Origin of the sequence: Blastococcus haudaquaticus, from assembly GCF_900230285.1 — a bacterium.
In the GTDB taxonomy this organism is placed as follows: Bacteria; Actinomycetota; Actinomycetes; order Mycobacteriales; family Geodermatophilaceae; genus Blastococcus_B; species Blastococcus_B haudaquaticus.
On sequence record NZ_OCNK01000001.1, the window covers coordinates 514772 to 568166 of the forward strand.

Consider the following 53395-nt stretch of genomic DNA (forward strand, 5'->3'; position numbering starts at 1 on the left):
CACATTTACTTTCGCGCGCCAAGCGTTCTCGCGAGAGAAGTCGCGGGCTACATGCCCAACGGCCGACAAGAGTCCGAAGATAACTCGAGAAAGACGCTCGTAATCAGCCCCCCGCTCCCACGCTTTGTCGAGATTGTCAATCAGTAGAGCAACTCTCTCCCTGGAGCCAAGCGCCTCACCGATGAGCCGCCGCATGTCTCGGAGCGTCGATGTATGCAACTGTTCATTTAGAAAATTCCTGACATTGCCAACACCGTCGGGCATAGATGGAAGTCCCGCGAGCAAATCCTGAACTACCCCTTCAAGGCGGACTGCCATGTCTTGCTCTAGCCCCACGCCCAGGTCTTCTAGGTAGGCCCGCAGCGCGTCCATCGCAGACCCGGAAGCGATCCCGGCAGGTTTGCCTTCCGCTTCCCTCACCGCCGCGGCCGCGATCTCACAGTGAAGTAGGTACTCCCACAGACCGTTCAGGAAATAATCTGCTTCACCCCTTTCTGGCAGCATATCCAGAACTTCGAGCAAGCTCTCGAGCTCATAACCGGTTGGCTTTATAACGGTCACGAGGTTTCGCTTGTCCCTGCCCAGTTCGGCAGCCGCCTGGAGCATTGTCGCCGTCTTGCCCGTACCCTTCCGGCCAACGAAGATCCCTGTGCCGCCCTGCCTGCGGATGACCCGCGCGTACTCGGCTGTGGGAACGAAGTAATCATTGAGCTCGTCGGCTTCATACTCCGCGACATATTCCCCCAACGCGAGCGGGAGACCGAGCGCCTCGTGCAGTCTCGCCGGAGTGGAACCCGCCTGAGTAGGGAGATCGTCCAACCAGGTATTCAACCTGTTCTGGACATCTCTTACTGACGCAAATTTGTAGAGCAAGTCCTGATAGTCGATCGGCGGGTCGAATGTATCCTCTGCGAGCATCAGCAGCGGACGACCGAGACCGGCTACCATGCCGGCCACCAAGCTCGCCCGAGCATTGTGTATAGCGGACCTCGTCCGCTGCAGGCCCACCATGTACACGAGCGAGGCCGAGGAGCGGTGAATCATCTCCGCGTAGTAGCTAAGGGGAGCGTAACCCCTCTCATCTTCATCCGAACGCAGAACAGCCAGGTTTTTCCGCTTACTTAGCTCACGATCAATTGTTCTAGGTGCATCCCCTCGCAACCGAGTAGGAAAGTAGAACAACGTTCGTGGATCCACGCCAAATCGGAAGTCCTTCTGAAGGTGGTCCCAGAGGAGCTCTCGACCATCTAGGTCCGGGCGTTCCTTCGAGTAGCCCGCTGCGATTAGTTCCGAGTCGCCCTGATAATTGAAGTAGCCAATGGAACTAAGTATGCCGAAGGATTTCCAGTTCTTAACGGCATTCTCGTCGGTGCCATCCAAAAGAAGCCAGACGCGCTTTCTTTTTGCGATCGCGTATCCGACCTCGTACAAGACGTTTTGATTCAACGAGCCGATCTCGGCCACGACTACTTCGGCTGTTTCAATGGCCTGTTGAATCTCGCCGATCATGACTCGCCCACCAACCTGCAGATCCTGCCAGGTGCGAGTCATTAGCCGAGTGCGGGAACCGATCAGCCCAGCACCAGCCCGGATAGTCTCAGCTTGAAGGCTAGGACTTCCCGGATAGGCAAAGAAGACGGACTTGGCAGCTGCGGTCGCCATGCCGTCATCCTTCAGCAAAAGGAGGGCTCTGTCATGAGCAGACTCAGGATTGCCATGTCAGCGCACCCCGCCCGTGCTACTGCTGCTCAGAGTCCGGGTTTTGGTCCCCGCGATACGTCAACCGGCATCGCTCACTCCCACTCGATCGTTCCCGGCGGCTTGCTGGTGACGTCGAGGGTGACCCGGTTGACCTCGTGCACCTCGTTCGTGATGCGCGTGGAGATCCTCGCCAGCACGTCGTAGGGCAGCCGCGTCCAGTCGGCGGTCATGGCGTCCTCGCTGGACACCGGCCGCAGCACGATCGGGTGCCCGTAGGTCCGCCCGTCGCCCTGCACGCCGACCGACCGGACGTCGGCGAGCAGCACGACGGGGCACTGCCAGATCTCGCGGTCCAGCTTCGCCGCGGTCAGCTCGGCCCGGACGATCGCGTCGGCCTTGCGCAGGATGTCCAGCCGCTCCTGGGTCACCTCGCCGACGATGCGGATGCCGAGGCCAGGTCCGGGGAACGGCTGGCGCCACACCATCGACTCGGGCAGGCCGAGCTGCAGCCCCACCTCGCGGACCTCGTCCTTGAACAGCGTCCGCAGCGGCTCGACCAGCGCGAACTGCAGGTCCTCGGGGAGCCCGCCGACGTTGTGGTGGCTCTTGATGTTCGCCGTCCCCGTACCGCCACCGGACTCGACGACGTCGGGGTAGAGCGTGCCCTGCACGAGGAAGTCGACGGTGTCGCCGTGCTCCTTGGCGTCGCCGACGACGTCGAGTGCGGCCTGCTCGAACACCCGGATGAACTCCCGGCCGATGATCTTCCGCTTCTCCTCGGGGTCGGAGACCCCGGCGAGCGCGCCCAGGAACTGCTCCCGGGCGTCGACGACCCGCAGGTCCACTCCGGTGACCGCGACGAAGTCGCGCTCGATCTGCTCGGTCTCGCCCTCGCGCATCAGCCCGTGGTCGACGTAGACGCAGGTGAGGCGGTCACCGATCGCCCGCTGCACCAGCGCGGCGGCGACGGCGGAGTCGACCCCGCCGGACAGCGCGCACAGCGCCCGTCCCTCGCCGATCTGCTCGCGGATCCGCTCCACCTGCTCCTCGACGACGTTGGCCATCGTCCAGGTGGGCTCGAGACCGGCGATGTCGAACAGGAAGTGCTCGAGGACCGTCTGCCCGTGGGCGGTGTGCCGGACCTCGGGGTGGAACTGCACGCCGGCGAGCCTGCGGTCGACGTCCTCGAACGCGGCCACCGGCGCGCCGGTGGACGTCGCGGTGACGGTGAACCCGGGGGGCGCCTCGCTGACGGCGTCCCCGTGGCTCATCCACACGTTCTGCTCGATCGGGAGGGAGCCGAACAGCCGGCCCTCGGTGGTGACGGTCAGGGGCGTGCCGCCGTACTCGCGGTCGCCGGTGTGCGCGACGGAGCCGCCGAGGCTCTGCGCCATGGCCTGGAAGCCGTAGCAGATGCCGAAGGCCGGGACCCCGGACTCGAAGAGCGTGGGGTCCACCTGCGGGGCGCCGGGCGCGTAGACGCTCGACGGCCCACCGGAGAGCACGATCGCCGCGGGCTTGCGGGCGACGATCTCCTCGGCCGGGACGTCGGAGGCGACGATCTCGGAGTAGACGCCGGCCTCGCGGATCCGCCGGGCGATCAGCTGGGCGTACTGCGCTCCGAAGTCGACGACGAGGACGGTCGGGAAGTCCATCAGTCCGCCCGACCGCCGATGGCTCCGCCGAGTACCAGGTCCACCCGCTGGAACTCCTTGAGATCGCGGTAGCCGGTCTTGGCCATCGTCCGGGCGAGCGCGCCGAAGAGGTTGGTGCGCCCGTCGGAGGTGTCCGCCGGGCCGAGCAGCACCTGCTCCAGCGTCGCGACCGGGCTGATCGGCGCGGACGTGCCACCGCGCGGCAGGCGCGGGTGTGCGGCGACGGAGTCCCACCAGATGCCCCCGGCCGGCGCCTCCGCGGCGATGCGCAGCGGCTCCCCCAGCTGGACGGCGTCGGCACCGCAGGCCAGCGCCCGCGCGATGGCGCCGCTGGTCTCGATGCGGCCGTTGGCGATGACGTGCACGTACCGGCCGCCGGTCTCGTCGAGGTAGTCGCGGCGGGCGGCTGCGGCGTCGGCGATGGCACTGGCCAGCGGCACCCGGATGCCCAGGACGTCGTCGCTGGTGGAGAAGCTGTCCGCACCCACGCCGACGATGACGCCGGCCGCGCCGGTCCGCATGAGGTGCAGCGCCGTCGTGTAGTTCGCCGCCCCGCCGACGATCACGGGGACGTCGAGGTCGGCGATGAACTGCTTGAGGTTCAGGGCATCGCCCTGCGTCGTCACGTGCTCGGCCGAGACGATCGTGCCCTGGATGACCAGCAGGTCGACCCCGGCCTTCAGCGCCGCCGGGGCGAGCTGCTCGGTGTGCTGCGGGGACACCCGCACCGCCGTCGTCGCCCCGGCGTCGCGCATCTCGCGGATGCGCTCGGCGATCAGCTCCGGCTTCACCGGCTCGCAGTAGACGTCCTGGAGCAGGGCCAGCGGCGGCGCTCCCTCGCCCGCGGCGTCGCGGAGCTTGCGGAAGACCGGCTCGGGGTCCGCGTAGCGGGTCCACAGGCCTTCGGCGTTGAGGACGCCCAGGCCGCCGGCCCGACCCACGGCGATCGCCGTCGCCGGGCTGACCACGGCGTCGGACGGGCTGGTGACCAGCGGGATGCCGAAGCGGAAGGCGTCGATCTGCCAGGCCGTCGAGACGTCGTCGACGTCGCGGGTGCGCCGGGACGGGACGATCGAGACCTCGTCGAGGTCGTAGCCCCGGCGGGCGAACCTGTTGAGACCGATCTCGACGGTGTCGCGTGCGCTCATGTCAGCGGCCCCGGTAGTTCGGTGCTTCGACGGTCATCTGGATGTCATGGGGGTGGCTCTCCACCAGGCCCGCCGACGTGATGCGGGTCAGCTGCCCGCGCTCCTTGAGGTCGGCGACGGTGGCCGCGCCCGCGTAGCCCATGGAGGCGCGCAGGCCGCCGACGAGCTGGTGGGCCACGCCGGACAGCGCGCCGCGGTAGGGCACCTGACCCTCGATGCCCTCGGGCACGAGCTTGTCGTCGGAGAGGACGTCGTCGGCGAAGTAGCGGTCGCGGCTGAAGGACTGGTTGCCGCGCTTCTGCATGGCGCCCAGCGACCCCATGCCGCGGTAGGTCTTGTACTGCTTGCCGTTCATGAAGACGAGCTCGCCCGGGGCCTCCTCGACCCCGGCGAACAGTCCGCCGATCATGACCGTGTCGGCGCCGGCGACCAGCGCCTTGGCGATGTCGCCGGAGTACTGCAGGCCGCCGTCGGCGATCACCGGCACCCCGGCCGGGCCGGCCGCGAGCCAGGCCTCGTAGATCGCGCTGACCTGCGGCACGCCGACTCCGGCGACCACGCGGGTGGTGCAGATCGAACCCGGCCCGACGCCGACCTTCACCGCGTCGGCCCCGGCGTCGACGAGCGCCTGCGCGCCGGCGCGGGTGGCGATGTTGCCGCCGACGACCTCGACGCCGTCGTCGCCGCCGAAGTCCTTCTTCACCCGGGCGACCATGTCCAGCACGGCCCGCTGGTGGCCGTGCGCGGTGTCGACGACCAGCACGTCGACGCCCGCGTCGACCAGCAGGCCGGCGCGCTTGTAGGCGTCGTCACCCACGCCGAGCGCCGCACCCACGACGAGCCGCCCGTTGGCGTCCTTGGTGGAGAGCGGGAACTGGTCGCGCTTGACGAAGTCCTTGACGGTGATGAGCCCGCGCAGCCGGCCGGCGCCGTCGACCAGCGGCAGCTTCTCGACCTTGTGCTTGGACAGCAGGGCGAGCGCGGTGTCGGCGTCCACGCCCACGGGGGCGGTGATCAGCGGCATCGGCGTCATGACGTCGCGGACGAGCCGGTTGGGGTCGTTCTCGAAGCGCATGTCGCGGTTGGTGACGATGCCCAGCAGGACGCCGTCGGCGTCGACCACCGGGGCACCGGAGATCCGGTAGCGGGCCGAAAGCTCGTCGACCTCGGCGAGGGTGTTGTCGGGCGTGCAGGTGACCGGGTTGGTGACCATGCCGGCCTCGGAACGCTTCACCAGGTCGACCTGGCCGGCCTGGTCCTCGGCGGCCAGGTTGCGGTGCAGGACGCCCATGCCGCCCACCCGGGCCATGGCGATGGCCATGCGGGCCTCGGTCACGGTGTCCATGGCGCTGGACAGCAGCGGGACGGCGAGCCGGATGCGCCGGGTGACCTGGCTGCTGGTCTCGACCTCGGTCGGCACGATGTCCGACGCGCCCGGGATGAGCAGGACGTCGTCGTAGGTCAACCCGAGCGGGGCGAACTTCGCCGGCAGCTCGGGTACGGAGTCGGGCTGCATGAGGACGCGGCCACCCTTCGGCAGATCGGGTCGAACTGCGGTCGGCGTTCGTCGCCGGACGCGGGGGGAATGCCCACGATCGTAGGCGGCGGCCGGAAGCGGCGGTGCTCTGCCTGCCGGGCCGTTACCGTGGAGGGCGTGACTCCGTTCGACGACGCCTCCGGCCCCGACTTCGGGCCCCCCGATCCCGGGGGCCAGCCCCCGCTGACGATGGAGGAGCGCGCCGGCGTACTGGACGACCTCGCCGAGCTCGAGGTGTTCCGCACCCTGCTGGAGCCGACGGGCATCAAGGGCATCGTCGTCGACTGCCCCGACTGCGACGAGGAGCACCACGTCGACTGGGCCCTGATGCAGGCCAACCTGCGCCAGCTGCTCGACGAGGGCCAGACCGGTCGCCACGAGCCGCCGTTCGACCCGAACCCGGACGACTACGTCAGCTGGGACTACGCGAGCGGCTACGCCGACGGTGTCGCGGCGACAGCGGAGCACGAGGAGCCGACGGGCCAGCAGGGCGCCGGCCGCCACGCCCGCGACGACTGAGCAGGTCGCACGCACCGAGATCGCCACGAGGCCGGTCATCCCCGCAGGGGTGACCGGCCTCCTCGTCCTCTCGGGCGAACTGTCTGTTGTCAATGCTCTTTCGCGGTCGGCGCAACAATTCAGCAGTAAGCACAAGAGCCATTTCTGCGGCGCTTTCTCCGACCATTCCCAGCAGACTCCGGGGCGACAGCACATCCCCTGCGCCGTGGAGGTCCGGACCCATGAACCCTGTCGCGTCGAACAGCGCAATTCCCCGCCTGCTGGGCGAGGGCGGCACGTCGGCGAGCCTGACGGACGCCGTCTACGGCCGCCTGCTCGGCGAACGCATCATCTTCCTCGGCAAGGAGGTCGACGACGTGATCGCCAACCAGCTCGCCGCCCAGATGCTGCTGCTGGCGGCCGACGATCCCCGACGCGACATCCACCTGTACATCAATTCGCCGGGCGGCTCGGTCAGTGCCGGCATGGCGGTCTTCGACACGATGCAGTTCATCGACTGCGACGTGGCCACGTACGGGATGGGCATGGCCGCCTCGATGGGTCAGTTCCTGCTGACCTGCGGCACCCCGGGCAGGCGCTTCGCGCTGCCCCACACGCGGATCATGATGCACCAGCCGTCGGCGGGCGTCGGGGGCACGCAGTCCGACATCGCGATCCAGGCCGAGCTGTTCGGCCGCCTCAAGCGCGAGATCAACGAGCTGCAGGCGGCGCACACCGGCCAGAGCGTGGAGCAGATCGAGCAGGACTCCGACCGCGACCGCTGGTTCACCCCCGACCAGGCGCTCCAGTACGGCCTCGTCGACCACGTCGTCGCGCAGGCCGCCGCACTCCCGGTGTCGGACAACCCCGTCGGCTAGGTCCGCGCCCGCACACGCCAGAGGGCGGTCATCCGGCTGTGGATGACCGCCCTCCGGCGTAACGGGGCGCCGTCGGCGCTCAGGTCATGATGCCGCGGCGGAACCCCGTCGCGACGGCCTCGGCGCGGTCCTTCGCGCCGAGCTTGCGGAACAGCCGGCGGGCGTGGGTCTTGATGGTGTCCTCGGACAGGTAGAGCTCCCGGCCGATCTGGGCGTTGCTCTTGCCCTGGCTCATGCCCGTGAGCACCTGCATCTCCCGCATCGACAGCGCCGCGGCGGGCGTGGCCTCGCGGACGGTCGAGCGCACCGTCGTCGGAGCCGAGCCGTTGAGCGGGGTGGCCCCGCTCCACGCCGGCACACCGTTTACCGGGGCGGGCCCGACCTGCTGGGGGATGCGGGCACCGTCGGCACGCAGCCCCACGCGGGACAGGCCCAGCCCCATCTCGATCGGGCTGGCGTCCCAGCGGAGGTAGCCGCGCGCACCGAAGGCCACGGCGGCCCGGACGCTCTCGGCGTCGTCGGGGGCGCCGAGGACCAGCACCGGGAGTCCCGGGTAGGCACGCAGGGCCTGGGTGGCGGCGCTCAGCCCGGTGTCCACCGCTCGCTGGGTGCCGACGATCAGCACGTCGGGCGACCGGGTGGCCAGCCGGGACATGAGGGACGCGGCGTCGGCCACGACCTCCACCCGGCCGACGAAGGGCAGGGCGACCAGGCGGGAGGCGACGTCGTCGCGGACCCGCCGACGCTCGTCGTACATCCAGACGGTGGCACCGTTGACCGGCCCGCGGATCCTGTCGTCGATCACGCCGTGCTCCTCGCTCCCCCCGGTCGGCATCCGCCCGGGCCCGAACCGCCCGGGGAACACCCGGGCGGGAGTCGCTCGGTGGCCCTGCGGAGCAGCCACCTCTGCGGTGGTCGCGGCTCGCTTCCGGGGGCCGTACACCTCCGGAACCGACGCGTCCACAACCCACCTTGAGCGACACGATCGGGCTACGACAGACGCCCTCATCCCGAGGGGTGAGGGCGCGTGACCGACGACATCGGACGAAAAGTTGCGAACTCGACGTGTTTGACCATGTCGGGCCAAGGGCACCGGCCCCTTGCAGCCGGACAGCCCCCCTCCGGCTCACGTAGCCCTGGAGGACACATGGCCGACATTCGCAGGCTCCCGACGCCGGTCGCCGAAGTCTGGGACTGGCAGCTCCACGGCGCGTGCCGTGGGGAGAACACGTCCCTCTTCTTCCACCCGGACGGTGAGCGCGGTCCCGCCCGGGCCCGTCGGCAGACTGCGGCCAAGGCCGTCTGCGGGCGCTGCCCCGTCCTGGAGTCCTGCCTCAAGCACGCACTGTCGGTACGCGAGCCCTACGGGGTCTGGGGTGGCATGAGCGAGGAGGAGCGGGCCCGGCTGATCGCCGCGGAGCCCGCCGCCGTCGCCGCCGGGGTGTAGCTCCCCCACACACACGCCGAAGAGGGCGGGTCCGGACTTCTCCGGACCCGCCCTCTTCGTTCGTCCTGCAGACGACGAGATCGGCGATCTCGCCCCCGTCAGCGGTCCGAAGCGGGCGAGATCGGCGATCTCGCCCGCTTCGTGCGACTAGTGCGAGTGGCCGTGCCCGCCGTGCGAGTGGCCGTGGGTGTGGTGCCCGCCGGCGTGCTCGTGCTCCTCCTCCTCGGGCTTCTCCACGACCGCGGAGTCGGTGGTCAGCACCATCGCCGCGATCGACGAGGCGTTCTCCAGGGCGGCCTTGGTGACCTTGACCGGGTCGATGACGCCCTGGCCGGCCAGGTCGCCGAACTCACCGGTCGCGGCGTTGAAGCCCTGACCGGCACCGAGGTCACGCACCTTGCTGACGACGACGCGACCCTCGAAGCCGGCGTTCTCCGCGATCCGGGCCAGCGGGGCGTCAAGCGCCGTGCGGACGGCGCGGGCGCCGGTCAGCTCGTCACCGGAGAGGTCGAGACCGTCGATGGCCGACGCGGTGTGCACGAGCGCCGAGCCGCCGCCGGGGATGACCCCCTCCTCGACCGCCGCGCGGGTGGCGGCGATGGCGTCCTCGATGCGGTGCTTGCGCTCCTTGAGCTCCACCTCGGTGGCCGCCCCGACGCGGATGACCCCGATGCCGCCGGCCAGCTTCGCGAGGCGCTCCTGGAGCTTCTCGCGGTCCCAGTCGGAGTCGGTGGCGTCGATCTCGCGGCGGATCTGCGCGACCCGGTCGCCGATGGCCTCGGACGTGCCGCCGCCGTCGACGATCGTGGTGTTCTCCTTGTCGACGGTGACCCGGCGGGCGGTGCCGAGCACCTCGAGGCCGACGGAGTCCAGCGACAGACCGACGTCCTCGCTGACGACCTGACCACCGGTGACGACGGCGAGGTCGGTCATGAACGCCTTGCGGCGGTCACCGAAGAACGGCGACTTGACCGCGACGACCTTGATCGTCTTGCGGATGGAGTTGACGACGAGGGTGGACAGCGCCTCGCCCTCGACGTCCTCGGCGACGATCAGCAGCGGCTGCCCGCCGCGCGAGAGCACCTTCTCCAGCAGCGGCAGCAGGTCGGCGAGCGCACCGATCTTTCCGCTGACCAGCAGGACGAGGGCGTCCTCGAGAACGGCCTCCATCGACTCCTGGTCGGTGACGAAGTAGGGCGAGAGGTAGCCCTTGTCGAACTGGACGCCCTCGGTGACGTCCAGCTCGGTGGACATCGAGTTGCTCTCCTCGACGGTGATCACGCCGTCCTTGCCGACCCGCTCGAACGCCTCGCCGATCAGCTCGCCGACCTCGGCGTCCTGCGCGGAGATCGTGGCGACACCGGCGATGGCCTTGCGGTCGTCGACCGGGATGGCGATCTCGTCCAGCGCGGCGTGCACGGCGTCGACGGCGGCCCGCATGCCACGGCCGAGTGCCATCGGGTTGGCGCCGGCGGCGACGTTGCGCATGCCCTCGTGAACGAGCGCCTGAGCGAGCACGGTGGCGGTCGTCGTGCCGTCACCGGCGACGTCGTTGGTCTTGGTGGCGACGTTCTTGGCCAGCTGCGCGCCGAGGTTCTCGTACGGGTCGTCGAGGTCGATCTCGCGGGCGATGGTCACGCCGTCGTTGGTGATGGTCGGCGCACCGAACTTCTTGTCGATGACGACGTTGCGGCCGCGCGGGCCGAGCGTCACCTTGACCGCGTCGGCGAGCTTGTCGACGCCGCGCTCGAGGGAGCGCCGCGCGTCCTCGTTGAACTTGATGATCTTGGGCATGTGGACCTCTCGGTCAGATGTTCCGCGGAAAGACGACCGCCCCGGGACCCGAGATCGGGTCGCCCGGGGCGGTTGTCAGAGCTGGTGGAGCTGGTGCCGTGTGGTCACTTCTCCACGACGGCGAGCAGGTCGCGCGCGGAGAGCACGAGGTACTCCTCGCCGCTGTACTTGACCTCGGTGCCGCCGTACTTCGAGTAGATGACGACGTCACCCACGTTCACGTCCAGCGGGACGCGGTTGCCGTTGTCGTCGATGCGGCCGGGGCCGACGGCGACGACGGTGCCCTCCTGGGGCTTCTCCTTGGCGGTGTCCGGGATGACCAGACCGGAGGCGGTGGTGGTCTCGGCCTCGTTGGCCTGGACCACGACGCGGTCCTCCAGCGGCTTGATGCTGACCTTGGTAGCGGTCGTCACGTTGTGGCGCCCCCTTCGGTAGGACGGATGGGGATGTCTAGCGATGCTGTGGCACGGGATCCGGGCACCCGCCGTCGCGGGGGTCGGGCGCCAGCCCGTGTCGGTTGGCACTCTACCCACGAGAGTGCCAGCCGCTCAACCGGGTCCCCGGGGTGGGTGACCAGCCGGTACGCGAGGCTGTGCCGGTGGACGGCGAACCGGACGTGCAGGCCGTCGAGACGGTGCGCCAGCTCCGGGCCCTGGCCACACCGGCGGGCGCGGCGGCCCTGTCCCGGGCAGCCGCCCTGCTGGCGGCGCGGACCGACGCGGTGACCGCGCTGACCCGGTTGCGCGCCGAGGTGGGCACCGACCTGGCCGGGCCGGCGTGGGGCATCGCGCGGCAGCGGGACAGGGCCCGCGCCTCCTTCGGTGCCGACGCCGACCGCCTGCTCTTCACCGGCGACACCCTCGAGCAGGCCGGCCGTCCCGTCCTCGCCGACCGCCGCGCCACCCGGCTCCTGGCCGCCGGTGCAGAGGCCGTCGCGGACCTGGGGTGCGCGGCCGGCACGGACACCATGGCGCTGGCCCGGGCGGGCGCGCGGGTCGTCGCCGTCGACCGTGACCCGGTGGCGCGGGAGCTGACCCGGCTGAACACCGCCGCCCTGGGGCTGACCGGCGTGGAGGTGGTCGACGCCGACGTCGTCGACCTCGTCGCGGCCGCCACGGCCGGAACGGTGGCCGGCTGCGAGGCGGCGGTCCTCGACCCCGCCCGGCGAGCGGGCGGTCGCCGGCAGATGGACCCCGACCGCTGGTCGCCGCCGTGGTCCACGGTCACCGCGCTGCTGGACCGGGTCCCCACCTCCGCGGTCAAGGTCGCTCCCGGGCTCGACCACGACCGGGTGCCCGAGGGCGTCGAGGCGGAGTGGGTCTCCGTCGGCGGTTCGATCGTGGAGGCGCTGCTCTGGGGCCGCGGGATCTCGACCGCCTGGCGACGGGCGACGCTCGTGCGCGACGGAGCGGTCTCGGAGGTGAGTGCCGACGACGACCCCGGCCCGGCGGCCGTCGGGCCGGTGCGCGGCTGGCTGCACGAGCCGGACCCGGCGCTGATCCGGTCCGGGCTCATGTCGCTGGTCGCCGACGGCGCCACGCTGGTCGACCCCACGATCGCCTACCTGACCTCCGACGGCCCGGCCGCATCCCCGTGGCTGAGCTCCTACCGGGTCACCGACGTGCTGCCGTTCAACCTCAAGAAGCTCAAGGCGCACCTGCGCTCGCGCGGGATCGGCCGGGTCGTCGTCAAGAAGCGGGGCTCACCGATCGAGCCCGAGACCCTCGCGCGCCAGCTGAGAGGGCCAGGGAGCGACGCCGCCGTCGTGGTGGTCACCCGCGTGGCCGGCGCGCCCACCGTGCTCGTCTGCGAGCCGCTCACCCCCGGATGACCTCGATCGGCAGCGAGCTGTCCGCCCCCAGGTCGGGGGACGACGGCGCGACGCCGGCGGCCACGAGCCGGGAGCCGAGCGCGGCCACCATCGCGCCGTTGTCGGTGCACAGCCGCGGGCTCGGCACACGGAGGACGATCCCGGCCGCCGCGCAGCGCTCCTCGGCGAGCGCCCGCAGCCGGGAGTTGGCCGCCACGCCGCCGCCGAGGACGAGATGGTCGACCCCGTGGTCGCGGCAGGCGCGCACGGCCTTGGCGGTCAGGACGTCGGCGACCGCCTCCTGGAACGACGCCGCGACGTCGGCGACCGGCACGTCCTCCCCTGCCCGCTGCCGCGCCTCGACCCAGCGCGCCACCGCGGTCTTGAGGCCGGAGAAGGAGAAGTCGTAGGGCGCGTCGCGTGGGCCGGTGAGACCGCGCGGGAAACCGATGGCGCGGGGATCGCCCTCGCGGGCGGCGCGGTCGATCGGCGGCCCCCCCGGGAACGGCAGCCCGAGCACGCGGGCGACCTTGTCGAATGCCTCCCCCGCGGCGTCGTCGACCGTCCGGCCGAGCGACTGCACCTCCTGCGCGAGGTCCGGGACGAGCAGCAGCGAGCTGTGCCCGCCGGACACCAGCAGCGCGATCGACGGCTCGGCCAGCGGGCCGTGCTGCAGCTCGTCCACGGCGACGTGCGCGGCGAGGTGGTTGACCCCGTACAGCGGCTTGCCCAGCGCCAGGGCGTACGCCTTGGCCGCGGCGACGCCGACCAGCAGTGCCCCGGTGAGCCCCGGTCCGGAGGTGACGGCGATCGCGTCGACGTCGTCGACGGTCGCGCCGGCGTCGGCCAGGGCGCGGTGCACGGTCGGGACCATCGCCTCCAGATGCGCCCGCGAGGCGATCTCCGGAACGACCCCGCCGAAGCGCTCGTGCTCGGCCATCGAGGTGGCCAGGGCGTCGGCGAGCAGGGTGTGCCCGCGGACCAGCCCGACGCCGGTCTCGTCGCACGAGGTCTCGAACCCGATCACCAGCGGCTGATCAGCCACGTCCGCCTCCCGCCCGGCTCAGCGCCCGCACCCGTTTGCGCTTCATGACGACGGCGTCGGCCCCGCTCGGCTGGTAATAGCCGCGGCGCCGCCCGATCTCGACGAACCCGCGCCGCCGGTAGAGGTGCTGAGCGGTCTCGTTGTCCGCGCGCACCTCGAGCAGGACGACCGGGCTGCGCCTGTCCGCCTCGGCGAGGAGGTCGTCGAGCAGCAGCGAGCCGATCCCCTCGCCCTGCAGCGCCGTGGTGACGCCGAGGGTCGCGACGTGCGCCTCGTCGTCGTAGGCGATGAGCCCGCCGTACCCGACCATCACCGGCGGCCCCTCGACCGGCTCGTCCTCATCGCCACCGACGTCGAACTCGGCGACGACGTAGTAGCGGGTGTCGCCGCGGGAGAGCTCGTCGCGGTACATCGCCTCGGTCCAGGTGTCCGGGGCGAAGAGCTCCTCCTCCAGCCGCATCACGGCCGGCAGGTCGGCGGTCGTCATCGGCCGCAGCGTCACGCTCACGACTGCGACACCGCCTTGATCGCCGTCGGCGGGGTGGCGTCGGGACGGCGCAGGTACAGCGGCACGAGCGGGCCGGCCGACGCCGGGTCGGCCAGCTGTGGTCCGGCCGCGCGCAGCAGCCCCGCCGTCGTCACCCGGGCCTCCCCGACGGCGCGGCCCAGGCGGGCGGCGGCGAAGGTCGGGTCCCCAACCACCGGCTCCGGCAGCTGCACGTCGGCGGGCTTGTCGACCGAGGGTCCGGTGAGCCGGCCGCCGTCGGCGCCGTAGGTGGCCCAGTAGATCTCGCGGCGACGGGCGTCGGTGACGACCGTCCGCTCCCCCGTGCCGATGGCGTCCAGCGAGCAGACCCCGATCACCCGCAGGCCGCGTGCGTCCGCGAGCGCCGCGGCGGTGACCACGCCGACCCGGAGGCCGGTGAAGGGACCGGGCCCGAGTCCGGTGACGACGGCGTCCAGGTCGCCCATCGCCAGGCCGGCGTCCTCGAGGACGCCACGGATGGCGGGCGTCAGCAGCTCGGCGTGCCTCGTCCCCGACGGCACTGCGCGCTCGGCCAGGACCGTCGTCCCCCCGACGGCCGACCACCGCGCCAGGCCGGCCACGAGGACCGGTGTCGCGGTGTCGAGAGCGAGGACGAGCACGTCCGACGACGTTACCGAGCCGCGCCAGGCCCGACTCAGCGGGCGTCCAGTCGCCGTTCCCATCCGGCTCCGTGCGGCACCAGCACAGCACTCCGGACGTCGTCGTCGCGGCGGTCCAGCCGGACCACCAGGTGCTCGTCGGTCAGTCGCTCGACCAGCCCTTCCCCCCACTCCACCACCGTCACCGACTCGTCGGTCGAGGCGTCGAGGTCCAGGTCGTCGACGTCGGCCACCCCGCCGAGCCGGTAGGCGTCGACGTGCACCAGCGGCACCCGTCCACCGCGGTGGACGCGCGAGATGACGAAGGTCGGCGAGGTGACCGGCTCGCGGACGCCGAGCCCGGCACCGATGCCCTGGGTGAGCGCGGTCTTGCCGGCGCCCAGGGGCCCGACGAGGACCACGAGATCCCCGGGAGCGAGCAACTCGGCGAGGGCACGTCCCAGGGCGTGGGTGTCCTCCGGCGTCGGCAGGACGTGCTCGCGCCTCATGCCAGCGCCCCGGCGACCGCGGTCAGGTCCTCGAGCAACCCCGCCCGCGGGGCGCCCCTCGGGCCGAACCGGATGGCCGCCGACGGGTGGTAGGTCGCCCAGACGGCACGGCCGTCCACCTCGTGCGGACGGGCGCGGACCTGCGCGAGGACCGTGCGCGGACCGAGGAACCACTTCGCGGCCGAGAGACCGAGAGCGACCACGACCGGGGGGTCGAGCAGTTCGAGCTGGCGGCGCAGCCAGCCGCTGCAGCGCGCCACCTCGGGCGCCTTGGGGGTGCGGTTGCCCGGCGGCCGGCACTTCACGATGTTGAGGACCGCGGCCTCGCTCCGCGACAGGCCGGCCTCGCCGAGCAGCTGGTCCAGCAGCGCGCCGGACCTCCCGACGAACGGCCGGCCGGTCTCGTCCTCGTTCGCCCCCGGCGCCTCGCCGATCAGCGCGAACCGGGGCCGACCGCCGGACGGCACGTCACCGACGACGACGTGCTGACGGGTCGCCGCGAGCTCGGGGCAGGCGACGCAGGGCCGGTTCACCGCGGCGAGCGTGGCCCAGTCGGGAGCCGCAGCGGCCACGCGGGCGACCTCGTCGGCCAGCTCGTCGGACCTGGCGTCGAGGCGGGGCGGTCGGGGGGCGGCCACCTCCGCACCCTAACCAGGGTCGCCGGACGCTTCCGCCGGCAGCCGGGAGGTGGGACCGTCGGCCCAGGGCCTGTCCCGTTCCGTTCCCGGGAGGACGACGACCATGACGACGGCAGAGCTGGACCTCTACGAGATCGCGTTCCTCGCGGGCGGCGTCGACCGCGTCATCGACACGGCCCTGGTGGCCCTCGTCGAGTCCGGTCGGATCCGCGTGCACGCGCCGGGCGAGCTGGCCGTGGTGGAACCCGGCCGGTCCCATCCCGTCGAGGGCGCCGTCATGGACGCCGTGGGGACGCACGGCCACCGCTCCGTCGACACCATCCGCTGGCGGCTGGCCGACGACGCCCGGCTCTCCGAACCGGGAACGTCGCTGGCGGCCTCGGGGCTGCTCCGGCGCCGGTCCCGCCTGCGCCGCCGGAGGTCGTCGGGGTCGGCATGGTCGCCGACGTCGACGGGGCGGGAGACGCTGCGCCGGCTCGCCGACGACCCCGGGGCCGCCCGCGTCCTCGACGGCGGCCACGCGTTCCAGGTGGCGGCGCTCCAGGTGGCGCTCCGGGGCCGGGAGGCGTTGCCCGACCCGCGGTCGCGCAGCGAGATCTTCGAGCGCCCTCTCCCGCCGCTCCCGCGCAGCTCCGGCATGGACCGGCGCATCCGGGACGCAGGCCTGCACGATCCCGGGCACGCCGCCTTCCGGACGCAGCACGGCGCGATCGGCGGCGCCGCGGCCATCGGGTTCCTCGAGGGTGGCGGCGGCGACGGCGGGGGCTTCTGACCGGGCTCAGTGCGGAGAGGACGCCCCCGCGCCGACCTTGCGGAGCAGCACGCCGAGCGCAGCCGTCACCTCGTCAGGTTTCTCCAGGATCACCATGTGCCCGGCATCCGGGACGACGACGTACTGCGCGTCCGGCAACCGCTGGATGAGCAGCTCGCTGTGCGCCTTCGGGATCATCGTGTCCTTGTCCCCGGTGAGCACCAGGGTGGGGATGGTCCGCATCGGCGCCAGCGATCCGGTCTCGTCCATGCCGGCCAAGGCGGGGTAGAACTCCGCGATCACGTCGACCGGGGTCCCCGCGATCATCGAGTCCACGTAGCGCACCAGCGCCGGGTCCACGTCGGACGACGCGAACGACAGCGCCCGCGTGGCCAGCGAGACCACGTCGGCCGCCACGCGACGGGTCCGCTCGGCGATGGCGGGCCGGCGCCGCATGGTCCACGCCGCGACCGGGAGGACCGCCGCACGCACCCGGGTCAGCAGCTCCGGCAGGCCGAAGTCCAGATCGGCCAGCTGGCCGCTGGACGTGGAGAGCAGGCCGACCGCGACCACCTTCGGGCCGAACAGCTCCGGCCGCAGCGCCGCCAGTCCCATGATCGTCATCCCGCCCATGGAGTGGCCGACGAGGACGACCGGACCGCGCGGCACCCGGGTCTCCAGGACGGTCGCCAGGTCGCTCGCGAGCTGCTCGATCGTCGACCGCTCCGGCTTCCCCCGGCCTGAGGCGCCGTGACCGCGCTGGTCGTAGAAGACCAGCCGCGCATCGGGGCGGTGGCCGTTCTCGGTCGCCAGGGTGGCCGCCAGGGCCCGGCGCTGGAACGTCCACGACGCCATCGACAGGGTGTAGCCGTGCACGAAGACCACGGTCAGGGGGGCGTCGCGGGGTCCGACCTCCTCCACCGCGAGCAGCACGCCGTCGTCGGCCTGGACCAGCGCGGTCCGGTCCGGCGCCCGCGACTCCCCACCCAGCGGGTCGTCCTCCCGCAGCTGAGCGGCCGTCAGCGCCGCCGGCCCGATCTCCTCCGCCCGCACCCGGCGGCCGGCGATGCGGCTCACGGCGACACCGACCGCGGTGCCGGCGGCTGCGAGACCGACGACGGCCCCGACGATCCCTGCGACGTGCCCGCGCGACTGCGGGGCGGGACGCGCCATCAGACGGCTCCGGCCGAGCCGACGTAGCGGCGGGTGAACCGGCCGCCGACGCGGGTGACCAGCTCGTAGTGGATGGTGCCGACGGCGTCGGCCCACTGCTGCGCCGTCGGCTCTCCGCGGTCGCCGGGGCCCCAGAGCACGACCTCGTCCCCGGCCGCGATGGCGTCGTCCCCCACGTCCAGGACGAACTGGTCCATGCAGACGCGGCCGGCGATGCGGCGCTGTGCCCCGGCGGCCAGCACCGGCGCGGAGTTGCCCGCCGCGCGGGGCACACCGTCGGCGTAGCCGACGGGGACGAGCGCGAGGGTCGTCTCCCGGTCCGTCGAGTACTCGTGCCCGTAGGAGACGCCCGCGCCGGCCGGCACCCGCTTGGTCAGCATCACGCGGCCCCGCACGGTCATCGCGGGGCGCAGGCCGTGCGCCGCGGGGTCGGACCCGCCCAGCGGGTCGAGCCCGTACAGCGCGATGCCCGGCCGGACCATGTCGTACCAGGTGCCGGGCAGCGCGACGGTGGCGGCGGAGTTGGCCAGGTGCAGGCGGGCGTCGGTGAGGCCGGCGGCCCGCGCGATCGCGACCGCCTCGTCGAACACCCGCACCTGCGCCCCGATGGTCGGGTGGGTGGGCGCATCGGCGTAGGCCATGTGGCTCCACAGCCCGACGACGCGGACGTGCCCGTCGGCCTGGGCCCGGGCCGCGGCCTCGACCACCGCCGGCCAGTCGGCCATCGTGGCGCCCTCGCGGGAGAGCCCGGTGTCGACGAACAGGTGGAGCGCGGCGGTCCGTCCGGTGGCCTGCGCGGCCGCGATCACCTCGTCGAGGCCCCAGACGGCGTTCACCGACACCTGCACGTCCTGCTCGAGCGCGGGCACGAAGTCGGTGCCCGGGTTGTGCAGCCAGGACAGCACCGGGGCGCGGACGCCGGCGGCACGGAGGGCCAGCGCCTCGTCGAGGACGGTGACGCCGAGCTGGTCGGCCCCACCGGCGAGGACGGCGCGGGCGGCCGGCACGAGGCCGTGCCCGTAGCCGTCGGCCTTGACGACCGCCATGAGCGGCCGGCCGACGTGCTCGCGCAGCACCGCGGTGTTGGCGGCGATCGCGTCGAGGTCCACCACGACCTCGGCGCGGGCGGCTGGGTTCGTCACGCTGCCGAGTCTCCCAGGCGGGGGGCGCCGAGCCCGCGCACCCGGCCGACGGCCTCCGGCAACCGGCGCACGAGGTCGCCGGCGAGCAGGGGCCCGTGCTGCGCGGCGAGCTGGCCGCTGCGGCCGTGCAGGTGGGCGCCCGCGGCAGCGGCCTCTGCCGCCGGCAGGCCGGCGGCCAGCAGCGCGCCGACGATCCCGGACAGCACGTCGCCGGTGCCCGCGGTGGCGAGCCATGGGGTGCCGGTCGCGTTGACGAAGGCCGTTCCGTCGGCATCGGCGACCACCGTGGCCTCGCCCTTGAGGAGCACGACGCAGCCCAGGTCCGCGGCGAGCCGGCGGGCGGCGCCGACGCGGTCCTGGCCCGGCTCGGTGCCAAACCGGGCGAACTCGCGGTCGTGCGGGGTCAGGACGGTCGCGCCCTCGCGTCCGCGGACGAGATCGGGCTCCGCCGCCAGCAGCGTCAGGGCGTCCGCGTCGACCAGGACCGGCAGATCGGTGGCGAGCACCTCGGCCAGGACGCTCCGCGCGTCGTCGCCGGTGCCCATGCCCGGACCCACCACCCAGGACTGCACGCGACCGGCATCCGCCGGGCGGCCGTCGGTGACGACCGCTTCCGGCCACGCGGCCCGGACGCCGTCGGCCGCCGTGCCGGCGTACCGCACGAGGCCCGGCCGGGTGCGCAGCGCGGCACCGGTGCACAGCACGCCCGCGCCGGGATAGGTGGCCGAGCCCGCGACCACGCCGACCACCCCCTGCGAGTACTTGTCGTCGTCCCCCGACGGCGGGGAGAGGCCGGCGGCCACGTCGGCGTCGGTGAGCTGGAAGGCCGTGGCCGACGGGAGGTGCGGGCCGAGGCCGATGTCGACGAGGTGCACCGTCCCGGCGTGCGAACGGCCCTCCCCCACGACCAGGCCGACCTTGACCACGCCGAACGTGACGGTGTGCATGGCCGGGAAGGCGACGCCGTCGACGGCGCCCGTGTCCGCGTCGATGCCGCTGGGCACGTCGACGGCGACGGTGACCGCGGTGCCGTCGGCGGCGGCTGCGGCCAGGTCCGCCGCGTCGCGCCGCAGCCCGCCGCGGCCACCGATGCCGAGGATGCCGTCGAGCACCAGGTCGGCGCGGCTCACCAGCGTCGCCGCGGACCGTCCGTTCCCGGCGACCACGCGTCCGCCGGCCCGCCGCAACGCGGCCAGACCGTCCGGGTGCGCCCGTCCGGGATCGAGCAGCACGGCCGTGACCCGCGCTCCCCGGCCGGCGAGGCGGGCCCCGGCGAGGAGCGCGTCCCCGCCGTTGTTGCCGGTGCCGACGAGCAGCGCCACGCGGCGCCCGTACACCCGGCCGAGCAAGCGCACGCAGACGCTGGCCAGGCCGGCCGCGGCACGCTGCATCAGGGCGCCCGGTGGTGTGGCGGCCAGCAGCGGCTCCTCGGCGGAGCGGACCTCCGCGGCGGTGTGCAGACCGATCACGAGGGTTCCCCGGCCCGCGGCACGCCCTCGGCGACGACCACCGCGGAGGCGATGCCGCCGTCGTGGCTCAGGGAGAGGTGCCACGACGAGACGCCGAGCTGGGCGGCGCGGCCGGCCACCGTGCCCCGCACCTCCAGATGCGGGCGGCCGTGTTCCCCGACCATCACCTCGGCGTCGTGCCAGCGCAGGTCACCCGGCGCCCCGAGCGCCTTGGCCAGCGCCTCCTTGGCCGCGAACCGTGCCGCCAGCGACTCCCCGGTGCGCGGGTGCCCCGACGGCGTCCGCTGCTCAGCCGCGGTGAACAGCCGGTCGCGCAGACCCGGCGTGCGCGTCAGCGACTCCGCGAACCGCTCCACCGGCACGACGTCGATCCCGACCCCGATGATCACAGACGTGAGTCTGCCGCGTCAGCGGCGAAGGTGCTGGAACGGCCATCCTTCAGGGGCCCGCGCCGAGCTTGCGAGGCGTGGGGGGAGGGTGGTCCTTTATTCGACGGTGACCGACTTGGCGAGGTTGCGCGGCTGGTCGACGTCGTACCCGCGGGTGTCGGCGATCTCGCAGGCCAGCACCTGCAGCGGCACCGTGGTCACGACGGGCGCGAGCAGGGTCGGCGTCCGCGGCACGCGGATGATGTGGTCGGCGTAGGGGACGACGTCCTCGTCGCCCTCCTCGGCGATCACGATCGTGCGCGCACCCCGGGCCCGGACCTCCTGGATGTTGGAGACCACCTTGCCGTGCACGGACTCGCGGCTGCGCGGCGAGGGCACCACCACGACGACGGGCGTGCCCTGGTCGATGACCGCGATGGGGCCGTGCTTGAGCTCCCCGGCGGCGAACCCCTCGGCGTGGATGTAGGCGAGCTCCTTGAGCTTGAGGGCGCCTTCGAGTGCGACCGGGTACCCGACGTGGCGGCCCAGGAAGAGGATCGTGTTCGCGTCGGCCAGCGACCGGCCCAGCGCCCGCACCTCGTCCATGCCGGTGAGCACCTGGGCGACGGCCTCGGGGAGGCGGCGCAGGTCGTCGACGATCGCGGCGACCTCGTCCTCGTACTTCATGCCCCGCACCTGGGCCAGGAAGAGCCCGACCAGGTAGCAGGCGACGATCTGGCTGAGGAACGCCTTGGTGGAGGCGACGGCGATCTCCGGCCCGGCGTGGGTGTACAGCACGGCGTCGGACTCGCGCGGGATGGTGGACCCGTTGGCGTTGCAGATGGCCAGCACGCGGGCCTTCTGCTCCTTGGCGTGACGCAGCGCCATCAGCGTGTCCATCGTCTCGCCGGACTGGCTGATGACGATGACCAGGGTCGACCGGTCGAGCACCGGGTCGCGGTAGCGGAACTCGCTCGCGACCTCGACCTCGACGGGGATGCGGGTCCAGTGCTCGATGGCGTACTTGGCGATCAGCCCGGCGTGGTAGGAGGTGCCGCAGGAGACCACGAAGATCTTGTCGATGTCGCGCAGTTCCTGATCGGAGAGGCGGACCTCGTCCAGGATCAGGTCGCCGCTCTCGCCGAGCCGGCCGAGCAGGGTGTCGGCGATGGCCTGCGGCTGTTCGGCGATCTCCTTGAGCATGAACCAGTCGTAGCCGCCCTTCTCCGCGGCGGCGGCGTCCCAGTCGACCGTGTAGGCGGTCGGCTCCACCGGCGCGCCGAAGAAGTCGGTGACGGTGACCCCGCGGGTGCGGTCGATCTCGACGACCTGGTCCTGCCCCAGCTCGAGGGCGTTCCGGGTGTGACCGATGAACGCGGCGACGTCGGAGCCGAGGAAGTACTCCCCCTCGCCGACGCCCACCACCAGCGGGCTGCTGCGCCGGGAGGCGACCAGCGTGTCCGGCTCGGAGACGCAGGTCGCGACCAGCGTGAAGGCGCCCTCGAGGCGCCGGGACACCGTGCGGAGGGCCTCGGCGAGACGGCCCGGGCCCGCGGGGGTGCGCGCGTACTCGGCGGCGAGGAGGTGGGCGGCGACCTCGGTGTCGGTGTCGGAGGCGAACTCGACGCCGTCCCTCTCGCACTCGGCCCGCAGCGTGGCGAAGTTCTCGATGATGCCGTTGTGGATCACGGCCACCGAGCCGTCGGCCGAGAGGTGCGGGTGGGCGTTGCGGTCGGTCGGCCCGCCGTGGGTGGCCCACCGCGTGTGGCCGATGGCGACGGTGGCGGCCGGCAGCGGATGCTCGGCCAGCACCTTCTCCAGGTTCGCCAGCTTCCCGGCCTTCTTCGCCGAGGTCAGCTCGCCGTCGGCGACGACCGCGATCCCCGCGGAGTCGTAGCCCCGGTACTCGAGCCGCCGCAGACCTTCCAGGACCACGTCCCGGGCGTCCTGCGGACCGACGTATCCCACAATGCCGCACATTTGGCCCAGGGTACCGGCGGAGGCGGACCATTCCGTCCGACTGGCCCGTCAGGAGGGGAGGATCGGCCCACCCGTCGTCGCCCGCACCAGCGGCCACACGGGACTACCCGACGGCGGCGACGACCTCCGCCAGCCTCGCGGCGACCTCGTCGGCCTGCTCCTGGCTCGGCGCCTCGACCATGACCCGCACGAGCTGCTCGGTGCCCGAGGGGCGCAGCAGCACCCTGCCGGTCTCCCCGAGCTCCTCCTCGACGGCGTTGACCGCCTCGGCGACGGCTTCGCTCTCCGACACCGCGATCCGGTCGGCGACCGGGACGTTGACCAGCGTCTGCGGCAACCGGCGGACCACCGACGCCAGCTCGGCGAGGGAGTCGCCCGTCGCCCGCATGCGGGACAGCAGGGCGAGCCCCGTGAGGACGCCGTCGCCGGTGGTGGCGTGGTCGAGGAAGACGAGGTGGCCGCTCTGCTCGCCGCCCAGGCTCAGCCCGCGCTCCCGGAGCGCCTCCAGCACGTAGCGGTCGCCGACCGCGGTCGTCTGCACCGCGATGCCGGCGTCACGCATGGTGTGGTGGAAGCCGAGGTTGCTCATGACGGTCGCGACGACCGTCTCGTTCTTGAGCGCGCCGCGCTCGTGCAGCGCCAGAGCGCAGATCGCGAGGATGGCGTCGCCGTCGACGACGTCACCCTCGGCGGTCACGGCCAGGCACCGGTCGGCATCGCCGTCGTGGGCGATCCCCAGGTGGGCGCCCTGCTCGCGCACCGCCTCGATGAGCGGTCCCAGGTGCGTGGAGCCGATGCCGTCGTTGATGTTCCAGCCGTCGGGGTCGCAGCCGATGGCGTGCACGGTCGCACCGGCACGGCGGTAGACGTCTGGCGCGGTGGCGGCGGCCGCCCCGTGGGCGCAGTCGACCACCACGCGCAGGCCGTCGAGCGGCTGGTCCACCGTCGACAGCACGTGCCGGGCGTAGCGCTCGCCGGCGTCGTCCAGGACGCGGATGCGGCCGATCGCGGCACCCGTGGGCCGGTGGCCGTCGGAGGTGCCGGTGAGGACGGTCCGCTCGATGGCCGCCTCGAGCGCGTCGGGCAGCTTGTGGCCACCCCGGCTGAAGAGCTTGATGCCGTTGTCCGGCATCGGGTTGTGGCTGGCCGAGATCATGATGCCGAGGTCGGCGTCGCTCTCCGCGGTCAGGTAGGCGAGCGCGGGGGTGGGCACCACGCCGGCCAGGAGCACCTCGGCGCCCGCGCTGGTGAGCCCGGCGACGACCGCGGCCTCGAGCATCTCCCCGCTCGCACGGGGGTCGCGCGCGACGACCGCGACGGGACGCGAGGTCCCGTCGCGGTCGGCGAGCACTCCGGCAGCAGCACGTGCCACCGAGAGGGACAGCTCCGGCGTGAGGTCGGCGTTGGCCAGACCTCGTACGCCATCGGTCCCGAACAGCCTGCCCCCCATGAGCGGCGCAGCCGTGCGGGTCAGCGCTTGGAGTACTGAGGCGCCTTGCGCGCCTTCTTGAGGCCGTACTTCTTGCGCTCGATGACCCGGGGGTCACGGGTGAGGAAGCCGGCCTTCTTCAGGGCCGGACGGTCGTCGGGCTCGACCTCGATGAGGGCCCGGGCGATCGCCAGGCGCAGCGCGCCGGCCTGACCCGAGACGCCGCCACCGTGGAGCAGGCCCACGACGTCGTACTGCTCGCCCTTCTCCAGGATCACGAACGGCTCACGGATGAGCTGCTGGTGGACCTTGTTGGGGAAGTACTCCTCGATGGTCCGACCGTTCAGCGTGAACTGGCCGGTGCCGGGGAGGAGACGCACCCGGACGATGGCCTCCTTGCGGCGGCCGACTGTCTGGATGGGACGCCCGTCGGCGTCGGTGATCGTCGCTGCGCTGGTCACTGGGCCACCTGCTTGATCTCGAAGGTCTGGGGCTGCTGCGCAGCGTGGGGGTGCTCCGGGCCGGCGTAGACCTTGAGCTTGGAGAGCATCTGCCGACCGAGGGTGTTGTGCGGCAGCATGCCCTTGATCGCGCGCTCGACGACGCGGTCGGGGTGGGTGCGCAGCTGGTCGCCGACGTTGGTGGTCTTCAGACCACCCGGGTGACCGGAGTGCCGGTAGGCGACCTTGTCGTCCCGCTTGTGACCGGTCAGCGCGACCTTGCCGGCGTTGACGATGACGACGAAGTCACCGACGTCCAGGTGCGGGGCGTACTGCGGCTTGTGCTTGCCACGGAGCAGGATCGCGGTCTGGCTGGCGAGTCGACCGAGCACCACGTCGGTGGCGTCGATGACATGCCAGGCCCGGGCGATCTCGCCGGGCTTGGGTGAGTACGTGCGCACGGCGCTCGTGTCCTCCGTCGTCGTCGGGGTGGCTGGTGGAATCGCCTCACCGAGTACGGGAGACGGTGCGGACACGCGGGCACCAGCCGGCTTGCGCGCGCCAACCGAGCACGATACCAGCCGACGCACGCCGTCCCGGACGACGGCTAGATGATCTCCCGCACGCGGCCGGTCTCGACGTCGTAGACGGTGCCGCGCACCTCGTGGGAGAGCAGGTAGGGGCTCTCCCGGATCAGCCGCATCGACTCACGGACGTCGTCGTCCACGTCGGTGAACGTGCGCGCGGCCCACGGCGGACGGCGACCCGTGGCCCGCTCGACCGTGTCCGCGAAGGAGACGTCGTCCGTGGTCTGCAGGCCGCACTGGGTGTGGTGGACCAGGACGATCTCCCGGGTGCCGAGCGCGTGCTGGCTGAGGGTCAGCGAGCGGATGACGTCCTCGGTGATGACGCCGCCGGCATTGCGGATGACGTGTGCGTCGCCGACCTCGAGGCCCAGCACGCCGAACAGCGGGATGCGGGAGTCCATGCACGCCACGATCGCGACCTTGCGGGCGGGACGCACCGGCTTGCTGCCGGGGAAGCGCGCGGCCCACTGCTCGTTCGCGGTCAGCATCCGGTCGATCTCAGCCACGCATCCTCCTCACCCATGACGGTCGCGAGGACCTTAACCGGCAGCGCCGTGCCCGGCCCGCCGCCCATCGGCCAGGATGGAGGCGTGCGCACGGTCGAGGAACACCAGGCGGTGGTGGATGCGCTGCTGCGCGCCCTGCCGGAGGAGATGGTCCCGCTGGCCGCCGCCCACGGCCGCGTCCTGGCGCGGGACGTCGCCGCGACGGTCGCCCTCCCCGGCTTCGACAACTCCGCCATGGACGGGTACGCCGCGCGGTGGGAGGAGGTCTCGCGGACGCCCGTGAGGCTGCCGGTCGCCGACGACATCCCGGCCGGGCGCACGGACGTCGTCCCCCTGGCCCCGGGGACCGTCCAGCGGATCATGACCGGCGCCCCGCTCCCCGCCGGCGCGGATGTCGTCGTTCCCGTCGAGCTCACCGACGGCGCCACGGACGTCGTGGAGATCAGCAACTGCCCGGCCCGGGGGACGCACCTGCGCGCGGCGGGCGAGGACATCGCCGAGGGCGCCGTCGCGCTGGAGGCGGGCAGCCCGCTGGGCGCGGCCCAGCTGGGCCTGGCGGCCGCGGTGGGGGTCACCGAGCTGCCGGTGCGCCGGAAGCCGCGGGTGCTGGTCCTGTCGACCGGCAGCGAGCTGGTGGCACCGGGGCAGCCGCTGCTCCCCGGCCAGATCTACGAGTCGAACAGCCGGCTGCTCGTGGCCGCGGTCGAGGACGCCGGCGGCGAGGCCCGGCAGCTGCACTTCGTCCCCGACGACGTCGGGCAGTTCCTCGGCACGGTGCGCAGCGAGGTCGCCACGGCCGACCTGCTCATCACCAGCGGCGGGGTGAGCGCCGGCGCGTACGAGGTGGTGAAGGACGCCTTCCGGGAGCTGGGCACCGTGGAGTTCGCCAAGGTGTCGATGCAGCCCGGCGGGCCCCAGGGCGCGGGCACGGTGGACGGCGTCCCGGTGGTGACGCTGCCGGGCAACCCGGTCAGCGCGTTCGTGTCCTTCGAGGTGTTCGTCCGCCCGGCCCTGCGTCGGGCCATGGGCTACACCCATCCCGGCCGCCTGCACGTCCCGGCCCGGCTCACCGGACCGCTGCGCTCCCCCGCCGGCCGCCGTCAGTTCCTCCGCGGCCGGTTCGACGGGGGGCAGGTCTCGCAGGTCGGTGGCCCGGGCTCGCACCTCGTGGCACACCTGGCCCGCGCCAACTGCCTGGTCGTCGTCCCCGAGGACGTCACCGAACTGCCCGCCGGCGCCGAGGTCGACGTCGTGCTGATCGAAGGAGCTCTGCAATGACCGAGCCGCGGCTGACGCACGTGGACGAGACCGGCGCCGCGCGGATGGTCGACGTCAGCGCCAAGGCGGTGACCGCCCGCGAGGCCACTGCGGCAGGTCGGGTGCTGGTCAGCCCCGAGGTGATCGACCTGCTGCGCGGCCGCGGCGTCCCGAAGGGCGACGCCGTCGCCGTCGCCCGCATCGCGGGGATCGCCGGCGCCAAGCGGACCCCGGACCTCGTGCCGCTGTGCCACCCGATCGCACTGCACGGCGTCACCGTCGACATCGACGTCACCGACGACGGCGTGGACATCACCGCGACCGCCCGCACCGCCGACCGGACCGGGGTGGAGATGGAGGCGCTCACCTCCGTGGCCGTCGCCGGGCTCACCATGATCGACATGGTGAAGGCGGTCGACCCGCGCGCGTCGATCACCGACGTCCGCCTGCTGCGCAAGTCCGGCGGCAAGAGCGGGGAGTGGACGCGGTGAGCGAGCTCCCCGCGGATGCGCGGGCGGTCGTCCTGACCGCGTCCAACCGCGCGCACGCCGGCGTCTACGAGGACCGCAGCGGTCAGGCCCTCGCGGCGGGGCTGACCGCGCTCGGCTTCGCCGTCGAGGGACCGCACGTGCGCCCCGACGACGTCGACGAACTGGAGGCGGTCCTCCGCGACGCCGTCGACCTCGGCGTCGACGTGGTCGTCACCACGGGCGGCACAGGCCTGTCGCCGACCGACGTCACCCCGGAGGCCACCCGCCGCGTGCTGGAGCGCGAGGCGCCGGGCATCGCCGAGGCGGTCCGCCGGTACGGAGCGGAGAACGGTGTCCCGACGGCAGTGCTCTCCCGCGGCCTGGCGGGCACGGCCGGGCGCACGCTGATCGTCAACCTGCCCGGCTCGACCGGCGGCGTGAAGGACGGACTGGCGGTGCTCGGCCCGCTGCTCCCCCACGTGGTCAGCCAGCTCCGCGGCGGCGACCACCGATGATCGGACGCCTCGAGAAGACGGTGCTCGACTGCCCGGACCCGCGGGCGCTGGCGAGGTTCTACGGCGAGATCCTCGGTATGCGCGTGAACGAATACACCGACGGCGAATGGGTCGTCATCGGCCGCGAGCCCGGACTCCGCGAGCTGGCGTTCCAGCGCGCCGAGGACTACCGGGCACCCCGGTGGCCCGACCCCGAGCATCCGCAGCACGAGCACCTCGATATCCGGGTCGTCGACGTCGAGGCCGCCGAGACCGCGATCCTCGCGCTGGGTGCCCGGCTCCTGCAGGGCGAGACGGGCACCGGTTTCCGGGTGTACGCCGACCCCGCCGGGCACCCCTTCTGCCTCGTCTACTGAGGGGTCAGTCCGGCAGGACGACCCGCCCGGTGTGCGTGTAGACGTTGCAGCCGTCGCCCCGCAGGAACCCGACCAGCGTGATGCCCACCTCGCGCGCCAGCTCGACCGCGAGTGACGACGGCGCGGAGACCGCCGCGAGCACCGGGATACCGGCCATCGCCGCCTTCTGGGTCAGCTCGAAGCTGGCCCGGCCGCTCACCATCAGGACGTGACCGGCCAGCGGCAGCCGGCCCTCGCGGACGGCGTCACCGATCACCTTGTCGACGGCGTTGTGCCGGCCGACGTCCTCGCGCAGCGCACCCAGCTCCCCGGTGGCGGTGAACAGACCGGCGGCGTGCAGACCGCCGGTCTTCTCGAACACCTGCTGCTCGGCGCGCAACGCGTCAGGGAGCGCCAGGAGCACCTCCAAGGGCAGCCGCACCTCGTCCGCGGTCACGTCGAAGGTCGTCTTCGTGCGGATCGCGTCGATGCTCGCCTTGCCGCAGACCCCGCAGGAGCTGGACGTGTAGAAGTTCCGCTCGAGCCCGAAGTCCGGGATGGGCACACCGGCCGCGAGGTCGACGTCCACCACGTTGTAGGTGTTGCGCCCGTCGGCGTCCACGGAGTCGCAGTAGCGCAGGCCGGCGACGTCGTCGTGCCCGGCGATGACCCCCTCGGTGGCGAGGAACCCGTGGACGAGGTCGAAGTCGTCCCCCGGCGTCCGCATCGTCACGGCCAGGGGTTTCCCGGCGAGCCGGATCTCCAGCGGCTCCTCGGCCGCCACCGTGTCCGGGCGGGTGGTGTGCTGCGATCCGCGGATGCGCAACACCGGCGTCCGGCTGGTGACTCGTCCCACGGGGAGGACGGTACCCACGTCGCGGCTCTACGGTGACGCCATGGACACCCCGCCCCCGTTCACCGCGGTGGTGCTGGCCGGAGGCAGGGCCGCGCGGCTCGGCGGCCAGGCCAAGCCCCAGCTGCTGGTGGGCGGGCGCCCGATCCTCGCGGCGGTCCTGGGCGCGGTCGCGGGCGCCGAGCGCCGGATCGTGGTGGGCCCGCCGCAGCCGACGCCCGCCGACGTGCTGCTGGTGCGGGAGCAGCCGCCCGGAGGGGGCCCCGTGGCCGCCATCCGCGCCGGCCTCGCCGAGGTGGCCACGGGCGTCGTGGTCGTCGTCGCCGGAGACCTGCCCTTCCTGACCGCGGCCGTGGTGGACGGGCTGCTGGACCGGCTCACGGGCGGCGGCGTCATGGCCGTCGACGACACCGGTCGCGACCAGTACCTGCTGGGCGCCTGGCGCACCGAGGCGCTTCGGACGGCGGTGGCGACCGCCCGGGGGCCCATGCCGCTGCGGCGGGTCCTCGCGCCGATCGCTGCGCACCGGTGGCGGCCCGAGGTCGCCCCGGGTGACCCGCCGCCCTGGCTGGACTGCGACACCCCGGCCGACCTCGCGCGGGCCCGGGCGATCGCCGACGGACACCTGACGCCGGGGCCACCGTCGGCACCCCCGCCGCCGGCACCCCCACCGCCGGCACCCCCACCGCCGGCACCCCCACCCCCGCTGGAGCGGCCCAGCCTCGTCCCGCGCTTCCAGGCCCCCCACGAGCCCGGCTGAACGGTTACGTTCCGACCGGAACCGCCCGAGGAGGACCGATGCGCATCCGCCACGGCGTCGCCGTCCTGGCGGTCGCGCTGCTCCTGGCTGCCTGCTCCCAGGAGGTGCAGGGCGTGGCCAGTCCGGGCGCGTCCTCCCCGCCGCCCTCCTCCGGTTCTCCCGCCCCGCCACCGCAGTCCCCGCCGGAGCCGGGCGGATCCGAACCGGGCGGATCGGAACCGGGCGGATCGGAACCGGACACCGGTGACAGGTCCGGCCCGGCCACCCCCGGTGCGGACGACGACGGCGACGGGCCACGGGTCAGCGGGATCAACTTCCGGAGCGACGACTCGTCGGCCCGGCTGACGGTGAACCTCTCCGGGAGCGGCGTGCCCGAGTGGACCGTGGCGTACTCCGAGGCGACCGGACCGGACGGCGAGCCCATCGACATCGCCGGCGACGCGTTCCTCCGCGTCCGGGTCCGCAGCGACGTCGGCGGCGGCAGCCAGGGGTCGTCCCGGCTCTCGATCTCCCCCGGCCCGGTGGCCGAGGCGCGGACGACCGGTGCCGCCGACGGGTACGAGGAGGTGCTCATCGGCATGCGCGGCGGCGAGCGGCCCTTCACCGTGGACGTGCTCACCGATCCCGGGCGGCTGGTCATCGACGTCACCAACTGAACCGGCCGGGCCGTGTGCCAGGTCGCTCCGGAGGGGTACGGCGGTCAGCATGCGCATCGTTCTCGCCGGTGCCCACGGGCAGATCGCCCGTCGGCTCGGCCGCCTCCTGTCCGCCCGGGGCGACACCGTCGTCGGCATCGTCCGCAACCCCGACCACGAGTCGGACGTCCGGGCCGACGGGATGGAGCCCGCCGTCCTCGACCTGGAGTCGGCATCGGTCGACGACGTCGCGTCGGCGCTCACCGGCGCGGACGCGGTGGTCTTCGCGGCCGGGGCCGGACCGGGCAGCGGCGCCGCCCGCAAGGACACCGTGGACCGGGGCGCCGCCGTCCTGCTCGCCGACGCCGCCGAGCAGGCAGGCGTGCGGCACTACCTCCTGGTGTCCTCGATGGGCGTCGACGCGGTGGCCGACGGCGGCCGGCCCGACGGTCTGGACGACGTCTTCGTGGTCTACCTGCAGGCCAAGCTGGCGGCGGAGCGCGACGTCCTCTCCCGGTCCGGCCTCCGGACGACGGTGCTGCGGCCGGGCGGACTCACCGACGATCCGGGCACCGGCCGGGTGACCCTTCAGCCGTCGGTGGACCGGGGCAGCGTGCCGCGTGACGACGTTGCCGCGGTGCTCGTCGCCCTGCTGGACGGCAACCGGGACGGGAACCTGGACGACGTCGTCCTCGAGCTGGTCAGCGGGCCCACGCCGATCGACGAGGCGGTCAGCGCCCTCGGCTGAGCGCGGGCGTCGGCGCTGGCCATCCTCGACTCGCAGCTGGACCGGCTGTTCGGCTCGCCTACGCCGGGGACGCGTCCCGGCGGGCTCGCGTGACGAGCGCGCGGGCGGCGAGTTCGTCGTCCACCGGGTAGTCGACCCGCACCAGCGTCAGCCCGCCGGCGGGGACGACGGGCACGTCGCTGGACCGCTCGGTCCGGGACAGCAGGGCGGCCGGCCACTCCGGCGGCCGGCGCCCCTCCCCCACGGCGGTCAGCGCCCCGACGAGGCTGCGCACCATGGAATGGCAGAACGCGTCGGCGGAGGCGTACACCGTGACCAGGCCGCCGTCCCGGGCGACGTCGAGAGCCAGCAGCGTGCGGATCGTGGTGGCGCCCTCACGACGCCGGCAGAAGGCGGCGAAGTCGTGCTCGCCGAGCAGCAACCCGGCAGCCTCCGCCATCGCTCCGGCGTCCACCGGTCGCGGCCAGCCGACGGTGTCGGCCCGGCGCAGTGGCGGCGGCCCGGCGGGGTCGTCGGTCAGCCGGTAGACGTAGTGCCGGCCGAGCGCGCTGAACCGGGCGTCGAAGTCGGGGGGCGCCTCGGCGACGGACGGCACGGCGATGTCCGGGGACAGCACCCCGCGCAGCCGGCGCACCAGCCGCGGCCCGTGCTCGTCCCAGACCCCCTGCGGGAGGTCGCAGTGGGCGACCTGGCCGGTGGCGTGCACCCCGGCATCGGTCCGGCCGGCGACGGTCAGGTCGACGGGGACGCGCAGCACCATCGACAGTGCCTGCTCGAGGTCGCCCTGGACGGTCCGCTGGCCGGGCTGGCGCGCCCAGCCGTGCAGCGCGGTGCCGTCGTAGGCCACGTCGAGACGGACGCGGACGAGCCCGCTCCCCCCAGGGGGAACGGGCTCGTCCGGGTGCTGCACGGTGCAGGCCTCGGCACCGGTAGGCAGAGCGCTCAGGGTCTTACGTGGGGTCGGGCGCGGCGTCGCCGCCCTGGTACTGCTGGCTGGCGGTCGCTGCGTCGCCCAGTTCCGCGGCCTCGATCTCGGCGGCCGCGGCGTTGGCCACCTCGGGCGACAGGGACGGGTCGTCGACCACGGCGATGTTCTGCCGGGTCGGCTGAGGCGTCACGGCTCCGTCGTCCTGGTGCTCGTCGTCGGGGTTGTAGAGATCGGTGACGATCTCCTGCGCCTCGTCGCTGACGCTGCCGTCGGTGACGGCCGGGGACGTGTCGCCGCCCGGACCGGTCGTCTCACCCTCGAACGTGGCCCCCTGGTCGCCGCCACCGGCGGAGACGCCGGCAGCGCCCGCGCCCGCGACGCCCTCGGGCGAGCTCATCGCGCGTCCGTGCCCTCGGCGTCGGCGTCGGCGTCGGCGGCCGGAGCCTCGACGTCCTCGGCAGCAGCCTCCTCGGCCACGTCGTCGGCGGCCACGTCCTCGGCGACGGTGTCCTCGGCGACGGTGTCCTCGGCCGTCTCCACGGCGTCGGCGGTGACCTCACCGGAAGCAGCGGAGGCGCCGGCACCGGAGGCGAACTGCGTGCCCCGGGCGCGCTCGGCCTCGCCGACGGCCTGCTGGCCGACGGTCAGGGCCTCGACCAGCTCGATGACCGCCATCGGGGCGTTGTCGCCCTTGCGGGGACCCACCTTGGTGATCCGGGTGTAGCCACCAGGACGGTTCTCGTAGCGAGGACCGATCTCGGCGAAGAGGGTGTGGACGACGTCCTTGTCGCGGATCGTCGTCATGACCTGACGGCGGGCGTGCAGGTCACCGCGCTTGGCGAAGGTCACCAGCTTCTCGGCCAGGGGACGCAGGCGCTTCGCCTTCGTCTCGGTCGTCGTGATCCGCCCGTGCTCGAACAGCGAGGTGGCCAGGTTGGCCAGCATCAGCCGCTCGTGCGCGGGGGACCCGCCGAGCCGGGGGCCCTTGGTGGGGGTGGGCATGTCGGTCCTTCCTCAAGCGGCCGGAGGGAGTGCCGGCTGCGTCCGTGGTGGTGCTGTCGTCCGTGGTGGTGCTGTCGTCCGTGGTGCGGTGGTGCTCGCGGTCAGTCTCGCCGCCCGCGGGGCGGCGCCGGACGGCGGGTTCCCCCGCCGTCCGGCGCGCGGCCTCAGAGCTGCTCGGTCTCCTGGAAGGAGGCGTCGGTGTACTCGACGTCGGCGTACTCGGGCGAACCCTGGTACGCGTCGGTCTCGTAGCCCTCGTCGTAGCTCTCGATCGAGGTGGGGATGAACCCGGGCGGGCTGTCCTTGAGCGCGAGACCCATGGCCGCCAGCTTCATCTTGACCTCGTCGATCGACTTGGCCCCGAAGTTCCGGATGTCGAGCAGGTCGGCCTCGGAGCGGGTCACGAGCTCACCGACGGTGTGCACGCCCTCGCGCTTGAGGCAGTTGTAGGACCGGACGGTGAGGTCCATGTCCTCGATCGGCATCGAGAAGTTCGCGATGTCGGCGGCCTCGGCCGGGCTGGGCCCGACCTCGATGCCCTCGGCGTCGACGTTCAGCTCGCGCAGCAGGCCGAACAGCTCGACCAGGGTCGACCCGGCGGACGCGATGGCGTCGCGCGGGGCGATCGAGGGCTTGGTCTCGACGTCGACGACCAGACGGTCGAAGTCGGTCCGCTGCTCGACGCGGGTCGCCTCGACGGCGTAGGTGACCTTGAGGACCGGGGAGTAGATCGAGTCGACGGGGATGCGACCGATCTCCTGGCCGGGCTGCTTGTTCTGCGGCGCCGGCACGTAGCCACGGCCCCGCTCGACGACCAGCTCGATCTCGAGACGGCCCTTGCCGTTCAGGGTGGCGATGTGCAGCTCGGGGTTGTGCACCTCGACGCCGGCCGGGGGCGCGATGTCCGCGGCGGTGACCTCACCGGGGCCCTGCTTGCGCAGGTACATGGTCACCGGCTCGTCGGAGTCGGAGCTGACGACCAGACCCTTGAGGTTCAGGATGATCTCGGTGACGTCCTCCTTGACGCCCGGCACGGTGGTGAACTCGTGCAGGGTGCCCTCGATCCGGATGCTGGTGACAGCAGCGCCGGGGATCGAGGAGAGGAGCGTGCGGCGCAGGGAGTTGCCGAGGGTGTAGCCGAAACCGGGCTCGAGGGGCTCGATGACGAATCGCGAACGCGACTCGGTGATCGTCTCCTCGGTGAGGGTCGGGCGCTGTGCGATGAGCATGGTGGTTCTCCTTCTGGTCCTCCGGCACCCGCCATATGACGCCGTGAGGGGGTGGTGCCGGCGGGGCGGACATCTGTCCGCCCGCCCCGCCGTCCTGCAGTTCGTGGCCCCTGCCGGTCCCACCGCGAGCCTGCGAGCGGTGGGGGCAGGGGGTCCTGCTGTTACTTCGAGTAGAGCTCCACGATCAGCTGCTCTTGGACCGGGGTGTCGATCACCTGGCGGGCCGGGATGCCGTGCACGAGCACGCGCAGCTGGCTGCTTACGACCTCGAGCCACGGCGGGGTGGGACGCTCGCCGGCCCGGGCCTGGGCGATCTCGAACGGCAGCATCGTGCGCGACTTCTCGGCCACCTCGATGATGTCGTTCTCGCTCACGCGGTACGAGGGGATGTCGACCTTGCGGCCGTTCACCCGGATGTGGCCGTGGCGCACCAGCTGGCGCGCCATGTCCCGGGACTCGGCGAAACCGGCCCGGTAGACCACGTTGTCGAGGCGCGACTCCAGGATCTGGAGGAGGACCTCACCGGTCTTACCGGTCTTGCGGTTGGCCTCTTCGTAGTAACCGCGGAACTGCTTCTCCAGGACGCCGTAGATGCGGCGGGCCTTCTGCTTCTCGCGAAGCTGGAGCAGGTACTCGCTGTCCTTGGTGCGGCCACGGCCGTGCTCGCCCGGCGGGTACGGCCGGATCTCGATCGGGCACTTCGGGGACTCGCACTTGCTGCCCTTGAGGAACAGCTTCATCTTCTCGCGCCGGCAGAGGCGGCAGTCGGCTCCGGTATAGCGGGCCACGTCAAATACTCCTGTTTCGTCTCGTCAAGGAGCCGGTCAGACCCGGCGGCGCTTCTTGGGGCGGCAGCCGTTGTGCGGCTGCGGCGTCACGTCCTGGATCTGCCCGACCTCGAGGCCCGTGGCCTGCAGGGAGCGGATGGCGGTCTCGCGACCGGAGCCCGGGCCCTTCACGAAGACGTCGACCTTGCGCATGCCGTGCTCCTGCGCCTTGCGCGCGGCGTTCTCGGCAGCCATCTGCGCCGCGAACGGCGTGGACTTGCGCGAGCCCTTGAAGCCGACGTGGCCGGCGGAGGCCCAGCTGATCACGTTGCCGTTCGGGTCGGTGATCGACACGATCGTGTTGTTGAACGTGCTCTTGATGTGCGCGGCGCCGTGGGCGACGTTCTTCTTCTCCTTGCGGCGGACCTTCTTGGCACCAGCCGCGGTGCGAGCCCTGGGAGGCATGTCTCTCCGGATCCTTGATCGTTCAGTGGCCTGGTGTGGTGAGCGTGAGCTCGTGGCGCGGTGTCGCTCCCGCCCTCACGGGTAGCTGCGACGGCGCGCCGGTCGTGCTGAGATCAGCGCGCCTTCTTCTTGCCCGCGATCGTCTTGCGCGGGCCCTTGCTCGAGCGCGCGTTGGTCTTGGTGCGCTGCCCGCGGACCGGGAGGCCACGGCGGTGCCGCAGCCCCTGGTAGCTGCCGATCTCCACCTTGCGGCGGATGTCGGCGGCGACGTCGCGGCGCAGGTCACCCTCGACGCGGAAGTGCTCGTCGATGTAGTCACGCAGCTTCAGCAGGTCCTCGTCAGTGAGGTCCTTGGCGCGCAGGTCGGGGCTGACGCCCGTCGCGGCCAGGGTCTCCTTGGCGTGGGTCTTGCCGATGCCATAGATGTAGGTGAGCGCGATCTCCATCCGCTTCTCGCGGGGCAGGTCGACGCCGGCCAGTCGTGCCATGTTCTGGGTGCTCCCTGTTCGTTCGACTCAGCCCTGGCGCTGCTTGTGCCGGGCGTTGTCGCAGATGACCATGACCCGGCCGTGCCGGCGGATCACCTTGCACTTGTCGCAGATCTTCTTCACCGACGGCTGGACCTTCACCGGTGCCGCCCCTCATTCCTCGATCGTGTGCCGGCCGCCACCTGCCTGGGCTCCCCAGGGGCGCGGGCCGAGCGGTTACTTGTAGCGGTAGACGATGCGACCGCGGGTCAGGTCGTAGGGCGAGAGCTCCACGACCACGCGGTCCTCGGGCAGGATGCGGATGTAGTGCTGGCGCATCTTGCCGCTGATGTGGGCGAGCACCCGGTGCCCGTTCTGCAGCTCGACCCGGAACATCGCATTGGGCAGCGGCTCGACGACGCGACCCTCGACCTCGATGGCCCCGTCCTTCTTCGCCATTCCCTACACGCGCTCCTCGACTCGGTGGTCCATGTCCCGGCGCACCCAGGGCGGAACCCCGTCGGATGCGCTCGGTGATTGCAGAACAGGTGGTGCAGACGTTCTCGCGAGGGCGTTCCGGGTCATGCGGCCACAGCAGGACGGCGGAACGGCGCGAACGCCATCGGCCACTGTACCTTGACGCCCCACGCGTCACCAACCCGCCCTCGGGTGACGGCGATCATGGCCGGCGTGCGGACGCCGTCAGGTCCGGGGCGCGACGCCGAACGGTGCGAGCCCGGCGACGCCGCCGTCCGGCGCGGTCAGCACCCACGGGCCCTCGGGGGTGATCGCGACCGTGTGCTCGAAGTGAGCAGCCCGCGATCCGTCCTTCGTGATGACGGTCCAGCCGTCGTCCAGCTCCACGGTGGCCGGGTTCCCCACCGTGACCATCGGTTCGATGGCCAGCGTGAGACCGGGCACGAGCTTGGGGCCGCGGCCGGGGCGGCCGTAGTTCAGCACGTGCGGGTCCTGGTGCATCTCGGTCCCGATCCCGTGCCCGCCGTAGTGGTCAACGATGCCGTACGGGTGCGACTCGGCGGTGATGGTCTCCTCGACCGCGTGGCTGATGTCGGTCAGCCGACCGCCGGCGATCGCTCTGGCCAGCCCGGCCCACATCGACCGTTCCGTCACCTCCAGCAATGCGGCGTCCTCGGCCGAGGGCTCCCCCACCGTCACCGTGACCGCGGAGTCGCTGTGCCAGCCCTGAAGGATGGCGCCGCAGTCGATGGAGATGTTGTCGCCCTCGGCCAGCCGGCGCTCGGGGTTCGGGATGCCGTGCACGATCTCGTGGTTGATCGACGCGCAGATCGTCCCGGTGAACCCGTGGTAGCCGAGGAAGTTCGGCACCGCCCCCTGGGAGCGGATGTGGTCCTCCGCGATGGCGTCCAGCTCACCGGTGCTGACGCCGGGACGTACCGCCGCCTTGACCGCGGCGATGGCCCCGGCCGTCACGAGCCCCGAGGCTCGCATGAGCTCGATCTCGTGCGCTGTCTTGATCTGGATCATGCGTCCACTCCACTTCGCGAGCAGCGGGAGGCGGCTCAGGATCCCGGCCGACATCTCCTGCCCTCTTCCGTCAGCCCGCTGCGGGCTGTCCGGGCTCCGGCGCCCCGCACGCGGCGAGCGCGCGGGCCGTGACCTCGTCGACCTCACCGATGGCGTCGATGCGGGCGAGCAGCCCCTCGGTCTCGTAGAAGCCGGAGAGCGGTGCGGTCTGTTCCCGGTACACCTGCAGGCGGTGCCGGACGGTCTCGGGCTTGTCGTCGTCCCGCTGGACCATCTCGCCGTCGACGAGCATCCGGCGGCCGGAGAGCCGGCGGACCAGCTCGTCCTCGTCGACGACCAGCTCGAGCACGCAGTCGAGCTGGTGACCCAGCTCGGTCAGCGATTCGCGCAGCTGCTCGGCCTGCGCGATCGTGCGCGGGAAGCCGTCGAGCAGGAAGCCGGCCTTGGCGTCGGGCTCGGCCAGCCGGTCCTTGACCATCGCCACCGTGATCTCGTCGGGGACGAGGTCGCCGGCGTCCATGTAGGTCTTCGCCTGCTGACCCAGCTCGGTCTGGCCGCTCACGTTGGCCCGGAAGATGTCGCCGGTGGAGATCGCGGGAACGCCGAAACGACCGGCGATGATCTGCGCCTGGGTGCCCTTGCCCGCTCCGGGGGGTCCCAGCAGCACGACGCGCACTACTTCAGGAACCCTTCGTAGTTGCGCTGGTTGAGTTGCGTCTCGATCTGCTTCACCGTCTCCAACCCCACTCCGACCATGATCAGCACCGCGGTCCCGCCGAACGGGAAGTTCTGGTTCTGCCCCTCCTGCGTGATCGACAGGAACAGGTTGGGCAGCACCGCCACCGTGCCCAGGTACAGCGAGCCCGGCAGGGTGATCCGCGACAGGACGTACTGCAGGTACTCGGCGGTCGGCCGGCCCGGACGGATGCCGGGGATGAAGCCGCCGTAGCGCTTCATGTCGTCGGCCCGCTCCTCGGGGTTGAACGTGATCGACACGTAGAAGTACGTGAAGAACACGATCAGGCCGAAGTAGAACGCGACGTGGACCGGACTGCTCTGGTCGATGATGTAGTTCTCGAAGAACTGCCGCACCGGACCCGTCTCGTTGCCCTGCAACTGGGTGATCAGTTGCGGCAGGTAGAGCAGGGACGACGCGAAGATGACCGGGATGACGCCGGCCTGGTTGACCTTCAGCGGCAGGTACGTGCTCGTGCCGCCGTACATCCGTCGGCCGACCATCCGCTTGGCGTACTGCACCGGGATCCGGCGCTGGGCCTGCTCGACGTAGACGACCGCGCCGATGATCAGCAGGGCGAAGGCACAGACGACGGCGAAGACGACGCCGCCGCGGGTCTGCAGGATCGAGCCGCCCTCCGCCGGGATCCGCGCGGCGATCGAGGTGAAGATCAGCACGGACATGCCGTTGCCGATCCCCTTCTCGGTCAGCAGCTCGCCGAGCCACATGATCAGGGCGGTGCCCGCGGTCAGCGCGATGACCAGCACCACGGTCGACCAGACGGAGTCCGAGGGGATGATCGACTCGGAGCAGTTGGGGAACAGCTGCCCGCTGCGCGCCAGGGCGATGATGCCGGTGCTCTGCAGGACGGCGAGGGCGATCGTCAGGTAGCGGGTGTACTGGGTCAGCTTCGCCTGACCCGACTGCCCCTCCTTCTTCAGCTGCTCGAACCGCGGGATCACGACCACCAGCAGCTGAACGATGATGCTCGCCGTGATGTACGGCATGATCCCGAGCGCGAAGACGCTCAGCCGCAGCAGCGCGCCACCGGAGAACAGGTTGACCAGCGAGTAGAGGTCGCGCTGATCGGAGGCCTGGGCCTGCTCGAGACAGTTGTTGATCGCCTCGACGGAGACGCCCGGTCCGGGGACCGCGGCGCCCAGCCGGTAGACGGCGATGATCGCCAGGGAGAACAGCAGCTTGCGCCGGAGGTCTGGCGTCCGGAACGCCGCGGCGAACGCCTGCAGCACGTGCCCTCCCCTAGTCGGTCGGTCGAGGTTAGCAATCGGCCCGCCCCGCATCAGTGCAGGGCGGCAAAAGGACCCCCTTGCCCCCCACCGCTCGCAAGCGCGCGGTGGGCCCCTGCAAGGGGGCCGAGGGGCAGGGGGGTCCTTCTACCTTCAGAGAACGGTGGTGCTTCCTCCGGCCGCGCCGATCTTCTCGGCTGCGGACGCGGAGAAGGCGTGGGCCTGGACGTCGACCTTCACGCCACCCAGGTCGCCGGTGCCGAGCACCTTGACGAGCTGACCGCGGCGGACGGCGCCGGCCTGGACAAGTGCGTCCGGGCCGATCGTGCCGCCCTGCGGGAAGAGCGCCGCGATCCGGTCGAGGTTGACGACCTGGAAGACGACCTTGTTCGGGCTCTTGAAGCCGGAGAGCTTGGGCAGCCGCATGTGCAGCGGGGTCTGCCCACCCTCGAACCGGGCGTGCGTGTTGCCACGTGCGCCGGAGCCCTTGGTGCCGCGACCGGCCGTCTTGCCCCGCTTGCCGCCCTCACCACGACCCACGCGAATCTTCTTGGCGTGGGCGCCGGCTGCCGGACGCAGGTGATGGACCTTGAGAGTCATGGTGTTCCCCTGCTCAGACGATCTCTTCGACGGTGACCAGGTGCGGCACCGTCGCGACCATCCCGCGGATCTCGGGACGGTCCTCCTGCACGACCGAGTCGTGGATCCGCTTCAGACCGAGGGAACGCAGCGTCTCGCGCTGGTTCTTCTTGCGGCCGATACCGGACTTGACCTGGGTGACCTTGATCTGCGCCATCTCAGACCCCCTGACCCGCACGGGCACGCAGCATGGCGGCCGGGGCGACGTCCTCGAGGGGCAGACCACGGCGGGCCGCGATCTCCTCGGGGCGGACGAGGTCCTTCAGCGCCTGCATCGTGGCGTGCACGATGTTGATCGGGTTCGAGGAACCCAGGCTCTTGGACAGCACGTCGTGGATGCCGGCGCACTCGAGCACGGCACGCACCGGGCCACCGGCGATGACGCCGGTACCGGGGCTGGCCGGCTTGAGCAGCACGACACCGGCGGCCGCCTCACCCTGCACGGGGTGCGGGATGGTGCTGGCGATGCGCGGCACGGCGTAGAAGTGCTTCTTGGCCTCCTCGACGCCCTTGGCGATCGCCGCGGGCACCTCCTTGGCCTTGCCGTAGCCCACGCCGACCTTGCCGTCGCCGTCGCCCACGATCACGAGGGCGGTGAAGCTGAAGCGACGACCACCCTTCACGACCTTGGACACGCGGTTGATCGCGACGACGCGCTCGATGTAGTTGCTCTTCTCGGCGGGCGCGCCTCCGGGGCCCCGACCGCCGTCACGACGGTCGCGGCGGTCGTTACCGCCGCCGGCGCCGCCGGCGCCACCGGCTCCCCCGGCGCCACCGCCGCGTCGCTGTGGTCCTGGCATCAGACGTCCCTCTCGATCTTCTTCTGCACGGTGTTCCGGGTGCTGGTCATCAGAAGTCCAGCCCACCCTCGCGGGCGCCGTCGGCGAGCGCGGCGATGCGACCGGCGTACCGGTTCCCACCACGGTCGAAGACGACGGCGGAGATGCCGGCGGACTTGGCGCGGTCGGCGATCAGGGCGCCGACCTGGCGGGCGAGGGCGGACTTGTCACCCTCGGCGCCACGGAGCCCCATCGTCGACGCGCTGGCCAGCGTGCGGCCGGCCGTGTCGTCCACGAGCTGCACGTGGATGTGCCGCGACGAGCGCTTGACCACCAGGCGCGGACGCTCCGGCGTTCCCTCGACGCGCTTGCGGAGTCGGTTGTGACGGCGCAGCCGCGAGACGCGGCGGGCCGTGCTGATGTCGGTGCCGACGGGCTTGTGGACCCGAGCGGTCTTCTCTGCCTGAGCCATTACTTACCCGTCTTCCCGACCTTGCGCTTGACGACCTCGCCCTGGTACCGCACGCCCTTGCCCTTGTACGGGTCGGGCTTGCGGATCTTGCGGATCTTGGCAGCGACCTCGCCGACCTGCTGCTTGTCGATCCCCGTCACCCGCAGGCGGGTCGGGGACTCGACGGCGAAGGAGATCCCCTCGGGGGCCTTCACCGGCACCGGGTGGCTGAAGCCCAGGGCGAACTCGAGGTCCGAGCCGCGCGCCTGGACGCGGTAACCGACACCGACGATCTCGAGGGTCTTCGTGTAGCCCTCGGTGACACCGGTGATCATGTTGGCGATGAGCGTCCGCGACAGCCCGTGCAGGGCGCGGTTCTGACGCTCGTCGTTGGGACGCTGCACGCGGAGCGTGCCGTCCTCGTCGCGCTCCACCGTGATGGGCGCCGCGACCGTGTGCGTCAGCGAGCCCTTGGGCCCCTTGACGCTGACCGTCTGGCCGTCGATGGCGATGTCCACGCCGCTCGGCACGGCGATCGGGAGTCGTCCGATCCGTGACATGTCGTTGGCCCCTTACCAGACGTAGGCGAGGACTTCCCCACCCACGCCCTTCTTGTTCGCCTGCTTGTCGGTCAGCAGCCCGGTCGACGTCGAGATGATCGCGACGCCGAGACCGCCGAGCACCTTGGGCAGTGCGGTGGACTTCGCGTACACCCGGAGACCGGGCTTGGACACGCGGCGGACGCCGGCGATGCTGCGCTCGCGGTTCGGCCCGTACTTCAGGTCGACGACGAGCTGCTTGAAGGTGCTGCCGTCCTTCTCCACGTCGTTGACGGTCCAGCCGGCGATGTAGCCCTCCTGCTGGAGGATCTCGGCGATGTGCGTCTTGAGCTTCGAGGACGGCATGGCCGCGGAGTCGTGGTACGCCTGGTTGGCGTTCCGCAGCCGCGTCAGCATGTCCGCGATCGGGTCGGTCATCGTCATGTCGGGTGGTGCCTCTCTCGCCGCGGTTCCTCGTGCGCTGGGTCTCGGAGACTTGGCGCAGGGCCTATCGGCGATCGGTGGTGCTGCGGTTCGGCCGGTGCTCGTGCTCCGGCCGGGTCGGGACGGCTGGTGGTTACCAGCTGGACTTGCGGACGCCCGGGAGCTCCCCGGCGTGCGCCATCTCCCGCAGGCAGATCCGGCACAGGCCGAACTTGCGGAAGACGGAGTGCGGACGGCCGCAGCGCTGGCAGCGGGTGTAGCCACGGACGGCGAACTTGGGCTTGCGGTTCGCCTTCTCGATCAGAGCCTTCTTGGCCATTGTCTTCTCCTACCGGCTCAGCTGATGGTGGTCACGACGGGCACGCCGGCGAAGGGGAAGCCGAGCTGACGGAGCAGCTCGCGGCCCTCCTCGTCGTTCGTCGCGGTGGTGACCAGCGTGATGTCCATGCCGCGCGGCCGGTCGATCCTGTCGACGTCGATCTCGCGGAACATCGACTGCTCGTTGAGGCCGAACGTGTAGTTGCCGTGGCCGTCGAACTGCTTCGGGCTGAGCCCGCGGAAGTCACGGATACGGGGCAGGGCCAGCGACAGCAGCCGGTCCAGGAACTCCCACATCCGGTCGCCGCGAAGGGTGACCTTGGCGCCGATCGGCATGCCCTCGCGCAGCTTGAACTGGGCGATGGACTTGCGGGCCCGGACGACGGCCGGCTTCTGACCGGTGATCGCGGTCAGGTCGCGCACGGCGCCGTCCATCAGCTTGGCGTCGCGAGTGGCCTCGCCGACGCCCATGTTGACGACGATCTTCGTCAGGCGCGGGATCTGCATGACGTTGTCGAAGTTGAACTCCGACTGCAGGGCCGGCGCGATGTTCTCGCGGTAGTGGGCGAGCATGCGGGGCAGCTCGCGCGTGGGTGCGCTCATGGGATCAGAGGTCCTTACCGGTGCGCCGCGAGACCCGGACGTTGCGGCCGTTGTCGTCCTTGCGGTAGCCGACCCGGGTCGGCTTGTCCTCGGAGTCGACCACCATCACGTTGCTCACGTGGATGGGCGCCTCCTGCGTGACGATCCCGCCCTGCTGGGCACCGCGCTGCGTCGAGCTGATGCGGGTGTGCTTCTTGATGCGCCCCACGCCCTCGACGAGGACGCGCTGGACCGCCGGGAAGGCAGCGATGACGCGGCCCTTCGCACCCTTGTCCTTGCCGGACAGGACGAGAACGGTGTCGCCCTTCTTCACCTTCATGGAAGGCGCCTTCGCCTTGGACGTGCCGGTCTTGCCGGTGCCCTTGTTCGTGGCAGCCATGATCACAGCACCTCCGGTGCGAGCGAGATGATCCGCATGAAGCGCTTGTCGCGGAGCTCGCGGCCCACGGGGCCGAAGATGCGCGTACCGCGCGGGTCGCCGCTGTCGCGGATGATGACCGCGGCGTTCTCGTCGAAGCGGATGTAGGAACCGTCGGGACGACGGCGCTCCTTCACGGTGCGGACGACGACGGCCTTGACCACGTCACCCTTCTTGACGCCGGCACCGGGCAGCGCGTCCTTGACGGTTCCGACGATCACGTCGCCGATGCCCGCGTAGCGTCGCCCGGAGCCGCCGAGCACCCGGATGCAGAGGATCTCCTTCGCACCCGTGTTGTCGGCGACGCGCAGTCGCGACTCCTGCTGGATCACGTCCAACTCCCAAAAACTTGTGGTGACAGCCGGGCCGGATCGGTGAACCGGCTGTCCGGCACCCGCGTGCCGACGCACCGGCGGCGATCGCCGCCGGTGCGTCGAAGCACGGGTACCGGGATGCGGCGCGCACTGTCTGCGGACAGATGTGGTGCGCGCCAGTCGTCCAGAGTACGCGTATCGCTCTGGTCTTGTGCTACGGCCCCGGAGGACCGCTCACTGCTGGCCTACTTCGCCTTCTCGATGATCTCGACCAGACGCCACCGCTTGGTGGCCGACGTCGGCCGGGTCTCCATGATCTGGACACGGTCCCCGATACCGGCGACGTTCTGCTCGTCGTGCACCTTGAGCTTGTTCGTCCGGCGGATGACCTTGCCGTAGAGGGCGTGCTTCACGCGGTCCTCGACCTCGACGACGATGGTCTTCTCCATCTTGTCGCTGACCACGAGGCCCTCGCGGACCTTGCGGTAGCCACGGCCCGCGAGGCCGGGCCCACTGGAGACCTGACTGGTTTCCTGGGTCTCGCTCATGCCACACCCTCGTTCGGGGCGACCGAGAGACCCAGCTCGCGCTCGCGCATGATCGTGTAGATCCGGGCGATGTCGCGGCGGACGGTCTGCAGTCGCCGGTTGTTGTCCAGCTGGCCGGTGGCCACCTGGAACCGCAGGTTGAACAGTTCTTCCTTCGACTCACGCAGCCGCGACGCGAGCTCGTCGACAGAGAGCTCGCGCAGCTCCGGAGCGGTCAGACCGGCGGCCATCACACTTCTCCTTCACGCGTGATGAAGCGGCACTTCATGGGGAGCTTGTGGATCGCGCGGCGCATGGCCTCGCGGGCCACCGGCTCGGCGACACCCGAGAGCTCGAACATGATGCGGCCGGGCTTCACGTTGGCGACCCACCACTCCGGCGAACCCTTACCGGAACCCATGCGGGTCTCGGCGGGCTTCTTGGTGAGCGGACGGTCCGGGTAGATCGAGATCCACACCTTGCCGCCACGCTTGATGTGGCGCGTCATGGCGATACGGGCGGACTCGATCTGCCGGTTGGTCACGTACGCCGGCTCGAGGGCCTGGATGGCGTACTCACCGAAGTTGATCGCGGTGCCGCCCTTGGCCTTGCCGCCGCGGTCGGGGTGGTGCTGCTTGCGGTGCTTGACGCGCCGTGGGATCAGCACGGTCAGCTCCCCTGCTCGTTGGTGGTGGTGTTCTCGGTCGTCTCGGCCGCGGTGGCCTCGGCGGCAGCGGTGGCCTCCGGACCGGCGACCTCGGCGACGGTGGTCTCGGGAGCGACCTCGCCCGAGCTCACCGCGACGGTGCTCTCGGCCGTGTCGGCAACCGGACCGGTCGAGGACTCGACCGCGGCGCGGCCAGCCTCGGTGCCGCCGGCGGTGGTGCCCGACGAACCGGAACGACGCTGCGGGCGCTGGGCGCGCTCACGACGCTGCTGACGGTCGGCCAGGGCCTCCAGGGCCGCGCGCTCGGCGCGGGAGCCGCTGACGTCACCCTTGTAGATCCAGACCTTCACGCCGATGCGGCCGAAGGTCGTGCGGGCCTCGTAGATGCCGTAGTCGATGTTCGCGCGGAGCGTGTGCAGCGGCACCCGTCCCTCGCGGTAGAACTCCGACCGGCTCATCTCCGTGCCACCCAGGCGACCCGAGCACTGCACCCGGATGCCCTTCACCTGCGGGCTGCGCTGGGCCGACTGCATGGCCTTGCGCATGGCACGGCGGAAGCTGACGCGGCTGGAGAGCTGCTCGGCCACGCCCTGGGCGACGAGCTGCGCATCCGACTCGGGGTTCTTGACCTCGAGGATGTTCAGCTGCACCTGCTTGCCGGTGAGCTTCTCGAGCTCACCGCGGATGCGGTCGGCCTCCGCGCCGCGACGGCCGATGACGATGCCCGGCCGGGCGGTGTGGATGTCGACGCGGACCCGGTCACGGGTGCGCTCGATCTCGACCTTGGAGATGCCGGCCCGCTCCATGCCCTTGGACATGAGCTTGCGGATCGCGACGTCTTCCTTGACGTAGTCCTTGTACAGCTTGTCCGCGTACCACCGGGACTTGTAGTCGGTGGTGATCCCGAGTCGGAAACCGTGCGGGTTGACCTTCTGACCCACTAGCGGGTCCCTCCCCTCGTGTTGCTCTTGGACTGCTGGGTCGCCGGGCCGGACATGCCGGTGTCCCGGCGCGCCTTGCGCGACTTCTGCGCGAGGACGTCGCTGGTGGCGACCTCGCTCACCTCGATGGTGATGTGGCTGGTCCGCTTGTTGATGCGGAACGCGCGGCCCTGCGCACGCGGACGGATCCGCTTGAGCGTGGGGCCCTCGTCGACGTAGGCAGCGCTGACCACCAGGTTGGCGGGGTCGAGCTGCAGGTTGTGCTCGGCGTTGGCCACCGCGCTGGCGACGACCTTGGCCACCGGCTCGCTCGCGCTCTGCGGGGCGAAGCGCAGCAGAGCCAGTGCCTCGTCGGTCGGCAGGTAGCGGACCAGGTCCACCACCCGGCGGGCCTTCATGGGGGTGACGCGGACGAAGCGGGCCGTAGCCCGGGCGACCGGCGCCTCCTGTCCCAACTGGGAAGTCATCTGAATCTCTCTCTACCTGGTCAGCCCCGCCGCGAGCGGCGGTCGTCCTTGATGTGCCCACGGAAGGTGCGCGTGGGGGCGAACTCGCCGAGCTTGTGCCCGACCATCGCCTCGGTCACGAACACCGGGACGTGCTTGCGACCGTCGTGCACCGCGAGGGTGTGGCCGAGCATGTCCGGGATGATCGTCGAGCGACGTGACCAGGTACGGATCACGTTCTTGGTGCCCTTCTCGTTCTGCGCGTCCACCTTCTTGAGCAGGTGGTCGTCGACGAACGGGCCCTTCTTCAAGCTGCGTGGCATCTCTGTCGGCTCCTATCCCGCTCAGCGCTTCTTGTTGGCGCGCCGGCGGCGCACGATCAGGGCGTCACTGGCCTTCCGCTTGCGCGTCCGGCCCTCCGGCTTGCCCTTCGGGTTCACCGGGTGGCGTCCACCGGAGGTCTTGCCCTCACCACCACCGTGCGGGTGGTCGACCGGGTTCATGGCGACACCGCGGACGGTCGGGCGCTTGCCCTTCCACCGCATGCGGCCGGCCTTGCCCCAGTTGATGTTCGACTGCTCGGCGTTGCCCACCTCGCCGACGGTCGCGCGGCAGCGCACGTCGACGTTGCGGATCTCGCCCGACGGCATGCGCAGCTGCGCGAAGCGGCCCTCACGGGCCACCAGCTGGACGCTGGCGCCTGCGGCGCGGGCGATCTTCGCGCCGCCACCGGGACGGAGCTCGATGGCGTGAACGACGGTGCCGACGGGGATGTTCCGCAGCGGCAGGTTGTTGCCCGGCTTGATGTCGGCCGACGGGCCGCACTCCACCGTGTCGCCCTGCTTGAGCTTCGCCGGCGCGATGATGTAGCGCTTCTCGCCGTCGGCGAAGTGGAGCAGCGCGATCCGCGACGTGCGGTTCGGGTCGTACTCGATGTGCGCGACCTTGGCGGGTACGCCGTCCTTGTCGGCCCGACGGAAGTCGATGAGCCGGTAGGCGCGCTTGTGACCACCACCCTGGTGACGGGCGGTGACCTTGCCGTGGACGTTGCGTCCACCGCGGCCGTGCAGCGGTCGGACCAGCGACTTCTCGGGATGGTCGCGGGTGACCTCGGCGAAGTCGGCGACGCTGGAGCCGCGGCGGCCCGGCGTCGTCGGCTTGTACTTACGGATAGCCATTGCTGACTCAGTCCCTGTCTATATCTCTGGTCCGTGAGGTCCGGGTGCCGTCAGGCGCCCGGGCCCCCGAAGATCTCGATGCGGTCGCCGGGGGCGACGGAGACGATGGCGCGCTTGGTGTCCTTGCGCTTCCCCATCTGCGTGCCCCGGCTGCGCTTGCGCTTGCCCTGGCGGTTGATCGTGTTCACGCCCGTGACCTTCACGTTGAAGATCTGCTCGACCGCGATCTTGATCTGCGTCTTGTTCGCCTCGGGCAGCACGATGAACGTGTACTGGTTGCCGTCGAGCAGCCCGTAGCTCTTCTCGGAGATGACCGGGGCGAGCAGCACGTCCCGGGGGTCGCGGACGCTCATGCCTTCTCCTCGGAGTTCTCGTCGGCGGCCGGCTTCTCAGCGGCAGCCTTCTTGGCCGGGGCCTTCTTGGCAGCGGCCTTCTTGGCCGGCGCCTCGGACGCCGTGGTCTCGACGGTGCCCTCGCCCTCGGCGGGAGCGACCGACGGGATGCCGGTGACGACCGTGGTGGAGACGTCCGGCAGCTGCTTGCCCTTGGCGGGGCCGGCCACGAACTCGGCCAGCGCCGTCTCGGTGAAGACGACCTCGTCGGCGACCAGCACGTCGTAGGTGTTGAGCTGGCCGGCCTCGATCAGGTGCACCTGCGGCACGTTGCGCAGGCTCACCCAGTTGAGGACGTCGTCCCGGTCGAGCACGATCAGGACCCGCTTCGCCTGGGTCACCGCGTTGAGGGTGGCCAGGGCGGCCTTGGTCTTGGGGGCGTCGCCGTCCACGAAGGCGGAGACCACGTGCACCCGGCCCTCGCGGGCCCGGTCGGAGAGGGCGCCGCGCAGGGCGGCGGCCTTCATCTTCTTCGGGGTCTTCTTGGTGTAGTCACGCGGCTGCGGACCGTGGACGATGCCACCGCCGGTGAACTGCGGCGCGCGGATCGAGCCCTGACGGGCCCGGCCGGTGCCCTTCTGGCGGTAGGGCTTGACGCCACCACCGCTGACCATGGCGCGCGTCTTGGTCGCGTGCGTGCCCTGGCGGGCCGCGGCGAGCTGCGCCACGACGACCTGGTGCATCAGCGAGACGTTCGCACTGGCGTCGAAGAGCTCACCGGGCAGCGTCACGCTGCCGGAGGTCTCCCCCGCCGGAGTGCGGACGTCGACCTGACGGTCGGTGCGCGTGTCGATGGACTGGCTCACTTCTTGTCACTCCCCACGGGGCCGCCCTTGACCGCGGAACGGACGAGGAGCAGGCCACCCTTCGGACCGGGAACGGCACCCTTGATCAGGATGAGCCCGCGCTCCGCGTCGACCTTGTGCACGACCAGCGAGAGCGTGGTCGTCCGGACGTTGCCCATGCGACCGGCCATCTTCAGGCCCTTGAACACGCGGCCCGGGGTGGACGCGCCACCGATGGAACCGGGCGACCGGTGCTTGCGCTGGGTGCCGTGCGACGCGCCGAGGCCCTTGAAGCCGTGACGCTTCATGACGCCGGCGGTGCCCTTGCCCTTGCTGGTGCCGATGACGTCGACCTTGGCCACGCCGTCGAGGACGCCCGCGGTCAGCTCCTGGCCGACCGTGTAGTCGCCGGCGTCCTCGGTGCGCAGTTCCACCAGGTGCCGCCGCGGAGTGACGCCCGCCTTGGTGAAGTGCCCGCCCTCGGGGCGGTTCACCTTGCGCGGGTCGATCTCACCGAAACCGAGCTGGACGGCCGAGTAGCCGTCGACCTCGGGGGTGCGCACCTGGGTCACCACACACGGGCCCGCCTTGACGACGGTCACCGGCACGAGACGGTTGTTCTCGTCGAAAACCTGGGTCATCCCCAGCTTCTCGCCGAGGAGACCGCGAAATGTGCTCGCCATGTCTGCTGACTGCCCTTACTGAATGTTGACGTCGACCGAGGCCGGCAGGTCGATGCGCATGAGCGCGTCCACCGTCTTCGGCGTCGGGTCGAGGATGTCGATGAGCCGCTTGTGCGTGCGCATCTCGAAGTGCTCGAACGAGTCCTTGTACTTGTGCGGCGAACGGATCACCGCGTACACGTTCTTTTCCGTCGGCAGCGGCACCGGGCCGACCACTCGCGCTCCGGTCTTGGTGACCGTCTCCACGATGCGTCGCGCCGAGGCGTCGATGGCCTCGTGGTCGTAGGCCTTCAGCCGGATGCGGATCTTCTGTCCCGCCATCGCTGTCTTCTGCTCCTGCCGATCGGTTGTGAAAGTTCGAGTGGGTCTGCTGACCCGTGGGTCGGGCGGTGGCCCGGCCCGGGTGAGGGGCGGCGGCCGGAGCCCGGCCGCCGCCCGTCGGGGTGTTACTTGTTGATCTTGACGACCCGGCCGGCGCCGACGGTGCGGCCACCCTCACGGATGGCGAACCGGAGGCCCTCCTCCATGGCGATGGGCTGGATCAGCTCCACCGACATCTCGGTGTTGTCGCCGGGCATGACCATCTCGGTGCCCGCGGGCAGCGTGACCACGCCGGTGACGTCCGTCGTCCGGAAGTAGAACTGGGGACGGTAGTTGTTGAAGAACGGCGTGTGACGGCCACCCTCGTCCTTCGAGAGGATGTAGACCGAGCCCTCGAAGTTCGTGTGCGGGGTGATCGAACCGGGCTTCACGACGACCTGGCCGCGCTCGACGTCCTCGCGCTTGATGCCGCGCAGCAGCAGGCCCACGTTGTCGCCGGCCTGACCCTGGTCGAGCAGCTTGCGGAACATCTCGACGCCGGTGACGGTCGTCTTCGTCGAACCCTCGCGGATGCCGACGATCTCGATCTCCTCGGAGACCTTGACGATGCCACGCTCGACGCGGCCGGTGACGACCGTGCCACGACCGGTGATGGTGAAGACGTCCTCGACGGGCATGAGGAACGGCTTGTCGATCTCGCGCTCCGGCTCGGGGATCGCGGTGTCGACGGCGTTCATCAGCTCCATGAGCTTGTCGCCCCACTCGGCGTCGCCCTCGAGGGCCTTCAGCGCGGAGACGCGGACCACGGGGACGTCGTCGCCCGGGAACTCGTACTCGCTGAGCAGCTCGCGGACCTCGAGCTCGACGAGCTCCAGGATCTCCTCGTCGTCCACCATGTCGGCCTTGTTCAGGGCCACCACGATGTAGGGGACGCCGACCTGGCGGGCCAGGAGGACGTGCTCCTTGGTCTGCGGCATCGGGCCGTCGGTCGCCGCCACCACGAGGATGGCGCCATCCATCTGCGCCGCACCCGTGATCATGTTCTTGATGTAGTCGGCGTGACCGGGGCAGTCGACGTGCGCGTAGTGACGGTTCTCCGTCTGGTACTCGACGTGCGCGATCGAGATCGTGATGCCGCGGGCCTTCTCCTCGGGCGCCTTGTCGATCTGGTCGAACGCGGACGCCTCGTTGAGGTTCGGGTACTTGTCGTGCAGGACCTTGGTGATCGCCGCGGTCAGCGTCGTCTTCCCGTGGTCGATGTGCCCGATGGTGCCGATGTTGACGTGCGGCTTGGTCCGCTCGAACTTGGCCTTGGCCACTGGGTTCCTCTCCTCGTGGTTACGCAGGTGGTGCGTGCTCTGGGGTGGGGCGTGCTGGGGTGACGGCGGGACCGCGGTGTGACGGCGGCCCGCCGCCGGTGCTACTCGCCGGTCGCCTTGGCGATGATCTCCTTGGCGACGTTGGCCGGGACCTCGGCGTACGAGTCGAACACCATGGAGTAGCTCGCCCGTCCCTGGGTGCGGCTGCGCAGGTCGCCCACGTAGCCGAACATCTCCGACAGCGGCACCAGGGCCCGGACGATGCGGGCGCCGGAGCGCTCGTCCATCGCCTGGATGGTTCCGCGGCGGGAGTTCAGGTCGCCGATCACGTCGCCCATGTTGTCCTCGGGCGTCGTCACCTCGACGGCCATCAGGGGCTCGAGCAGGGCCGGGCTGGCCTTGCGTGCGGCCTCCTTGAAGGCGATCGACCCAGCGATCTTGAAGGCCATCTCCGAGGAGTCGACCTCGTGGTACGCGCCGTCGAGCAGGATCGCCTTGACGCCGACCATCGGGTAGCCCGCGAGGATGCCGTACTGCATGGCGTCCTGCATGCCCTGGTCGACCGACGGGATGTACTCCCGCGGGATGCGCCCACCGGTGACCTTGTTCTCGAACTCGTAGGTCGGGCCGTCGGCGGCCACCACCAGCGGCTCGAGCGCGATCTGCACCTTCGCGAACTGCCCGGAGCCACCGGTCTGCTTCTTGTGCGTGTAGTCGTACCGCTCGACGGCCTTGCGCAGGGTCTCCCGGTAGGCCACCTGGGGCTTGCCGACGTTCGCCTCGACGTTGAACTCGCGGCGCATGCGGTCGACCAGGATCTCCAGGTGGAGCTCGCCCATGCCGGAGATGACCGTCTGGCCCGTCTCCTCGTCCAGCTTGACCTGGAAGGTCGGGTCCTCCTCGGCCAGCTTCTGGATGGCCGTGCCCAGCTTCTCCTGGTCGCTCTTGGTCTTCGGCTCGATGGCCACCGAGATGACCGGGGCCGGGAAGGTCATCGACTCGAGGATCACCGGCTTCTGCGGGTCGCAGAGCGTGTCACCCGTCGTCGTCTGCTTCATGCCGTTGACGGCCACGATCTCGCCGGCGCCCACGCCCGCACGCTCTTCGCGCTTGTTGGCGTGCATCTGGTAGATCTTGCCGACCCGCTCCTTGCGGTCCTTGGTGCTGTTCAGCACCGGCGAACCGGCCTCGAGCTTGCCCGAGTACACGCGGATGTAGGTCAGCTTGCCGAGGTGCTGGTCGGTCTGGATCTTGAAGGCCAGCGCGGAGAACGGCTCGGTCTCGTCGGCGTGCCGCAGGACCTCGGTCTCACCGTCGAGCGCGGTGCCGACGATCGCCTCGATGTCCAGCGGGCTGGGCAGGTAGTCGGTGACCGCGTCGAGCATGGGCTGCACGCCCTTGTTCTTGAACGCGGACCCGGTCACGACCGGGTTCACCTCGCCGGCGATGGTCGCCTTGCGGATGGCCGCCTTGAGCCGGTCCACGGCGATCTCCTCGCCGCCGAGGTAGTCCTCCATCAGCGAGTCGTCGAAGTCCGCGATGTTCTCGAGGAGCTTCTCGCGGTACTCCGCCGCCTGGTCGGCCAGCTCGGCCGGGATGTCCTCGACCGCGTAGTCCTCACCGAGCTTGGTCTCGCCGCGCCAGGTGAGGGCCTTCATCTGGACCAGGTCGACGACGCCGATGAAGTCGCCCTCGGCACCGATCGGGATCTGCAGCACCAGCGGGTTGGCCCCGAGGCGCTCGACCATCATCTCGACGCAGCGGAAGAAGTTCGCACCGGTGCGGTCGAGCTTGTTGACGAAGCACATGCGCGGGACGCCGTACTTCTCGGCCTGGCGCCACACCTGCTCGGTCTGCGGCTCGACGCCGGCGACACCGTCGTAGACGGCGACGGCACCGTCGAGCACCCGCAGCGACCGCTCCACCTCGACGGTGAAGTCGACGTGCCCGGGGGTGTCGATGATGTTGATGTCGAAGCCGTTCCAGACGCACTTCGTCGCGGCCGACGTGATGGTGATGCCGCGCTCCTGCTCCTGCTCCATCCAGTCCATCGTGGCCGCGCCGTCGTGGACCTCACCGAT

Annotated in this window: 69 protein-coding genes (2 of these 69 cut by a window edge); 12 read left to right on the forward strand and 57 right to left on the reverse strand. The window is 71.4% G+C overall.

Translation table 11 applies throughout. From position 1 onward, the window contains the following. The 4 genes from CRP30_RS02440 to guaB form a co-directional block, all read right to left on the reverse strand. On the reverse strand, positions 1-1662 hold the 5' portion of the coding sequence (locus CRP30_RS02440) for a P-loop ATPase, Sll1717 family (protein WP_143278388.1). 756 nt of this gene lie to the left of the window's left edge; the window shows 1662 of its 2418 coding nt (coding positions 1-1662); it begins with the start codon at positions 1660-1662; the stop codon falls past the left edge of the window. A 131-nt stretch (positions 1663-1793) separates the two neighbouring features. Then, positions 1794-3356, reverse strand: a complete 1563-nt coding sequence (gene guaA, locus CRP30_RS02445) for a glutamine-hydrolyzing GMP synthase (protein WP_097182366.1) — start codon at positions 3354-3356, stop codon at positions 1794-1796. After that, positions 3356-4504 carry a GuaB3 family IMP dehydrogenase-related protein gene (locus tag CRP30_RS02450; protein ID WP_097182367.1) on the reverse strand — a complete coding sequence of 383 codons (1149 nt, stop codon included), beginning with the start codon at positions 4502-4504 and terminating at the stop codon, positions 3356-3358. The genes guaA and CRP30_RS02450 overlap by 1 nt, the downstream gene beginning before the upstream one ends. Position 4505: 1 nt before the next feature. Next, a complete protein-coding gene (guaB, locus tag CRP30_RS02455) occupies positions 4506-6020 on the reverse strand; it encodes an IMP dehydrogenase (RefSeq protein WP_097182368.1) in 1515 nt (504 codons plus the stop codon). 138 nt (positions 6021-6158) lie between these two features. Here guaB and CRP30_RS02460 point away from each other — a divergent pair, with 138 nt between their 5' ends. Continuing rightward, a complete protein-coding gene (locus CRP30_RS02460) occupies positions 6159-6560 on the forward strand; it encodes a DUF5319 family protein (protein WP_097182369.1) in 402 nt (133 codons plus the stop codon). 221 nt (positions 6561-6781) lie between these two features. Then, positions 6782-7417 carry an ATP-dependent Clp protease proteolytic subunit gene (locus CRP30_RS02465; RefSeq protein WP_097182370.1) on the forward strand — a complete coding sequence of 212 codons (636 nt, stop codon included), beginning with the start codon at positions 6782-6784 and terminating at the stop codon, positions 7415-7417. Between the two features lie 79 nt (positions 7418-7496). Here CRP30_RS02465 and CRP30_RS02470 read toward each other — a convergent pair whose 3' ends face one another. Further along, positions 7497-8222, reverse strand: a complete 726-nt coding sequence (locus CRP30_RS02470; RefSeq protein WP_097183079.1) for a response regulator transcription factor — start codon at positions 8220-8222, stop codon at positions 7497-7499. A gap of 342 nt (positions 8223-8564) precedes the next feature. Here CRP30_RS02470 and CRP30_RS02475 point away from each other — a divergent pair, with 342 nt between their 5' ends. Further along, complete coding sequence (locus CRP30_RS02475) at positions 8565-8864, forward strand: WhiB family transcriptional regulator (RefSeq protein ID WP_097182371.1); 300 nt, start codon at positions 8565-8567, stop codon at positions 8862-8864. A gap of 147 nt (positions 8865-9011) precedes the next feature. Here the strand turns inward: CRP30_RS02475 and groL are convergent, their stop codons facing one another. Both groL and groES read right to left on the reverse strand, forming a co-directional pair. After that, positions 9012-10658: a chaperonin GroEL gene (gene groL / locus CRP30_RS02480; protein WP_097182372.1), complete on the reverse strand. Its 1647-nt coding sequence runs from the start codon at positions 10656-10658 to the stop codon at positions 9012-9014. 104 nt (positions 10659-10762) lie between these two features. Next, complete coding sequence (groES, locus tag CRP30_RS02485; protein ID WP_092194970.1) at positions 10763-11071, reverse strand: co-chaperone GroES; 309 nt, start codon at positions 11069-11071, stop codon at positions 10763-10765. A 185-nt stretch (positions 11072-11256) separates the two neighbouring features. Between groES and CRP30_RS02490 the strand changes: the two genes are divergently transcribed. Next, a complete protein-coding gene (locus CRP30_RS02490) occupies positions 11257-12489 on the forward strand; it encodes a class I SAM-dependent methyltransferase (protein WP_097183080.1) in 1233 nt (410 codons plus the stop codon). Here the strand turns inward: CRP30_RS02490 and tsaD are convergent. The 5 genes from tsaD to CRP30_RS02515 are packed head-to-tail and all read right to left on the reverse strand — an operon-like array spanning position 12476 to position 15785. Continuing rightward, positions 12476-13513, reverse strand: coding sequence for a tRNA (adenosine(37)-N6)-threonylcarbamoyltransferase complex transferase subunit TsaD (tsaD, locus tag CRP30_RS02495; RefSeq protein ID WP_097182373.1), 1038 nt, complete (start codon positions 13511-13513; stop codon positions 12476-12478). The genes CRP30_RS02490 and tsaD overlap by 14 nt on opposite strands. Then, a complete protein-coding gene (gene rimI, locus CRP30_RS02500; protein WP_097183081.1) occupies positions 13506-14000 on the reverse strand; it encodes a ribosomal protein S18-alanine N-acetyltransferase in 495 nt (164 codons plus the stop codon). Before rimI ends, tsaD begins: the two co-directional genes overlap by 8 nt. Before the next feature lie 17 nt (positions 14001-14017). After that, positions 14018-14659 carry a tRNA (adenosine(37)-N6)-threonylcarbamoyltransferase complex dimerization subunit type 1 TsaB gene (gene tsaB, locus CRP30_RS02505; RefSeq protein ID WP_097182374.1) on the reverse strand — a complete coding sequence of 214 codons (642 nt, stop codon included), beginning with the start codon at positions 14657-14659 and terminating at the stop codon, positions 14018-14020. Positions 14660-14694: 35 nt separating this feature from the next. Next, entirely contained in the window at positions 14695-15147 is a 453-nt protein-coding gene (gene tsaE, locus CRP30_RS02510) for a tRNA (adenosine(37)-N6)-threonylcarbamoyltransferase complex ATPase subunit type 1 TsaE (protein WP_097182375.1), read from the reverse strand. After that, a complete protein-coding gene (locus tag CRP30_RS02515; protein WP_097182376.1) occupies positions 15144-15785 on the reverse strand; it encodes a uracil-DNA glycosylase in 642 nt (213 codons plus the stop codon). Before CRP30_RS02515 ends, tsaE begins: the two co-directional genes overlap by 4 nt. A 103-nt stretch (positions 15786-15888) precedes the next feature. On the opposite strand from CRP30_RS02515, the gene CRP30_RS02520 reads away from it, so the two are divergent. Further along, entirely contained in the window at positions 15889-16557 is a 669-nt protein-coding gene (locus tag CRP30_RS02520; protein ID WP_097182377.1) for a TIGR04222 domain-containing membrane protein, read from the forward strand. Positions 16558-16563: 6 nt separating this feature from the next. On the opposite strand, the gene CRP30_RS02525 is transcribed toward CRP30_RS02520, so the two are convergent. The 9 genes from CRP30_RS02525 to CRP30_RS02565 form a co-directional block, all read right to left on the reverse strand. Next, positions 16564-17709 carry an alpha/beta fold hydrolase gene (locus CRP30_RS02525; RefSeq protein ID WP_097182378.1) on the reverse strand — a complete coding sequence of 382 codons (1146 nt, stop codon included), beginning with the start codon at positions 17707-17709 and terminating at the stop codon, positions 16564-16566. Beyond that, positions 17709-18851 carry an alanine racemase gene (gene alr / locus CRP30_RS02530; protein ID WP_097182379.1) on the reverse strand — a complete coding sequence of 381 codons (1143 nt, stop codon included), beginning with the start codon at positions 18849-18851 and terminating at the stop codon, positions 17709-17711. Before alr ends, CRP30_RS02525 begins: the two co-directional genes overlap by 1 nt. Next, on the reverse strand, positions 18848-20320 hold the full coding sequence (locus CRP30_RS02535) for an NAD(P)H-hydrate dehydratase (RefSeq protein WP_200814505.1): 1473 nt from the start codon (positions 20318-20320) through the stop codon (positions 18848-18850). Before CRP30_RS02535 ends, alr begins: the two co-directional genes overlap by 4 nt. Continuing rightward, positions 20317-20709: a holo-ACP synthase gene (locus CRP30_RS02540; protein WP_097182380.1), complete on the reverse strand. Its 393-nt coding sequence runs from the start codon at positions 20707-20709 to the stop codon at positions 20317-20319. The genes CRP30_RS02535 and CRP30_RS02540 overlap by 4 nt, the downstream gene beginning before the upstream one ends. 96 nt (positions 20710-20805) lie before the next feature. Beyond that, positions 20806-22668, reverse strand: coding sequence for a glutamine--fructose-6-phosphate transaminase (isomerizing) (gene glmS / locus CRP30_RS02545; protein ID WP_097182381.1), 1863 nt, complete (start codon positions 22666-22668; stop codon positions 20806-20808). A gap of 103 nt (positions 22669-22771) precedes the next feature. Then, positions 22772-24118 carry a phosphoglucosamine mutase gene (gene glmM, locus CRP30_RS02550; RefSeq protein WP_097182382.1) on the reverse strand — a complete coding sequence of 449 codons (1347 nt, stop codon included), beginning with the start codon at positions 24116-24118 and terminating at the stop codon, positions 22772-22774. Between the two features lie 20 nt (positions 24119-24138). Further along, positions 24139-24558, reverse strand: coding sequence for a 30S ribosomal protein S9 (gene rpsI, locus CRP30_RS02555; protein WP_097182383.1), 420 nt, complete (start codon positions 24556-24558; stop codon positions 24139-24141). Further along, positions 24555-24998 carry a 50S ribosomal protein L13 gene (gene rplM, locus CRP30_RS02560; protein ID WP_097182384.1) on the reverse strand — a complete coding sequence of 148 codons (444 nt, stop codon included), beginning with the start codon at positions 24996-24998 and terminating at the stop codon, positions 24555-24557. The genes rpsI and rplM overlap by 4 nt, the downstream gene beginning before the upstream one ends. Positions 24999-25144: 146 nt before the next feature. Then, positions 25145-25630, reverse strand: coding sequence for a beta-class carbonic anhydrase (locus tag CRP30_RS02565; protein ID WP_097182385.1), 486 nt, complete (start codon positions 25628-25630; stop codon positions 25145-25147). An 84-nt stretch (positions 25631-25714) separates the two neighbouring features. On the opposite strand from CRP30_RS02565, the gene moeA reads away from it, so the two are divergent. From moeA to CRP30_RS02585, 4 genes are read left to right on the forward strand one after another with little or no spacing between them, the layout of a single operon-like run. Further along, positions 25715-26908: a molybdopterin molybdotransferase MoeA gene (moeA, locus tag CRP30_RS02570; protein ID WP_097182386.1), complete on the forward strand. Its 1194-nt coding sequence runs from the start codon at positions 25715-25717 to the stop codon at positions 26906-26908. Continuing rightward, positions 26905-27378, forward strand: a complete 474-nt coding sequence (moaC, locus tag CRP30_RS02575) for a cyclic pyranopterin monophosphate synthase MoaC (RefSeq protein ID WP_097182387.1) — start codon at positions 26905-26907, stop codon at positions 27376-27378. The genes moeA and moaC overlap by 4 nt, the downstream gene beginning before the upstream one ends. Continuing rightward, entirely contained in the window at positions 27375-27872 is a 498-nt protein-coding gene (locus CRP30_RS02580) for a MogA/MoaB family molybdenum cofactor biosynthesis protein (protein WP_097183083.1), read from the forward strand. The genes moaC and CRP30_RS02580 overlap by 4 nt, the downstream gene beginning before the upstream one ends. Next, positions 27869-28228: a VOC family protein gene (locus CRP30_RS02585; RefSeq protein ID WP_097182388.1), complete on the forward strand. Its 360-nt coding sequence runs from the start codon at positions 27869-27871 to the stop codon at positions 28226-28228. Before CRP30_RS02580 ends, CRP30_RS02585 begins: the two co-directional genes overlap by 4 nt. A gap of 4 nt (positions 28229-28232) precedes the next feature. Here CRP30_RS02585 and fdhD read toward each other — a convergent pair whose 3' ends face one another. Next, positions 28233-29063 carry a formate dehydrogenase accessory sulfurtransferase FdhD gene (fdhD, locus tag CRP30_RS02590; RefSeq protein WP_097182389.1) on the reverse strand — a complete coding sequence of 277 codons (831 nt, stop codon included), beginning with the start codon at positions 29061-29063 and terminating at the stop codon, positions 28233-28235. 40 nt (positions 29064-29103) lie between these two features. Between fdhD and mobA the strand changes: the two genes are divergently transcribed. Genes mobA through CRP30_RS02605 form a run of 3 tightly spaced genes read left to right on the forward strand, consistent with a single transcriptional unit; the run spans position 29104 to position 31203 of the window. Next, a complete protein-coding gene (mobA, locus tag CRP30_RS02595) occupies positions 29104-29820 on the forward strand; it encodes a molybdenum cofactor guanylyltransferase (RefSeq protein WP_099459142.1) in 717 nt (238 codons plus the stop codon). Positions 29821-29858: 38 nt separating this feature from the next. Then, complete coding sequence (locus CRP30_RS02600) at positions 29859-30476, forward strand: AMIN-like domain-containing (lipo)protein (protein WP_097182390.1); 618 nt, start codon at positions 29859-29861, stop codon at positions 30474-30476. A gap of 49 nt (positions 30477-30525) precedes the next feature. Then, positions 30526-31203, forward strand: a complete 678-nt coding sequence (locus CRP30_RS02605) for an SDR family oxidoreductase (RefSeq protein WP_097182391.1) — start codon at positions 30526-30528, stop codon at positions 31201-31203. A 58-nt stretch (positions 31204-31261) separates the two neighbouring features. Here CRP30_RS02605 and truA read toward each other — a convergent pair whose 3' ends face one another. From truA to fusA, 35 genes are all read right to left on the reverse strand, one after another. Then, positions 31262-32113, reverse strand: coding sequence for a tRNA pseudouridine(38-40) synthase TruA (gene truA / locus CRP30_RS02610; RefSeq protein WP_097182392.1), 852 nt, complete (start codon positions 32111-32113; stop codon positions 31262-31264). 40 nt (positions 32114-32153) lie between these two features. Then, a complete protein-coding gene (locus tag CRP30_RS02615) occupies positions 32154-32528 on the reverse strand; it encodes a hypothetical protein (RefSeq protein ID WP_097182393.1) in 375 nt (124 codons plus the stop codon). Beyond that, the gene (gene rplQ / locus CRP30_RS23260; RefSeq protein WP_097182394.1) at positions 32525-33133 is read right to left on the reverse strand and encodes a 50S ribosomal protein L17; all 609 of its coding nucleotides are present in this window, start codon (positions 33131-33133) and stop codon (positions 32525-32527) included. Before rplQ ends, CRP30_RS02615 begins: the two co-directional genes overlap by 4 nt. 164 nt (positions 33134-33297) lie before the next feature. Beyond that, entirely contained in the window at positions 33298-34362 is a 1065-nt protein-coding gene (locus CRP30_RS02625; RefSeq protein ID WP_097182395.1) for a DNA-directed RNA polymerase subunit alpha, read from the reverse strand. A gap of 161 nt (positions 34363-34523) precedes the next feature. Further along, positions 34524-35150 carry a 30S ribosomal protein S4 gene (rpsD, locus tag CRP30_RS02630; RefSeq protein WP_097182396.1) on the reverse strand — a complete coding sequence of 209 codons (627 nt, stop codon included), beginning with the start codon at positions 35148-35150 and terminating at the stop codon, positions 34524-34526. Positions 35151-35186: 36 nt separating this feature from the next. Further along, on the reverse strand, positions 35187-35594 hold the full coding sequence (rpsK, locus tag CRP30_RS02635; RefSeq protein ID WP_026857037.1) for a 30S ribosomal protein S11: 408 nt from the start codon (positions 35592-35594) through the stop codon (positions 35187-35189). A 113-nt stretch (positions 35595-35707) separates the two neighbouring features. After that, positions 35708-36082 (reverse strand): 30S ribosomal protein S13, encoded by a 375-nt coding sequence (rpsM, locus tag CRP30_RS02640; RefSeq protein WP_097182397.1) that lies wholly within the window; start codon positions 36080-36082, stop codon positions 35708-35710. A gap of 27 nt (positions 36083-36109) precedes the next feature. Beyond that, positions 36110-36223, reverse strand: coding sequence for a 50S ribosomal protein L36 (gene rpmJ, locus CRP30_RS02645; RefSeq protein WP_012950458.1), 114 nt, complete (start codon positions 36221-36223; stop codon positions 36110-36112). A 75-nt stretch (positions 36224-36298) separates the two neighbouring features. Further along, positions 36299-36520, reverse strand: coding sequence for a translation initiation factor IF-1 (infA, locus tag CRP30_RS02650; RefSeq protein WP_012950459.1), 222 nt, complete (start codon positions 36518-36520; stop codon positions 36299-36301). 243 nt (positions 36521-36763) lie between these two features. Continuing rightward, complete coding sequence (gene map, locus CRP30_RS02655) at positions 36764-37567, reverse strand: type I methionyl aminopeptidase (protein ID WP_097183084.1); 804 nt, start codon at positions 37565-37567, stop codon at positions 36764-36766. Positions 37568-37637: 70 nt separating this feature from the next. Further along, positions 37638-38234 (reverse strand): adenylate kinase, encoded by a 597-nt coding sequence (locus CRP30_RS02660; protein ID WP_304528891.1) that lies wholly within the window; start codon positions 38232-38234, stop codon positions 37638-37640. 8 nt (positions 38235-38242) lie between these two features. Then, on the reverse strand, positions 38243-39553 hold the full coding sequence (gene secY, locus CRP30_RS02665; protein WP_097182399.1) for a preprotein translocase subunit SecY: 1311 nt from the start codon (positions 39551-39553) through the stop codon (positions 38243-38245). A gap of 150 nt (positions 39554-39703) precedes the next feature. Then, positions 39704-40150, reverse strand: a complete 447-nt coding sequence (gene rplO / locus CRP30_RS02670) for a 50S ribosomal protein L15 (RefSeq protein ID WP_097182400.1) — start codon at positions 40148-40150, stop codon at positions 39704-39706. Positions 40151-40163: 13 nt separating this feature from the next. Next, positions 40164-40346 (reverse strand): 50S ribosomal protein L30, encoded by a 183-nt coding sequence (gene rpmD, locus CRP30_RS02675; protein ID WP_097182401.1) that lies wholly within the window; start codon positions 40344-40346, stop codon positions 40164-40166. 1 nt (position 40347) lies between these two features. Beyond that, positions 40348-40989: a 30S ribosomal protein S5 gene (rpsE, locus tag CRP30_RS02680; protein WP_097182402.1), complete on the reverse strand. Its 642-nt coding sequence runs from the start codon at positions 40987-40989 to the stop codon at positions 40348-40350. A gap of 49 nt (positions 40990-41038) precedes the next feature. Then, positions 41039-41440: a 50S ribosomal protein L18 gene (gene rplR / locus CRP30_RS02685; protein ID WP_097182403.1), complete on the reverse strand. Its 402-nt coding sequence runs from the start codon at positions 41438-41440 to the stop codon at positions 41039-41041. After that, positions 41440-41979, reverse strand: coding sequence for a 50S ribosomal protein L6 (gene rplF, locus CRP30_RS02690; RefSeq protein WP_097182404.1), 540 nt, complete (start codon positions 41977-41979; stop codon positions 41440-41442). The genes rplR and rplF overlap by 1 nt, the downstream gene beginning before the upstream one ends. A 12-nt stretch (positions 41980-41991) precedes the next feature. Beyond that, entirely contained in the window at positions 41992-42402 is a 411-nt protein-coding gene (gene rpsH, locus CRP30_RS02695) for a 30S ribosomal protein S8 (protein WP_097182405.1), read from the reverse strand. 133 nt (positions 42403-42535) lie between these two features. Then, entirely contained in the window at positions 42536-42721 is a 186-nt protein-coding gene (locus CRP30_RS02700) for a type Z 30S ribosomal protein S14 (RefSeq protein ID WP_026857026.1), read from the reverse strand. Between the two features lie 17 nt (positions 42722-42738). Further along, complete coding sequence (gene rplE / locus CRP30_RS02705; protein ID WP_097182406.1) at positions 42739-43323, reverse strand: 50S ribosomal protein L5; 585 nt, start codon at positions 43321-43323, stop codon at positions 42739-42741. A 4-nt stretch (positions 43324-43327) separates the two neighbouring features. Continuing rightward, positions 43328-43702, reverse strand: coding sequence for a 50S ribosomal protein L24 (gene rplX / locus CRP30_RS02710; RefSeq protein WP_439647016.1), 375 nt, complete (start codon positions 43700-43702; stop codon positions 43328-43330). A gap of 2 nt (positions 43703-43704) precedes the next feature. After that, on the reverse strand, positions 43705-44073 hold the full coding sequence (rplN, locus tag CRP30_RS02715; protein WP_091929103.1) for a 50S ribosomal protein L14: 369 nt from the start codon (positions 44071-44073) through the stop codon (positions 43705-43707). Between the two features lie 227 nt (positions 44074-44300). Further along, positions 44301-44603, reverse strand: a complete 303-nt coding sequence (rpsQ, locus tag CRP30_RS02720; protein ID WP_097182407.1) for a 30S ribosomal protein S17 — start codon at positions 44601-44603, stop codon at positions 44301-44303. Then, a complete protein-coding gene (gene rpmC / locus CRP30_RS02725; protein WP_091929105.1) occupies positions 44600-44833 on the reverse strand; it encodes a 50S ribosomal protein L29 in 234 nt (77 codons plus the stop codon). Before rpmC ends, rpsQ begins: the two co-directional genes overlap by 4 nt. After that, the gene (gene rplP, locus CRP30_RS02730; protein WP_097182408.1) at positions 44833-45249 is read right to left on the reverse strand and encodes a 50S ribosomal protein L16; all 417 of its coding nucleotides are present in this window, start codon (positions 45247-45249) and stop codon (positions 44833-44835) included. The genes rpmC and rplP overlap by 1 nt, the downstream gene beginning before the upstream one ends. A gap of 2 nt (positions 45250-45251) precedes the next feature. Then, on the reverse strand, positions 45252-46190 hold the full coding sequence (gene rpsC / locus CRP30_RS02735) for a 30S ribosomal protein S3 (RefSeq protein WP_097182409.1): 939 nt from the start codon (positions 46188-46190) through the stop codon (positions 45252-45254). Beyond that, the gene (gene rplV / locus CRP30_RS02740; protein WP_097182410.1) at positions 46190-46657 is read right to left on the reverse strand and encodes a 50S ribosomal protein L22; all 468 of its coding nucleotides are present in this window, start codon (positions 46655-46657) and stop codon (positions 46190-46192) included. The genes rpsC and rplV overlap by 1 nt, the downstream gene beginning before the upstream one ends. A 20-nt stretch (positions 46658-46677) precedes the next feature. Next, positions 46678-46959 carry a 30S ribosomal protein S19 gene (gene rpsS / locus CRP30_RS02745; RefSeq protein WP_029340037.1) on the reverse strand — a complete coding sequence of 94 codons (282 nt, stop codon included), beginning with the start codon at positions 46957-46959 and terminating at the stop codon, positions 46678-46680. A 21-nt stretch (positions 46960-46980) separates the two neighbouring features. Continuing rightward, positions 46981-47814 carry a 50S ribosomal protein L2 gene (gene rplB, locus CRP30_RS02750; protein ID WP_097182411.1) on the reverse strand — a complete coding sequence of 278 codons (834 nt, stop codon included), beginning with the start codon at positions 47812-47814 and terminating at the stop codon, positions 46981-46983. 50 nt (positions 47815-47864) lie between these two features. Further along, positions 47865-48167 carry a 50S ribosomal protein L23 gene (gene rplW, locus CRP30_RS02755; protein ID WP_097182412.1) on the reverse strand — a complete coding sequence of 101 codons (303 nt, stop codon included), beginning with the start codon at positions 48165-48167 and terminating at the stop codon, positions 47865-47867. Next, on the reverse strand, positions 48164-49012 hold the full coding sequence (gene rplD / locus CRP30_RS02760; RefSeq protein ID WP_200814506.1) for a 50S ribosomal protein L4: 849 nt from the start codon (positions 49010-49012) through the stop codon (positions 48164-48166). The genes rplW and rplD overlap by 4 nt, the downstream gene beginning before the upstream one ends. Beyond that, the gene (rplC, locus tag CRP30_RS02765; RefSeq protein ID WP_097182413.1) at positions 49009-49674 is read right to left on the reverse strand and encodes a 50S ribosomal protein L3; all 666 of its coding nucleotides are present in this window, start codon (positions 49672-49674) and stop codon (positions 49009-49011) included. Before rplC ends, rplD begins: the two co-directional genes overlap by 4 nt. A 15-nt stretch (positions 49675-49689) precedes the next feature. Then, a complete protein-coding gene (gene rpsJ / locus CRP30_RS02770; RefSeq protein ID WP_014377994.1) occupies positions 49690-49995 on the reverse strand; it encodes a 30S ribosomal protein S10 in 306 nt (101 codons plus the stop codon). Positions 49996-50120: 125 nt separating this feature from the next. After that, positions 50121-51314, reverse strand: a complete 1194-nt coding sequence (gene tuf, locus CRP30_RS02775) for an elongation factor Tu (protein WP_097182414.1) — start codon at positions 51312-51314, stop codon at positions 50121-50123. A gap of 101 nt (positions 51315-51415) precedes the next feature. Next, on the reverse strand, positions 51416-53395 hold the 3' portion of the coding sequence (gene fusA / locus CRP30_RS02780) for an elongation factor G (protein WP_097182415.1). It continues 117 nt past the right edge of the window; 1980 of the gene's 2097 nt are visible here — the last part of the coding sequence; its start codon lies beyond the right edge, outside the window — the gene reads right to left on this strand; the stop codon is at positions 51416-51418.

What these genes read in the sequence shown, in the direction of transcription:
- CRP30_RS02465 (WP_097182370.1), top strand. Translation starts at nt 6,782, where the DNA reads ATGAACCCTGTCGCGTCGAACAGCGCAATTCCCCGCCTGCTGGGCGAG.
- CRP30_RS02450 (WP_097182367.1), bottom strand. Translation starts at nt 4,504, where the DNA reads ATGAGCGCACGCGACACCGTCGAGATCGGTCTCAACAGGTTCGCCCGC.
- infA (WP_012950459.1), bottom strand. Translation starts at nt 36,520, where the DNA reads ATGGCGAAGAAGGACGGGGCCATCGAGGTCGAGGGTCGCGTCGTCGAG.
- groL (WP_097182372.1), bottom strand. Translation starts at nt 10,658, where the DNA reads ATGCCCAAGATCATCAAGTTCAACGAGGACGCGCGGCGCTCCCTCGAG.
- CRP30_RS02585 (WP_097182388.1), top strand. Translation starts at nt 27,869, where the DNA reads ATGATCGGACGCCTCGAGAAGACGGTGCTCGACTGCCCGGACCCGCGG.
- guaB (WP_097182368.1), bottom strand. Translation starts at nt 6,020, where the DNA reads ATGCAGCCCGACTCCGTACCCGAGCTGCCGGCGAAGTTCGCCCCGCTC.
- rplQ (WP_097182394.1), bottom strand. Translation starts at nt 33,133, where the DNA reads ATGCCCACCCCCACCAAGGGCCCCCGGCTCGGCGGGTCCCCCGCGCAC.
- CRP30_RS02605 (WP_097182391.1), top strand. Translation starts at nt 30,526, where the DNA reads ATGCGCATCGTTCTCGCCGGTGCCCACGGGCAGATCGCCCGTCGGCTC.
- moaC (WP_097182387.1), top strand. Translation starts at nt 26,905, where the DNA reads ATGACCGAGCCGCGGCTGACGCACGTGGACGAGACCGGCGCCGCGCGG.
- CRP30_RS02475 (WP_097182371.1), top strand. Translation starts at nt 8,565, where the DNA reads ATGGCCGACATTCGCAGGCTCCCGACGCCGGTCGCCGAAGTCTGGGAC.
- CRP30_RS02600 (WP_097182390.1), top strand. Translation starts at nt 29,859, where the DNA reads ATGCGCATCCGCCACGGCGTCGCCGTCCTGGCGGTCGCGCTGCTCCTG.
- CRP30_RS02520 (WP_097182377.1), top strand. Translation starts at nt 15,889, where the DNA reads ATGACGACGGCAGAGCTGGACCTCTACGAGATCGCGTTCCTCGCGGGC.
- rplF (WP_097182404.1), bottom strand. Translation starts at nt 41,979, where the DNA reads ATGTCACGGATCGGACGACTCCCGATCGCCGTGCCGAGCGGCGTGGAC.
- rpmD (WP_097182401.1), bottom strand. Translation starts at nt 40,346, where the DNA reads ATGGCGCAGATCAAGGTCACCCAGGTCAAGTCCGGTATCGGCCGCAAG.
- rplW (WP_097182412.1), bottom strand. Translation starts at nt 48,167, where the DNA reads ATGAGCGTCCGCGACCCCCGGGACGTGCTGCTCGCCCCGGTCATCTCC.
- tsaE (WP_097182375.1), bottom strand. Translation starts at nt 15,147, where the DNA reads ATGAGGCGCGAGCACGTCCTGCCGACGCCGGAGGACACCCACGCCCTG.
- map (WP_097183084.1), bottom strand. Translation starts at nt 37,567, where the DNA reads ATGATCCAGATCAAGACAGCGCACGAGATCGAGCTCATGCGAGCCTCG.
- mobA (WP_099459142.1), top strand. Translation starts at nt 29,104, where the DNA reads ATGGACACCCCGCCCCCGTTCACCGCGGTGGTGCTGGCCGGAGGCAGG.
- rpsK (WP_026857037.1), bottom strand. Translation starts at nt 35,594, where the DNA reads ATGCCTCCCAGGGCTCGCACCGCGGCTGGTGCCAAGAAGGTCCGCCGC.
- CRP30_RS02700 (WP_026857026.1), bottom strand. Translation starts at nt 42,721, where the DNA reads ATGGCCAAGAAGGCTCTGATCGAGAAGGCGAACCGCAAGCCCAAGTTC.
- glmS (WP_097182381.1), bottom strand. Translation starts at nt 22,668, where the DNA reads ATGTGCGGCATTGTGGGATACGTCGGTCCGCAGGACGCCCGGGACGTG.
- rpsE (WP_097182402.1), bottom strand. Translation starts at nt 40,989, where the DNA reads ATGCCAGGACCACAGCGACGCGGCGGTGGCGCCGGGGGAGCCGGTGGC.
- rplC (WP_097182413.1), bottom strand. Translation starts at nt 49,674, where the DNA reads ATGGCGAGCACATTTCGCGGTCTCCTCGGCGAGAAGCTGGGGATGACC.
- rplO (WP_097182400.1), bottom strand. Translation starts at nt 40,150, where the DNA reads ATGACTCTCAAGGTCCATCACCTGCGTCCGGCAGCCGGCGCCCACGCC.
- rpsS (WP_029340037.1), bottom strand. Translation starts at nt 46,959, where the DNA reads ATGCCACGCAGCTTGAAGAAGGGCCCGTTCGTCGACGACCACCTGCTC.
- CRP30_RS02615 (WP_097182393.1), bottom strand. Translation starts at nt 32,528, where the DNA reads ATGAGCTCGCCCGAGGGCGTCGCGGGCGCGGGCGCTGCCGGCGTCTCC.
- rpmC (WP_091929105.1), bottom strand. Translation starts at nt 44,833, where the DNA reads ATGGCCGCCGGTCTGACCGCTCCGGAGCTGCGCGAGCTCTCTGTCGAC.
- CRP30_RS02525 (WP_097182378.1), bottom strand. Translation starts at nt 17,709, where the DNA reads ATGGCGCGTCCCGCCCCGCAGTCGCGCGGGCACGTCGCAGGGATCGTC.
- CRP30_RS02625 (WP_097182395.1), bottom strand. Translation starts at nt 34,362, where the DNA reads ATGCTCATCGCACAGCGCCCGACCCTCACCGAGGAGACGATCACCGAG.
- rplB (WP_097182411.1), bottom strand. Translation starts at nt 47,814, where the DNA reads ATGGCTATCCGTAAGTACAAGCCGACGACGCCGGGCCGCCGCGGCTCC.
- rpsM (WP_097182397.1), bottom strand. Translation starts at nt 36,082, where the DNA reads ATGGCACGACTGGCCGGCGTCGACCTGCCCCGCGAGAAGCGGATGGAG.
- rpsJ (WP_014377994.1), bottom strand. Translation starts at nt 49,995, where the DNA reads ATGGCGGGACAGAAGATCCGCATCCGGCTGAAGGCCTACGACCACGAG.
- rplR (WP_097182403.1), bottom strand. Translation starts at nt 41,440, where the DNA reads ATGGCTCAGGCAGAGAAGACCGCTCGGGTCCACAAGCCCGTCGGCACC.
- rplE (WP_097182406.1), bottom strand. Translation starts at nt 43,323, where the DNA reads ATGAGCGCACCCACGCGCGAGCTGCCCCGCATGCTCGCCCACTACCGC.
- rimI (WP_097183081.1), bottom strand. Translation starts at nt 14,000, where the DNA reads ATGACGACCGCCGACCTGCCGGCCGTGATGCGGCTGGAGGAGGAGCTC.
- rplX (WP_439647016.1), bottom strand. Translation starts at nt 43,702, where the DNA reads ATGGCTGCCACGAACAAGGGCACCGGCAAGACCGGCACGTCCAAGGCG.
- guaA (WP_097182366.1), bottom strand. Translation starts at nt 3,356, where the DNA reads ATGGACTTCCCGACCGTCCTCGTCGTCGACTTCGGAGCGCAGTACGCC.
- glmM (WP_097182382.1), bottom strand. Translation starts at nt 24,118, where the DNA reads ATGGGGGGCAGGCTGTTCGGGACCGATGGCGTACGAGGTCTGGCCAAC.
- rpsH (WP_097182405.1), bottom strand. Translation starts at nt 42,402, where the DNA reads ATGACGATGACCGACCCGATCGCGGACATGCTGACGCGGCTGCGGAAC.
- rplV (WP_097182410.1), bottom strand. Translation starts at nt 46,657, where the DNA reads ATGACTTCCCAGTTGGGACAGGAGGCGCCGGTCGCCCGGGCTACGGCC.
- rpsQ (WP_097182407.1), bottom strand. Translation starts at nt 44,603, where the DNA reads ATGAGCGAGACCCAGGAAACCAGTCAGGTCTCCAGTGGGCCCGGCCTC.